This window comes from Natrialba sp. INN-245 (assembly GCF_009807105.1).
GTDB classification, from domain to species: domain Archaea; phylum Halobacteriota; class Halobacteria; order Halobacteriales; family Natrialbaceae; genus Natrarchaeobius; species Natrarchaeobius swarupiae.
The window spans coordinates 54,768-108,602 of sequence record NZ_WUBV01000036.1 but is presented as its reverse complement, the minus strand read 5'-3'; the positions used below and the strand labels follow the sequence as shown (position 1 = coordinate 108,602).

Genomic DNA, 53,835 nt, shown 5'->3' with positions numbered 1-53,835 from the left:
GAGGTCCCCGAGGACGCCACGGTCGAAGACTGCGCCTACGAGATCGGGCCCGGTCTCGGTCGGGACACGGTCGCCGGGAAACTCGACGGCGAACTGGTCGCCAAAGAAGCACCCGTCTCCGACGGCGTCGAACTCGAGATCGTCACCGACGGCTCCGAGGAGTATCTGCGGGTGATGCGCCACTCCGCCTCGCACTGTCTCGCACAAGCGGTCGAACGCCACTACGACGACGTCGACCTCGCGATCGGGCCGCCGACCGACGACGGCTTCTACTACGACTTCGACAACCTCGATATCGACGAGGCCGACCTCGCGGAACTCGAGACCGAGATCGAGGAGATCGTCGAGGCCGACTACGAGATCGAACGCGAGGACGTCTCGATCGAGGAGGCCGAAGACCGCCTCGCGGACGAGCCGTACAAACTCGAACTGCTCTCCGAGTTCGCCGACGAGAACGAGCAGGTCTCGTTCTACAGGCAGGGCGAGTGGGAGGACCTCTGTGCCGGCCCCCACGTCGACTCGACGGGCGAGATCGGTGCGGTCGACCTCCTCGAGATCGCGGGCGCCTACTGGCGCGGCGACGAGGAGAACACGATGCAGACCCGGATCTACGGCACCGCGTTCGAAGACGAGTCTGCCCTCGAGGAGTACCTCGAGCGCCGTCAGGAGGCCCAGGAACGCGACCATCGCCGAATCGGCAACGAGATGAACCTGTTCTCGATCCAGGACGTCACTGGTCCCGGCCTCCCTCTCTACCACCCGCCGGGCAAGACCGTCCTCAAAGAACTGGAGGGGTTCGTCGAAGACTTAAACGAGGATGCGGGCTACGACTACGTCGAGACGCCCCACGTCTTCAAGACGGATCTCTGGCACCGGTCGGGCCACTACGAGAACTACGAGGACGACATGTTCATCTTCGACGTCGGCGACGACGAGTTCGGCCTCAAGCCGATGAACTGCCCCGGCCACGCCGCCATCTTCCAGGACCAGTCCTGGAGCTACCGGGATCTCCCCATCCGGTACGCCGAGAACGGCAAGGTGTATCGGAAAGAACAGCGCGGCGAACTCTCGGGACTTTCGCGGGTCTGGGCGTTTACCATCGACGACGGACACCTGTTCGTCAGTCCGGAAGGTATCGAGGCGGAAGTCGAAGCCATCATGGACATGATCGTCGACGTCCTCGAGACGTTCGACCTGGAGTACGAGATGGCGCTTGCGACCCGGCCCGAGAAGTCGGTCGGCTCGGATGAGATCTGGGAACAGGCCGAGTCGCAACTCGAGTCGGTCCTCGAGAAACGCGACCTCGAGTACGATCTCGAGGAGGGCGACGGCGCATTCTACGGCCCGAAGATCGACTTCGCGTTCGAGGACGCCATCGGCCGAAGCTGGGACGGCCCGACCGTCCAACTCGACTTCAACATGCCCGAGCGGTTCGACCTCTCTTACGTGGGCGAAGACAACGAGGAACACCGCCCCGTGATGATCCACCGGGCGCTGTACGGCTCCTACGAGCGCTTCTTCATGATGCTCATCGAGCACTACGAGGGGAACTTCCCGCTGTGGCTCGCACCCGAGCAGGTTCGCGTCCTCCCTATCTCGGATGCGAACCTCGAGTACGCCTACGAGATCGCCGACCGGTTCGACGAATTCCGCGTCGAAGTCGACGACCGCGACTCCACGCTCGAGCGCAAGATCCGTGCGGCCCACGACGATCGGGTCCCCTACCAGATCATCGTCGGCGACAACGAGGAAGAAGCTGGAAATATCTCGGTGCGTGACCGATTCGAAGACCAGGAGTACGACGTCGAGATCGACGCGTTCGAGGCCCACCTCGAGGCCGAACGCGACGAGAAACGGACCGAGCCGGACTTCCTGCAGTAGCGTCTCGGCTACCAGGCCCTCGAGCTGCCGATTTCGTATCGCAGTACGCCTCTCGGTGAATTCGGGTGTCCTCCGCCCGCGATCACACCGTCCCGGAATCGAGTTCGCGACCGAGAACACGTTGGTATCGTGAACTGTTTTGCTCGTCCAGTGCGTAGCCGTTGGTACCACCGATGGCGAACTCGGATCGTGAGCGGGAGTCGATGTCGACTCGAGCCTGGGCTTTCATCGCAATAGCGGGTTCGATTGGTCTCGTTCAGGGCGTGTGGATGGGAACTGTCGTTTCGACGTTCGCGAGTGGGTTTCTCGCGTTTGCCGGGTTCACCGGTGTCGGCAGGGACCGTTCACCTCGGTTCGATCGCTGGGCGGAACGACACTCACCGATCGAGAAAATGGCAATCGTAGCGCTGTTCGTCTTCCTCGCGTACATGATCTGGGAGGACGCCGGATCGTCCGGGCCCTCGCCTGGTGCACTCGCTACGTTCTATCGTAGCCACTGCTGGTGAGGACGTCAGAACGCGGCCGACGGGTTACTCGTCGTCGAACTCGAGTGCCACCGAGTTGATACAGTAGCGCTTCCCCGTCGGCTCGGGGCCGTCGTCGAAGACGTGGCCGAGGTGGCCGCCACACTCAGCACACAGCACTTCGGTGCGGCGCATTCCGTGGCTGATGTCGAGTCTCATCTCGATCCGGTCGTCGTCGGTGTCGTAGAAACTCGGCCAGCCACAGCCCGAGTCGAACTTCGTCTCGGAGTCGAACAGGGTCGCGCCACAGCCGGCACAGGCGTAGCTACCGTCTTCCTTGTGGTCGACGTACTCACCGCTGAACGGCTGTTCGGTTCCGGCTTCCCGAAGGACGTGGTACTCCTCGTCGCTGAGCTTCGACCGCCACTCGCCGTCGGATTCGCCCCGGCGATCCACACCGGATTCCTCCTGTCGCTCAGATTCGTGACTCATACCTCCCTCTAGAACCGAGACGACCAAGAGTCTGTCCTCGACGTCGGTCGCCCGTTTCCGCTCACCGGGCCGTTATAATATCGGTGCTTTCACACTTCGGACACTGCGTCATCCGGCCCAGCTTTGGCACCTCGAGCCGGAGCCACTCCTCGCTGCCTCCCGGTGCTTCGAACCCGCAGTTCCGACACCGCGATTGATTGGCCGTGGCTGTCTCACTGGACATGCTGTGTGCTACGATACCGTCCGTCATATATGTTCCCACGACCGGTGCGAACGCGAAGCCAGACGTCGCGACAGCGAGCGTGTGACAGTTCGTAATACGAGTATGACAGGTACTCGTCGGACCCGCTGTGATTCGATACCGGCGACCGCATGGGCGGACCGTAGAGTCGGCGGTATACGTGGCCGCATCAGGTCGGGTCGGGTGGGGACGACTCTACTGCGGCTGTCGATCGATCCGGTTTCGCGTCACTCCGACCGGAGACCACGCCGTCGGTCGCTCGACCGTCGCTGAACCGAACGACCGAATCGTCCGAGCGGCCGCACTCGAGGGCGTCGAACCGGTCGAAGACGTCGATCGCCCGATCGCCGTCGACGCAGGGAGCGACGTGGACGAGTTCCCCGTCTTCGAACTCGGCGAGTGCGATGGTGGGGAGGCGGTGGACGTCGTGGCGGTCGCCCGTGATCGTCGATTCGCAGCGACTCCGTTTGAAAAACGGTTCCAGTCGTCGCCCGGTCTGTGCCGCCCACGATTCGAACGCCTCGAGGCGGTTCTGGATTCGGGCCAGTTGTGGAATTCGCTCCGACCGATCCGTGTGTTCGACCTTCGGACCCCAGATCCGGACGTCGGCGACCTCGACGTTCGTCGTCGCTTCGAGTCGCTCGAGGCGTTCGAGTGCACGCTCCTGTGTCGGGCCGGTCGTCGCCGGCGCGAACGATCGGATCCACAACTCGACAGTCCGAGATGAAGGGTCTGTGTTCTGCACGCGTGATCTCCGTCGAGGCTGTCCACGACCGCGTATAAAAGTATTACCCGGCCACTCAACGTACGAAACTGTTCGACTCGCTGGGTGCTCGTGTGGGAGGTCGATCGACTGGAACGCGGGGACGACCCTACTAGTGAGGGCAAGTTATTTTATGTCTATTTGTGGTATGCCCGCTATCCGACTGCTATCGGGCGGAGCCAGCGAGAAAGAGAATGCAACAGGAACACATCGACGCAGGGAAGGAAATACAGAAGCGGACCGGAAAGACGTTCTACCTCGCAACGCGGTTTCTCCCGAAGCGGGTTCGACACGCCACGCACGTCCTCTACGCGTTCTTCCGTATCGCGGACGAAGTCGTCGACGACGCGGAAGGGGTCTCCCCGGACCGACAGCGGGCCGAACTCGAGTCGCTTCGCGCACAGGCACTCGGCGAGACCGAGCCCGACGAGCCGGTTCTCGAGGCGTTCGTCGAACTGACATCCCGATACGGTATCGCTGACGAGGAGGTCGCGGAGTTTCTCGACGCGATGGCGACCGACATCACCACGAGCCGGTACGAGACGTACGACGACCTCGAGTCGTACATGCGCGGTTCGGCGGCCGCGGTCGGCGTGATGATGACCGCGATCATGGAACCGGAGATGGAGGAGACGGCGCTCCCCCACGCGATCAAACTCGGGGAGGCCTTCCAGCTTACCAACTTCCTGCGCGACGTCCGCGAGGACGTCGTCGACCGCGACCGGATCTATCTTCCACAGGAGACCCTCCGAACCCACGGCGTCTCGAGCGAACAGATCGAGCGCCTCGAGTTCTCCGAGGAGTTCGCCACGGCGATGGCAGACGAACTGGACCGGGCAGAACGCCTCTACCGGGAGGGCGTCGCCGGTATTCGGTACCTGCCCGCCGACTGTCAGCTTCCGGTCTTGCTCGCCGCCGTCCTCTACGCCGAACATCACGCCCTCATCCGAGAGCAGGGGTACGACGTTCTCTCGACCGAGCCGTCGCTGTCGACGACGCGAAAGCTCGTTTGCGTCGCGAAAACGCGCTGGCACTGGCACTGGAACCGCGATCCCGAAGCAGTGTTTCAACGGGTCTCTGCGGTTCCGATGGCCGAGGGAGAGGCGGACGCTCGAGGGTCGGGCCACGGCGGGGGCGTGCCGACCCGGTGAAACGGACCGGTGCAAGAGTCGCGGAGAGAACCGCGATCTCCCGGTTGCGCCGATATCGGCCTCCCGATCATCCGGGGAGTGCCGTCCGCACCATCTCGAGGTCGTAGCGGTCCGTCCTGAACAGGCCGAGACAGAACGCGCCGGCGACGGCCGCCGCCACCCAGTTGCCGTACAGGAGGTTGATCGTCCCCCAGAGCAAGACGAAGCTCACCAGATCGTCGAGGACGAACTCGCAGTCGCGAACGCGCTCGAGTACCGCCTCGCGGTCGAACGCGAGGTCGACGAGGACGACGGCGACGGTCCCCGAGATCACCCAGCCGACGTAGTTCGAGACCGGGACGCCGTAGTAGACGCCGGGTGGAACGAACGTCCAGAAGCCGATCGCCACCGCTGCGGGGTCGAGAACGAGGTCGATGGCAACGATAGCGACGATCGCGGCCGGAACCCGAACCAGAATGCGCTCGCTCCAACGACCGAGCACCAACAGCGTCAGCAGGTACGCGTTCAGGACCAGCGGGATGAAAAACAGCGGGAGCGCGAGGGGCACCTCGTCAAATAGCATCGGACCCAGTTGGATCGTGTACTCGAACGCGCCGTAGGGCCAGTCGGTCCGCACACCGACGACCTCGATCGCGTACGTGTAGGCGGTGAGAACACCGAGACAGCCGAGCGCCCACCACCCGATCCGCGGAAGCAAGCCGACGATCAACGGCGAGCGCATGACGGCCGTCCCGAAGAGGATCAACAGCGGGTTGTACTCGAGTGCCGGTGGCAACAGTCCCTCCGCGCTCGCGACGAGCGTCACCGCGCCGACGAACGGAAAGATGACCGCGATGGTAAAGCGGTTCTCCCGAACGATCCTCTCGAGGCGACGCTGGATGGCCGCTCTCGAGTGGATCCCGTCACGAACGTCCGAGAATCGGTTATCCATAGGTCAGCCTCCAGAGGGCGCCCAGCGTCAGTATCGTGCCGACGACGGTGTTGATCGCCGGAAACCACCAGTAGGCTCGATCGACGGCGACGCTCGAGGCGGTGATGGCCACCACGAGGACCGGGTAGACGAGTAGCACTGCCCCGAACCGTGGGTCGAGGAGTGCGAACGCGCCAGCGCTCGCGAGCCAGCACGCGCCGCAGTAGGCGTAGGTCCGGCGTTCGCCCAGGACCGTCGCGGTCGTCCGGATACCCGCCTTGCGGTCGGGTTCGACGTCAGGGATCGCCGAGAACGTGTGCATTCCCATCGCCCAGAGCCAGCCTCCCAGGACGGCCAGTAGAGGTGGCTGGACGCCGGCGACCGCCGCGTAGGCGGCCGCGCCCGGAACGACGTAGAGCCCGTTCGAGACCGAATCCAGGAACGGGGTCGTCTTGAACCGCAGCGGCGGCGCGCTGTAGGCCGCACCGAGGACGAGAAACGCGCCGATCCACGGCCAGGCCACCCGCGGGACGATGATGGCAGCGACCGGAAGCGCAAGCGCCCCGCAGATGACGACAGCGACCGGGACGTACCGCTGGCCGCGATACCGCGTCTCGCGACCGTCTTTTTTCGGGTTTGTTGCATCGATCCCGCGGTCGTAGACGTCGTTTACCCCGTAGAGGTAGACGTTCGCCGGGAGCAGGAAGTACGCAAAGAGCGCGACCGCGGCGGGGGAAGCAAGCTCACTCACCGTCTCAGCACCGTACGCAACGCCGACGAGTACCGGTCCCGCGAGATAGAACCAAAAGCGCGGCCGCGAGAGCACCAGCAGGTACGAGAGCTCGTCGAACACCGTCGATCGCTCCGTCGATTCCGGGTTCGACACGAGGGGACGTCACCTCCGACCCGACCGGCCGTAGTCCTCGAGCACAGCCTCGGCGGTCAACTCGCCGCTGATGAGACACATCGGCATCCCGATTCCGGGAGTGGTGTCGCCGCCGACGAAGTAGAGTCCGTCGACCGCCTCCGAGCGGTGTGGCGGGCGGAACAGCGACGTCTGGCGGAGCGTGTGTGCCAGCCCGAGGGCCGTCCCCTGGAAGCTGTTGTAGCGGTCGGCGAACTCCTCGATGCAAAATCGCTCCTCGAGGACGATCCGGTCGCGGAGGTCGGCGCCGGTGTTCTCGGCGATGTCCGCGAGAATCTTCTCGCGATACCGGTCGCGGATCTCCGGAGTGTCCTCGAGTCCGGGTGCGATCGGGACGAGGACGAACAGGGCGCTGTGGCCGTCCGGCGCGACGGAGTCGTCCGTCTCGGAAGGAACGCAGAGGTAGTACGCCGGATCCTCGGGCCACGCCGGTTCCTCGAAGATCCGATCGAAGTGGTCCTCCCACTCCGCGGGGAGGACGAGCGTGTGGTGGGCGAGTTCGTCGACCTCGCCCTCGACGCCCAGATAGAGCAAGAATGCAGAGGGGGCGTACGTCCGGGACTCCCAGTAGTCGGCGTCGTAGCTTCGCCGTTCCGGCGTGAGTAACTCGCGTTCGGTGTGAGCGTAGTCGGCGTTGCTGACGACCAGATCCGCCCGAATCGGTCCGTCAGGTGTCTCGAGGAGGAACGCACCTTCCCGTCCTTTGATCTCACTCACCGGTCGACCGGTCTCGTACTCGACGCCCAGTTCGCCCCCGAGCGCTGCGACGGCGTCGATCACGGCTCCGATCCCGCCGTCGGGATACCAGACGCCGAGGTTGAAGTCGACGTGGCTCATCAGGTTATAGAGTGCCGGCGTGTTCGACGGCGAACCGCCGAGAAACACCAGCGTGTACTGCATGATCTGTTGAAGCCGTGGATGGTCGAAGTAGTTCTCGACGTGGCCCTGCATCGAGCCGAGCAGCGTCAACCCCCTCGCGTGGCGGGCGACGTCGAGGTCGACGTAGTCCCGCAGTCGCGACCGGTCCTCGTAGACGAAGTGTTTCATCCCCACTTCGTAGTTTTCGCGGGATGTCTCGAGGTACCGTTCCAGCCTCTCACCCGCACCCGATTCGTACGCCTCGAACAGCTCCTTCGTTCGCTCGAGATCGGGGGTGATGTCGACGTACTCGGCGTTTTCCGAACCGTTCGATCCGTCCGAAACTCCACGTCCGTCACCATCCTTGAAGAAAATCCGGTAGTGAGGATCGAGGTGAGTCAGCTCGTAGTACTCACTCGGCGTCCGGTCGAAGTCGGCAAAAAAACGCTCGAAGACGTCGGGCATCAGATACCACGACGGCCCCATGTCGAACCGGAAGCCGTCGCGCTCGAGGCGACTCGCCCGGCCGCCGAGTTGCTCGTTTTTCTCGACGACGCGAACGTCGGCACCCGCGTCAGCGAGGTAACACGCCGTCGAGAGTCCCCCGATTCCGGCTCCGATCACGACGACGGACTCGCCGGCCAGCGATTGCATATCTCGAGTGACCATATGTACGGTGATAAATCTGTTTCACACGAATGTAGGGTGTCGGCGATTCACGGCTCGGTTTCGCGTCGTCCGCTCCGTCTGGGACGGTCTGTTTCGTCCGGGTTGCCGTCAGTCACTAGTGACCCGATGGCGAATGGCCTGTGGTTGTGCCGGGCCTGTGCTCCGTATCGCTCGTTCTCGAGTCCGTCGCGAGCCGTCGACGGCTGGGTGCTCGGTACGCCAACCGGCTCGCAGCGGCAATCGATCGTCCACGTCGGCTTCGATCACAGGTGGTTCCTTGATGCTCGCGGTCGTACGAGCGCTATGAACGGACGAACTGCCGTCGTCACCGGCGGCACCCGAGGCATCGGCCGCGCCGTCGCGGATGCGTTCGCGACCGAGGGTGTGACCGTCGTCGTCGGCGCTCGAGACGGCGAGGCGGTCGAGCGGACGGTCGAGGCACTCGAGGAAACCGAGGGGAGCGCGGCGGGTGTTCGAACCGACGTCCGCGATGAGTTCGACGTCGAACGCCTCGTCGAGGTCGCGTCGAAAGCGGGAGACAGGTCCGGGATCGACGTCGTCGTCGCTGCCGCCGGCGTCTATCACGGCGATCCGGGCGAGACGCCGACGGACGAAGAGTCGTACTCCTCTATCGACGACCACTGGCGGACGAACGCACGCGGCGTCTTCGCGACCGTCCGGGAAGCGCTCGCACACTTAAACGACGGTGCACGGGTCCTCGTTCCGACGGGTGCCGTCGCACGCGAGGGCCGGCCGGGATACGGATCGTACGCCGTCTCGAAGGCCGCCGCCGAGGCGATCGCTCGGGGGTTCGCCGCCGACACCGAAGCGACCGTCTGTTGTCTCGATCCCGGACAGGTCGCGACTGAGCTGACGGACGGTACCGGACGCGACCCCGAGACCGTCGCGCCGATGTTCGTCTGGGCGGCGACCGAGGCCGATCCGTCCTCGATCGACGGTGCCGTCGTCGACCTGAAGGCGTGGCGCAGCGCGACCCGGTGAGTCACTCGCCGCCCCGTTCCGGCAACTCGAGGCCCGTCTCGACGTCGCCCCGCGACCGCGCGTAGACGTAGGAGGCGATCAACAGCACGGCCCCGAGGACGAGAAACGAGAGCGTCCGGGCGACGGTGTCGAGATCCCGCGTGTCGAAGAGAAACACCTTCGCGGTGGCAAGCCCCAGGACGGCGATGCCGAGCGCGCGGACGCCTCGAACGTCGGTCGCTATCCCAACTCCGAGCAGAGCGGAGCCGAACAGTATCCACGCGATCGATACGCCGAGTCCCGATAGCTCGAGGGCGAGGACGATCACGCCGAGTCCCGTGGCAACGATCGCATAGTTCGCGACCGTCGCGGGCAGGAACCGACGCTCGAGATCGGTCAGCACGTCGGTTCGCGAGAACCACCACGCGAGTGCGTAGAAGACGCCGATCGCGAGCACAAACGCGACGGGACGGCCGGTCAGGATCACGATTGGCTCCGCGGCGTCGAACGCCGGGAGCTCCGTCGCATCGACGGCGAGCAGTTTGAGGACGAGCGCGCTGGCGACGGCGTGTGCGCCGACCCGAAACGCGGGCGCGTCAGCCTCTGTCGAGAGTGCGACCGCCCCACCGATCACGGCAAGTGCGCCGACGGTGGTCGCGAACGTTCCGACGGCCATCGCGACCCCGCCGGCGAGGAAGGCGACGGACCCCGCGGCCGCCGCTCCGTCGCGTCGAACCGGGGCGCGGTCCGTCACGGCGTAGGTCGCGGCGAGCGCGAGGGCGACCGCGATCGCACCGACCCCGTCGATCGCTACCTCGGGAAACCCTTCCCGGAGAGCGATCTCGAGAAACAGCGTCGCGAAACCGGCGTTGGCGACGGTGGTGACGGCCAACCGGGCGCGATGGATCCGGCTGTGCGTGGACTCGAGTTCGGGGTCGACATCCGACCGGCGGAGCACGTACCCCCCGACCAAGAAGAGGGCGAAGGCGGCGACGCCGGCCACACCGATGGCGGTGGCGGGCGGCTCGAGATCGACGACCCACAACAACAGGACTCCGTAGGTGGCGAACGTACTGGCGCTGACGAGCCGACCCCAAGGTCGAACCGTCGCGATTGCGACGATCCCGCCGCCGAGCAAGAGGACGTACGCTGGGGTCAGGACGACAGTAGCGGCGTCGGTGCTCAGCGTGGCAGTCACGTAGCCGAGCAAGAAGGCCTCGCCGACGACGAACGGGGCTCGGTCGCGGACCGAAACGATCGCCGCGACCGCAACGAGCGCCGTCAGCGAGGCGAGGGCTGCCCACAGCGGAGTTCCGATCGCGTCGCGATAGCTCTCGAAGCCGTAGGCGGCGTAAACGCTGAAGTAGGCGATCGCCAGCCCGGTTCCTGCGGCGATGCGTCCCCAGCGACGGTATCCCTGTCGGGTGGCCGCGAAGCGGCCACCTGCAAGCAATCCGACGCCGGTGAGCGTACCGAGTGCAACTCGTCCGCCCGGTCCGAGCAGCCCGATCTCGATCGCGAGGCGAACGAAGAAGACGACGCCGACGACGAGCGCGAGCGCGCCGACGAGCCCGAGCCAGCGAACCCCGAGCGCGAGTTCCCAGTCCCGGTCGGCTGCCAGCCGGTCGCTGAGCGTCTCGCCGCCGGTCGACTTCGTCACCGCACTGTCCGCCGACGCTGATGGATTGCCTGATTCGGCTTCTGTTGTCTCGGTCTCCTCGGTGGCAGTTTGTTCGTCCGGGCCGTCGACGCCGTCACTTTCGCCGGACTCGGACGGTGGTTCCGACTCGACCGCCTCGAGTCGACGATGGAGGGCGTCGACCTCGTTGCGAAGTCGTTCGACTTCGCGACGGAGTTCGTCGTCGTTCATCACCGGTTACATTTTCTTCGTCGATCGTATAACGTTCGGGGGAGTGGTTCGTTCGGCTCGTTTCGGGCCGCCCCGAATGCATTTCTCGAGTCGAACCCGTCGACGGCCGGTGCGATCCCGTTCGTTGCGGTGCGTTCGTAGAAATCACCCTGTTCGACTTTACTCAGTGGCAACTCCCCGTTTTCTATATCTCGATATGTGGTTTATACCTGGCTGGGGCTGGCTGATCGTTCCCTGTTCTAGGCGCTCTCGGACAGCGTTTCAGCGGGGATCAGAATCTGTCGGAACTCGTCGCCGGTGAGACCACTGGACCGTCGTTGGTTCGAGGATGTCTCGGTACTGTTCCCACGGACCGACACAGCATGCGCTATCGGGCGATGCACTCGAGAGAATTCGGCAATTTTAGTCGATATGACCTTCGCGGCGGAGCTGGTCTGCGTCTTGGCTGGTGTAGCGCCACTCGATGGTGGCCTTTTCGTCCTGCCAGTCCCAGGGTTCGGCGACGACGATGTCGTCTTGTTCGATCCAGGTACGGTACTTCATTCGACCCGGAATTCGGCCCAGACGCTCTTCACCGTCTTCACAACGGAGCTGCACGTGGTTGCCACCAAGGTGTTCGGTTACGACGGCAAATACTTCATCGCTGTTGGGCATACGGAGGTTCCGTCGCCCGGATTCTTCTGTCACACACTTACTACGGGCGGTGTACGTTTAAATCATTGGAGATGCATGGTACCACTCCGCGTACCGACGATCCCGCGCGCGGACGGACCTCGAGTACCGATACAGCCGACCTCCGTTCAGAGTTCGCGATCCGAATCCGGGTTTTCGAGTTCCCACAGCAATTCGGGGAGAAACGCCTCCAAATTGTCGACGACGGAGCGGTCGCTGACGTTCAACCCCTCACAGTGGTCGTGTGCCGACTCCCGAATGTCGACGTGGAGGTCGCCATTCTCGAGCCAGACCGCAAGCGGAAACACCGAACACCGCGTCGGTTTCCACCCTTCCTCGAGGTGAAGCGAACAGAGGCCGTCCTCGCGGAGAAAGGCACAGGCGTTCCCGTCCTCAGCGACGTGATCGTCCCGGTCTTTCTCCTCGCGAGTGACGAACTTCTCGCCGCGGAAGTCGGTCGTCGTCTCCGCTAAGTTCGCCCGCTGGGCGAGTTCGAGGAGGTCCCGATCGTAGAGTAAGACGCCGTGGTGACAACACCAGGTGCAGTCTTCGACGCACTCGAACGTGAGGTCGGGATCGAACTCGACGACCACCTCGCGGCCCGGATAGACTTCGACGCGTCGTGGGGACACCTCGCTCACGAACGGACCGACGGCCCGCGCGGGCAAGTGCCTTCTCTTCTCGGCGAACACGGGCGAGGCGTCGCCCGTCGTATTCGAGACCTCGATTGCCGGAATCCGATCGTCTACAGGCGGAACAGGCCGAGTACCTCGGGACTTGACCCCGAGGCGGTTCACACGATCTCGAGTGCGCCGTACATGAACCCAGCGTGAGGCGAGCAGTAGTACGGCTGGACGCCGGCCTCCGTCGCCTCCCACTCGAACGTCTCACCCTCGCTCGCGATGGTTTCGTCGAACTCCTCGCCGCCGCTTCGGTCGTCGATGGAGTCGCTCGAGGTGGCGGTGTGGAAGACGCCGTCCGTGTTGACCCACTCGACCACGGATCCCTCGTCGACGCGGACGAACGCCGGATCGAAGACGAACGCGGGTTCGTCGCCCGTCCCCTCGCGAGTTTCGATTTCGACGGTTTCCTCGCCGGTCCGGTCGACGAACTCCTCGTCGATTTCCTCGATGGCGTCGGTCGAGCCCTCGTCGTTTCCTTCCGTAGCTCGTTTCTCGTTTTCTCCATCGGTAGCGTCCTCCATCCCGTCGTCGGCCGTCACATTACTTCCCGCCGGCTCCGTGTTCTCAGCCGTCCCCTCGTCGTTTTCTTCCGATTGCTGGCCATCGTCGAGACAGCTGGCGAACGCAACGCTCGAGGCGACAGATCCACCGACGACCGCCAGCATCCGACGACGATTCGCTCGAGTAGCGTCCATCGGTGGTTACTCCGGCGGGGTGGGCATGAACTCGCGGTCGATGCCGACCTCGACGTCACCCCAGGGCATCTCGAGGGGACGGACGGCGTGGTGGACGAGCCAGAAGCCGTGCTGGTCCGGATCCTGTCCATCGTGACCGGCTTCCCAGCTGTCCGCCTCCCAGAGGTGGAAGTGGGTAAAATCGTCCGACTGGGGACGATCGTCGTCGACGAACTGGCCGCGAACGCCGATCCCGAAGTAGATGAGGTCGTTCGCTTCTTCGGGGTCGGGCTCGTCGAAGTGGAGGAACATCAGCACGTCTTCGCCGACGAACTTCCAGACGTGTGACGGCGTGTAGCCGTTCGCTTCCTGCTGGGCATCGTTCGTCCACTCGTCGTCGAAGACGTCGACGAGCTCGTCTCGTTGCTCGTCGGAGAGTCCACCTTCTCCGCCGCCGGGTGCGTCCCAGTCGGTGTCGTGACCGTCGCTTCCGTCTTCGGGCGGGGTCGGCATGAAGCCGTTCGACCATCGGCTCGATGGGATCGTCGTGGAACGGGTACTCGATCTCGCGGACGGCGATGTGGGTCAGCCAGTACCCCTCGTCGCCCGTCTCGCCGCCGTGTCTGGCCTCCCAGCCGTCGGCGGTGTGCTGGTGGAAGTGCGTAAACTCCTCGTCAGGCTGACTCTCTTCGGTGAACACCCCCTTCTTGCCGATCGTGATGTAATCGAGCGCCGTGGCTTCCTCCGGATTCGGCTCGTCGAAATGGAGGCCGATCAGGGTTTCGTCGCTGACCCACTTCCAGACGTGTCGCGGCGTGTAGCTTCGCTCGTCACCCTCGATCTCGTGTTGGTCGTCGTTCATCGGCTGGTCGTCGAAGGCGGCGACGAGCGACGCGAGATCTTCCTCGGAAAGTGACTGACCGTCGGGACCCGGCTCGAGACTCGTGAGTTCGGCCGCTTCGTCCTCGTCTCCGTCGTCGGCTTCACTTTCGGATTCGTCCTCTTCTCTCGGGCCGTCGTCCGTCTCGGCGTCCGTTTCCTCCTCGCCGAGACACCCTGCGATGGTGAGGGCGCTGCCCGCTCCGATCGCAGCGAGCAGTCGTCTTCGGTCGACGGCTCGTGTGGGTTCGGGTACCATACCCGTCTATTCCGGAGTTAGAAGAATAGACCTATCCCGGTCGTGTGTGATCAATACCAAACACCCCTCCACTCATACGGATTCCTGTACCGATTTACCGGCGGTGAGTCGAACCGTGTGAGACGAGTCTCGGTGGAGGAGTGTAGCGAGTCCACCGTTGCAACCGCGACCCGGGCGGCGGTTGCGCCGGAAATGACGTACAGCAACCCGTATCAAGTCAGTTCACGGACCGAACTCCTCGATCCGTTCGTGGACGGTTTCTGCCCACTCGTCGACCGCTTCGTGCATCCGTTCCTGTGCGTCCAGTACCGGAATCGCGAAGTACTGGTAGACGTACCCACCTCCGTCGAGGAGGCGTCGTTCACGCTCGACCAGGTTCGTCTCTCGCAGCGTCGACAGCGAACGGTTGACGTTGCTCCTGTCGCGCTCGAGTTCGTCGGCGAGTTCTGCGACCGTACTCCCCGGAAGCTCGTGTAACTGGAAGTACGTGCGGGTCTCGTGGGCCTGGACTCCGAAGACACACTCCATGATCCGTTCGAACTCCGGCCGCTCGACGAGCATGAGGTCTTCCATCTGCTGCTCGCGGTCGGACATAGTTCGTGATTCGTGCGCCAGCACCTAAGTCTGTGGAGGTTCGTGGCGTCTCGTCGCTTCCACGAGGGGTCACTCCTTTGCAGACGGCGACGAGCCAGTTTCCTCGGTCGGTGTCGCTGAATCCGGTGTGGCGAGGCGATACCGCTCGAGACAGGTTTGCATCTCCTCGTCGGTTTCGTACGTGAGCAACTTCAATGGCGTATCGCAGTAGTACGTTCCCGCGTGGCGTCTGAGCGCCATGTTCATCGTCGTTCCGAGAACGTTCACCTCCACGATCACGCGATTTCCGTCCTTGAGCTCCCGGAGGACTTCCCTCGACGTGAGTTCCTTTCGTCCGACGCGGATCGTCTCGGGCATCGTCTGCACTAACGACCTCCAGTGCAATAGGTTGTCGTGCCGATCGTTTGTATCGGAAACGGACACGATACCACGTCCCTCACACGAGCCGTTATGTGCCTGTCCCGGTCGATCGCTCGCCGGTCTGCGATCGACCGGCAGTCAGTTCTCACAGATCGTCTCACTGAACGATCCGCGGGTCGACGGCTGCGGACGACACGGCTATCAACGTCGCATCATATCTGAGATTCGGTCGGTAATCCCGACGTCGGAGCCGAGTTTTAGGTAGTAGGCGTCTCCGCCGTCCTCGTAGTAGTTGTCGATTCGCCGTTTGATCTCGAACCCGAGGTGTTCGTAGAACTGGAGGGCGTTCTCGTTGCTCGTCCGGGCGTGGCAGGTGATCGTATCGTGGTCGTCGGCGACCCGTGCGATGAGTCGCTTCCCAATTCCCCGACCTCGACACTCGCGGCTGACGGCAAGAAAGAGAACGTAGCCATCGCGTCGAACCGCCGCGAACCCGATCAGTTCCCCCTCTCGTACGTAGCAGTGGACTTTCGAGCGACGGTACGCGTCCGTAAAGAAGTCGTACCGCTGTTTGAGCACGCCTTCCTGGCGGTTGATCTCCTCTTTGAGTTGCCAGGCTTCGTCGACGAAGTCGTCACTCCCCGGCGTGACGACGCGACTGTCGATGTTGACGCTCACTACCACACCCTATCATCGTCGTCAATATAATTCCACCGGCGGAAGTCGATCCATAACGTCGGACATCCACCCCTCGGGTAACCACTTCCATGGGACGATCGAGTTCGGTTTTCGCACTCGTTTATCGTAACTGAAAACAGTTCACACGGTTTCCTATCCGCCCTCTCGGGTACCGGAAGCGACGAGCATACGACCACGTCGGTTCTACGTTGTGGTCATGAGGTACGAACTGTGCGATCACACCGCCGACATCGCCGTCGCAGCTACCGGGGATTCCCTCGAGTCCGCCTTCGCGGCGGTCGCAAACGGCCTGGCGGCGGCCTCCTGGGACGAGTTCGAAGACGCCGGCGGCGAGCGATTCTCGGTCGCCGTCGCCGCGGAGAGCCGTGAGGCGCTGTTGTTCGACTATCTCGACGAACTGATCTACCGCCGTGACATTCGGGGCGAACTCCCGGTCGATCACCGTGTCGACGCGGTCAGTGGCCCCGGATCCGGTACGGGAGAACGGTCGGACACCGGCACCGACGAGTGGTCACTCGAGGCCAGCGCCCGCGGCGTCCCGCTGACGGAGATCGACGCCCGCGAAATAAAGGCGGTCACGTACTCGGAGATGCGACTCGAGCGCGTCGACGGCGGCTGGGAGGCGTACGTCGTCTTCGACGTCTGAGACGGGCAGTTGGAACTGTTTGTCGGTGCAATCGGCGGGGAGTCGCGGTGGCGTCGGAACAATTTTCAACAGCCCGTCGTGGTGATCACTGTCCGTTCTCGAGCAGTGATCCGCCTGGTGGTGCTATTTGACTCCCACAGTGATATCCTCGAGCGTGATCAGCCGCTTCGCTCGCGCTTCGAGGGCAGGCGTCAGTTTCGCGTTACTCGTCCTCGCCACGCTGGTCTGGACCGTCGTCCCGGCCGCCGCTCACGAGGAGTACGTCGTCGACGAGGAGCGAGACGTCGGCCTCTCGGAGCTTCTCGGCGAGGGGCTGGCCGATCCGTTCGTCGTCGGGCCGCTGGTGAGCGGTGCCGTCGTCGTCCTCGCCGTCGTCGCCGGCTACCTCGCGTTTCGGCCACTCCAGCGTGACCTCGCGACGTTTCGGTCCGCGATGCGGGAGTACGTCGAGTACGTCCCCTGGCTCTTGCGGATCTCGATTGGCATCCCGCTGATCGGTGCCGGATTCGGCGGCTACTTCGTCAGTCCGGCCGTCGAGGTCGAGTTTCGGATCCTCCAGGTCGGGATCGGGTTCCTGTTGCTGTTCGGGCTCGCGACCCGCCTCGTTGCCCTTCTCGGCCTCGCCGTCTATCTCGTCGGCGTCGCGATCTGGCCGACGTTGCTGTTACAACTCGAGTTCGTCGGCGGATTCACAGCGATTGCGTTGATCGGGGCCGGACGGCCGAGTGCCGACCACGTCCTCGGGCGAGTGGCGGGATCACCGGGAACGCTCTCTCGGCAGCTCGATCCGATCCACGATCGCGCGCGAGCGTTTCGGGCGCGGATCGACTCCACAGAGCGGCTCCTACCCACGATCCTGCGGATCGGGCTGGGGGCGACGTTCGTCTTCCTCGGCGTGACCCAGAAGATCCTTCAGCCGGGACTCGCGCTCTCGGTCGTCGACCGGTACGACCTCACCGCCGTCGTCCCCGTCGCGCCGGAGTTGTGGGTACTGGGTGCTGGACTGGCCGAAACCGCACTCGGACTGGCGCTGCTATTCGGCGTTTTCACCCGCGCGAGCGCGACGACGGCGATCGGCATGTTCACGCTGACGCTGTTTGCCCTCCCCGACGACCCTGTCCTCGCCCACGTCGCACTGTTCGGGATGGCCTCGGCACTTCTCATTACGGGGAGCGGCCCCTACGCGGTGGACAGTCACCTCGAACGCCTCGAGAGCAACCTCGAGCGCGCGGATGCGACGCCGACGGAGGCCGACTGATCCCGCCGGTCGACTCCGACGCAACGTGAGCCAGTCGATACCGTCCGTGAGACAGATCCGAACTGGAAACGAACTGACCGGAGAGACGAACATCTTTCATCGTCGCGGTCGGAGTGTCGCGCATGAGCAACGTCACGTTCGACGCCGACGGCATCACGCTCGAGAGAGTGCGTGAGTACGTCTGGGAGATTCCCCAGGAGGGGGACATGCGCGCACCTGCGCGAGTGTTCGCAAGTGAAGCGCTTCTCGAGGAGATCAAAGAGGACAAGACGCTCGAGCAGATCAAAAACACGACCCATCTGCCGGGGATCACGAACTACGCGATCTGTATGCCCGACGGCCACCAGGGCTACGGCTTCCCGGTCGGTGGGGTCGGCGCGATCGACGCCGAAGAGGGCTGTATCTCGCCCGGATCTGTCGGATATGATATAAATTGCGGCGTCCGAATGATGCGGACGAACCTCACGTACGACGACCTTCAGGGTCGCGAGGAGGAACTCGTCGACTCCCTCTTTGCCAATATTCCGTCAGGTCTTGGTGGTGGCGGCATCGTCGAGTCCGGCGTCGACACCGTCGAGGAAATTCTGGAGCGAGGCGTCGACTGGGCTCTCGAGAACGGTCACGCAGTCGAGGGAGACCTGCTCCACTGCGAGGACGAGGGGGTTCGCGCGGGGGCGGACGCGGAGAAAATCAGCCAGAAGGCCAAAGACCGCGGCAAGAACCAGATCGGCTCGCTGGGTTCGGGCAACCACTTCCTCGAGGTCCAGCGCGTCACGGACGTCTTCGACGACGAGGTGGGTGCAGCCTTTGGTCTCGAGGAAGACCAGATCGTCGTTCTCATCCACTGTGGCTCGCGCGGACTGGGTCACCAGACGTGTAACGACTACCTGCGCAAGATCGAGCAGCAACATCAGGGCCTGCTGGATCAGTTGCCGGACAAGGAACTCGCGGCCGCACCTGCCGGCTCACAGCTCGCAGAAGACTACTACGGGGCGATGAACGCCGCGATCAATTTCGCGTGGGTCAACCGCCAGCTGATCATGCACCGCACGCGGCAGGTTTTCGAGCGCGTCTTCGATCGGCCGTGGGAGGAAATGGAGATGGAGCTACTGTACGACGTGGCCCACAATATCGCGAAAAAGGAGACCCATACCGTGGGTGGTGAGGACCGAGAGCTCTACGTCCACCGGAAAGGCGCAACGCGAGCGTTCCCCGCGGGCCACCCCGACGTTCCAAACGCGTACCGCGACGTCGGTCAGCCGGTGATCATCCCCGGCAGCATGGGCGCGGGCAGCTACGTCCTGCGCGGTGGCGAGAACTCGATGGACCTCACGTTCGGCTCGACAGCCCACGGTGCCGGTCGACTGATGAGCCGCACGCAGGCGAAAAACGAGTACTGGGGCGGCGACGTCCAGGACGCACTCGAGGAGCAGGATCGGGTCTACGTGAAAGCGCAGTCGGGCGCGACGATCGCCGAGGAGGCGCCCGGCGTCTACAAGGACGTCGACGAGGTCGTTCGCGTCTCGGACGCGCTGGGCATCGGCGACAAGGTGGCGCGAACGTTCCCCATCTGTAACATCAAGGGCTGATACGGACCGTCGTCGTTCGGTATCGGTGATCGACAACCTCGTTCGGGCGATAACGGTAACAGGCGACAACAATCCGTCTGAGACGGTCTGCTGTCCGTCTGAAGACCGTTGGCGAAATCGTCTACTTAAAACGGAACGGATTCTCGTCGTCTTCACCTCCCTCTCCGTCGCTCTCGTACGGTTTTCGAGCCGTGATCGTCACCGTCGCCTCGGGATCGTCCTCGTCGGACCACGGGCTGTCGTAGGCCGAAATCTCGAGGTCGGTGACGTCCCACCCCTCCTCTTCGATGAGTTCGACGAGCCGTCGCTGATCGTCGAGCATGTCGTCGTCCATGGGGTGTCGTTTGCGACTCGAGGGGGTAGGTCTTCTGCCGACGCCTGTGTATCGGTCGCGTCTGCCCGACCACGCCGTCGTCGGTGTCGTCCGTCTCGCGTGGGCCGACCGACTCGAGTCGAGGACCGATACAAAATAATAAATCTTTGATGTTTTGGGTCTGGGGATCTGTCCACTCGGATCACGGTCCGTGGGGAAACTGAAATTGGTTACGAACCTCCGATATATCCGGCGAGTTTAAGCGGATCCGGCTGCAACCGATTTACATGCTCACCGACGATTTCGGACGCGAGGTTACCGGCGTCCGCGTCTCTCTTACAGATCGGTGTAACTTCGACTGTGTCTACTGCCACAACGAGGGACTCGGAGATACTCGCGGACCGATGGACCCCCAGGACGACGAGATGGAGACCGACGACGTCGTGCGCTTTCTCGAGGTCGCCGCGGAGTTCGACGTCGATGCGGTCAAGTTCACTGGCGGCGAGCCGATGCTCCGACAGGACTTAGAAGAGATCATCGCACGCACGCCCGACCAGATGGAGGTCTCGCTGACGACCAACGGTACCTTCCTTCCGGGCCGCGCCGAGGACCTCGTCGAGGCCGGACTCGAGCGAGTCAACGTCTCTCAGGACGCCCTCGACCCCGAAGATTTCGCCGCCGTCACGAAAAGCGGTGCCTACGAGAAGGTACTCGAGGGCGTCGATGCCGCCCTCGAGGCGGGACTCGACCCGGTAAAGCTCAACATGGTCGTCTTCGAGCACACCGCCGGCTACGTGCCGGAGATGGTCGACCACGTCGCCGAGAACGACGGCCTCCAGTTACAGCTCATCGAGTACATGCCCGAACTGACGGGCAAGCCGGAGTGGAACGTCGACATCGAACGCGTCCACGGCTGGCTCGAGGAGCAAGCCGACGAGGTCGAACACCGGGAGATGCACGACCGCAAGCGCTACTGGATCGCGGCGGACGACGCGGAGCGCTCGTCGTCGGAGAACGCCGGTCGGGGGATGGTCGAGATCGTCGACCCGGTCGAGAACCCGACGTTCTGTGCGAACTGCCATCGGGTGCGGGTCACCCACGAGGGTTATCTGAAGGGCTGTCTGAACCGCAACGACGATCTCAAGTCGATGGGCGAGATGACCAAACCCGAAATTCGCGAGGCGTTCCGCGAGGTCGTCGCGAACCGCGTTCCCTACTACGGAGAGTATATGATCCGAAACGGCGACGGCGAGTGGGAACTCAACGACGAGTATCTCGACTTGCCGGCCTGATCTGGGACGTCGGTCGACTCCGTCCGCCCCTGACCCGATATTTTCGCCGTCCGGAACCGGCGAGGCACGAACCGATCACCCACGCCAGCTTCGACGGATCCCCAGCGCGATCGTTGCAAGTGTACCCGCGAGCAACAGCAACGCCACCGCGGCGACGGGCTGACCGTCGGCCGCCGACACGAACGTCCCGTAGCCGATCGCCATCGTTGCCAGCCCGACCAGAACGCTCGAGACCGCGTGAACCCCCTCGAGCCGCCGCGTGTCGGCTTCGCGGCCGAGCTGGTCGCCGAGATCGATCGCGCTTCCGGCGAGATCCCACGCGACGACGGCACACACTGTCGCGACCAGCGTCGGTTCGACGAGCGCCCCCTCGAGTCCCGAGACGACGACGCCGGCGAACGCGGCGAGCGATCCGGCGTCGACGAGCCACCGTCTGCTCCCGGGGACGGGCCCGATCAGCCCCCAGGCGAGCGCGAGGCCACCGGCGAGGACGACCCCGCCCCCTGTGAGCGAAGCCGAGGCGACGATCACCAGCGCGAGCGCGACGGCGGCGAGTGCGACGGTACTGGCGACGACTGTCGGCCGCCGAGTGATACCGTCGGACTCGAGGGACCGTTCGCGGGCACCGTCTTCAGCCCGCGAAGTACCGTCTGCATCTTCGTTCGAGTCCGCTTCTTTCCGGCGTTCGTCTCCCTCTCCGGCGGTTCGAGCCGCGCTGGCGTCCGCCGAGTCGGCGCTCTGGACCTCGCTCATCGTCGACCACCGGCGATCGTCGCCTCGTATCGGGCGAACAGCTCGTCGATCGAATCGGTTCGTCCCCAGTCGACGACCGGGATACCGGATCGCTGGAGATCGAACCGCCGGACCCGTCTGGCCACCCGTGCGAGTTGTTGGCCCGTCGTCTCCTCGGCGGTCGGATCGGGGCTCACGACGGTCACCGCGTGACCGTGAGAGGCCAACCGTCGAGCGATGACGAGGCTTGCGCGATCGGCTAGCGGAGTCAACAGGACGATCTGCGTTTCGGCCGACAGTCGTCGCCGAAGGGTTCGAAGCTGGCTCACCCACCGGCCATCCCGCGACGGAGCGACTGGCGAAAACTGCGGATGAGTTGCAAGCGTCTCGCGAAGCTGTATCCGGTGGCGACTCCCGGACGCGGGCGGGAGCCAACAGATGTCTTCCTCCCCTCGCTCGGCGCGCGAGGTCGGACCGATCGCCCCGAGGCCGACCGTATCCCCGGACTCGAGCAACGTCGCCGCGATCCTCGCCGCCGCGTCGGTCGAGCGTTCGACCGCGTGGACAGCGCCGGTAGACGGTGCGACGTAGGCGGCTTTCCGCGCGTCGACGAGGACGAACACGCGGGCGGCACGCTCCTGGTGGAACTCGATGGTCGCGAGTTCTCCCGTCCGGGCGTGTCGATTCCAGTCGATTCTGTTGAGCGGGTCGTTTCGCCGGTACTCCCGAACGGAGTGGAACTCGGTGCCGGAGCCGCCGGTGGAGGTCGTGAGTCGGCCGGTGAACCGGGTCGTCGCTGCCTGTAACGGGACGGGGGCGTCGATCGGGCGAAACACCGGTTCGCAGACGATCGTCGTCGGTGCGCCGACGTAGTGGGCGCGTTCGGCCGACCGCGAGAGGTCCCGCGTGACGACGAGCGCCGGATCGAACTCGTGGGTTCCAGTGGTGACCGTCAACCCGTACTCGAGCGTGGCGGTCTCGCCGGGTCGAAGCGCCGTTCCGATCCTGGCAGTGCCCTCGATGACGCGCAAGTCGGCGGGCACGCCGTCGACGTATCGGAGATCGAGAATCGGCCCCGATCCGACGTTCCTAACGGAGACCACGACGTCGATCTCGTCTCCCGGCTCCGGATCGTCGTCGCTCAGCGTCCGTTCGATCTCGAGTGTCGGCGACGGCGGCGAACTCAGGTACGCGAACCCGGCGTAGCCGATCCCGACGACGCCGGCGAGGACCAGCGCCGAGAGTTCGGCGAACGTTCCGATGCCGATCGCGACCAGCGCAACCACTCCGACCCCGGTCCAGTGGCCGGTCGGTCGCATTGGAAGCTCGTGTACGCTTCCGGCCTCGAGGCGTCGATCCGTGGTTCGTGCGTCGACGCGGCTTCCCGTCGCGTCCCGGTTTTCGATCGGAACGTTCTCGGGGGTCGGTCGTCCGCCCAGTTCGCCGTAGCCGATTCGGGCGATCTCGACCGCGGTTCGTCGAATGCCGCGGCGATACGGATCGTCGCGGCCGATCCGGTCGGTGATCCGATCGCGAACCGACTGGGGTGGCGAATCGATGTCCTCCGAGAGAAACGCGCTCGCGATCGGGTCCTCGGTCCAGGAGCCGTCGTCGATCGCCGCGGACGCCTCCTCCTCGGACCGTCCCTGGAATCGTGTAAGAACTGCCGTCACGGCGGATCGAAGCCCGTTGACGCTCCGACGGGTTACGTAGCTCCGGCCGACCTCGCGGGAGTTGAACTGCGCGATCGCATCGGTAAGGCGGCCGCCGGGAATCGACGCCGGGGTTCGCCGTTCGGGGTCCGGCGTCGACCGGTACTGACGAGCGTCGCGCCGGTGAGTAAAACTCACGAACGCGGCGATCAACGAGATGGCTCCGATGATACCGACCGAGGCCTGCGTCAGCGTCAGCGTCCCGAGTCCGGCGAGAACAGCGATTCCACCGACGAACGCGAGGACGGTGGCCACGACGGGGATCGGTCTGACTCTCCCGCCTTCCGGCCGATCGCTCACCGTCGATCACCCGGTTCGTCTTCGGATGGCGACTCGAGACCGGCATCGTCGGTCGAATCGGGGCTGGCGTCGACGCTGGGCTCGGGGCCCACGTTGGCGCTGAATTCCGGGCCTGCGTCCGCGATCGATTCCGAGGTGACGTCCGCGTACTCGTCTTCGATTCGGCGCAGTACGGCGATCGCACGGGATTCCATCTCGTCGGTCGTCTCCGCGTGACCGTACCGAACGTCTTCGAACAGCGACGTAAGCTGGTCGACGTCCTCCCGGGCGAGTCCTGCCTCGACCGCCGCACCTGCGAACTCCCCCGGTGTGCTCGTCTCCGGGCGGTCAACCTCGAGCGGTCGAGTCATCTCGAGCCAGGCACGGTAGATCTCGTTGTCGACGTCGCGGCTCGTTTCGATCCGTTCGGCGGCACGACCGGCGGCCGCGCCGACTGCGGCGTGGGACTGCTCGGTGGGGGCTTCGTCGACTCCGTCGGCACCCTCCTCGCTCGCGTACGCCCGACGCTTCCCGCCGGTCCAGGCGAGCGCGACGGCCAGCCCAACTGCAAGCGCCGTGATCACGAAGAACAACGGGCCGATCGGGAACGGCTGTTGGGTGCCCTCGCCGTCGCCCGGATCGCCGTCGCCGGGTGTCCCTTCGGGAGGTGGTGGCGGCGATTCCAGCGCCTCGGGGTTCAACACGCCGAGCCGACCGAGCAGGTACACGAACGCGCCGGCGAGCAACAGGAGCACGAACGCCACCGCAAACCGTTTCGCGATCACTTCGTACTGAGTCACGAGATACCAGACGACGACTGCGACGGCGAGAATTACGAGGGCGACCACGAGCAATTCGAGAAACAGCGGCATCTCGAGCGCCGGCTCTCTCGTTTCCTCGACCGGTATGCCCTCCGGCCCCACCTCGCCGGGATCACCGTCCCCGCCGTACTCGACGGTGGAGGAGATCGTCGCTGCTGCGATCGCGACCGCCGCAATACCGAGGATCGCGACCACGAGTCGGGTGGCCCCTCGAGCGCGAGACATCTACGAACTGTTACTCGATCGACGGATAATAAGTTCCATCGGTCCGGGAGTTTCGTTGCGCTTAAGTACCCGACCGGGGTACGTTTGAGTACGATACGTGTAGGGGACGCGGTCCCCGAGTCCGCGAGGGCGATGATAGAGACACGGTGTCGTGGTAGCCAAGCGGCCCAAGGCGCATGGTTGCTAACCATGTGGCGTCAAGCCTCCGGGGTTCGAATCCCCGCCACGACGTCGGATACACGAGGCTGATGTTTCCGTCAGCCGACGTTGCAACGCGCGCAGACCAGACACAGATACACGACACATGAGCGAGGAAGACCCTCAAGAACAACAGGACGACGAAGACCTTCGGTACTTCGTCCGCATCGGTCAGACTGACCTCGATGGGACGAAGTCCGTCGAGCGCTCGCTCTCGGAGATGAACGGGATCGGTCGACGAACCGCCCGAATCATCGCCGAGGAAGCGGGTGTCGATCGGACGGCGACGTTCGGTCGACTCGAGGACGACGTGATCGACGAGGTCGTCACGCTCGTCGAGAACTACGCCGACGAAGTTCCTAACTGGCTCAACAACCGCCAGGCGGACTTCTACACCGGCGAGACGAGCCACGAGACCGGCAACGATCTCCAGTTGACCCGTCAACACGACATCAACCGGATGAAGATGATCGACTCCTACAAAGGCGTTCGCCACAAGCGCGGACAGAAGGTCCGCGGACAGCGAACCAAGTCCACCGGCCGAACTGAAGGGACGATCGGCGTCAACGTCGAGGAGATCCGGGAGGAACAGGCGGAGGAAGCTGCCGCCGAGGAGGATGACGAATAATGCCACTCGGAACGAACACCAAACTGTACGAGACGCCGAACCATCCGTATCAAGGCGAGCGCATCGCGAGCGAACACTCGCTGGTCGACCGGTACGGGCTCGCGAACAAGGAGGAACTCTGGCGTGCACAGTCCGAGCTACGCTCCTACCGCCGCGAGGCTCGAGACCTACTCGGTCAGCCCCAGGGCGACGAGACCGTCATCCGCCGCTCCGAGGAGTTCCTCGGTCGGCTCAAACGCGTCGGCATCCTCGACGAAGCGGACGAACTCGGCGACATTCTCGGCCTCGAGGTCGAGGACGTCTTAGAGCGTCGTCTCCAGACGGTCGTCTACCGAAAGGGACTCGCGAACACGACCCAGCAGGCCCGCCAGTTCATCTCGCACGGGCACATCGTCATCGACGGACAGCGCAACCGAATCCCGTCGTACGTCGTCGACGTCGACGAGGAAGACCGCATCGAGTTCGAGGAGACCAGTCCGCTCGCGGACGAACTCCACCCGGAACGAGCGGAGGGACAATAACATGAGTCAGGACGACGACAAGTGGGGAGTCGCCCACGTGCACGCATCGTTCAACAACACCGTCATGACCGTGACCGACCTCACGGGCGCGGAGACGATCGCGAAGTCCTCCGGCGGGACGGCGGTCAAACAGAACCGTGACGAGGCGTCGCCGTACGCGGCGATGCAGATGGCCGAGTCTGTCGCCGACGAGGTCAAAGCGGCTGGCATCACGGGCCTACACGTCCGCGTTCGCGGCCCAGGCGGCAATCTCCAGAAGTCCCCCGGTCCCGGCGCGCAGGCGACGATTCGTGCGCTGGCCCGTTCGGGCATCGAAATCGGTCGCATCGAGGACGTGACTCCGATCCCACACGACGGATCGCGCGCACCGAAAGGCAAAGGCGGCTACTAGATCCATGACAGAGGAGTACGACGTCGAGTTCGTCGAACGCGAGGATCGAGAAGCCAGATTTCTCGTCCGCGGCGTGACGCCCGCGTTCGCAAACGGCATCCGTCGGGCGATGATCGCCGACGTGCCGACCATGGCGATCGACACCGTCAGGTTCGTCGAGAACTCGTCGGTTATGTTCGACGAGCAACTCGCCTTGCGACTCGGACTCGTTCCGTTGACGACGCCGCCGGTCGGCGAGTTCGTCGAGGACGACACCGTCACGCTCTCGATCGACGTCGAAGGACCGGCGACCGCCTACTCGGGCGATCTCGTCTCGAGTGACAGCTTAGTTCAGCCTGCCGACGAGAACGTTCCGATCATCGATCTCAAAGACGGACAACGTCTCGAGGCCGAGGCGGAAGTCGTTCTCGACCGCGGAAAGAACCACGCCAAACACCAGGGCGGTGTGGCGGTCGGCTACCGACACCTTCAACGCGTGGAGGTCGTCGGCGACGTGCCGGAGTTCGAAGAACCCGACGAACGGATCGTTCGCGGCGTGATCGAAGACGACGGCGAACTCGTTCCGACGAGCGAGTTCGATCACGACCTCACGAACCGGTATCCCGACCAGGAGGTCGCGATCGAAGACGTCCCGAACGCCTTCGTCTTCCACGTCGAAACCGACGGCTCGTTCACGGTCGAGGAACTGGTTACGCGGGCTGCGGAGACGATCGAAGCGCGCGCGACCGAACTCGAAGAGGCAGTACAGCTTTAAAATGAACCGACGCCCCCGACCCGACCGACGCGAACCGCTCGCCGGCGCCGTCAGCGACGAGACCGACGGCGGTTCGTCCACTGGAATCGAAAGGGGTTTGAAGGGGCGACGGGTATCTGGAAGTGCGAGCAGGGATAGCCAAGTCTGGCCAACGGCGCAGCGTTCAGGGCGCTGTCTCGTAGGAGTCCGCAGGTTCAAATCCTGCTCCCTGCATTTTTCCGGCTCGACCGACCGAAGAGCCGTGAAAATGGAACATGCAGGTTTGAGCCACGGGAGTCGAAGCGGTCGAGCGCATGCGAGACCGATCGTCTCCCGGCGGTTCAAATCCTGCTCCCTGCATCACTTCTGTCGGACAGATTCCACGATCGCTCGAGGACGATCTCCCCGAGCGTTCACTGCAGTTGGAGGAAATCTATGAGTAGCAAGACTAATCCGAGGCTCACCGATCTCATCGCCGAGCTGAAGTCGACGTCCCGCAGCGAGGACGCCGACGTCTGGCGAGATGTCGCGGATCGACTCGAGAAGCCCCGGCGCACCCACGCAGAGGTGAACCTGGGCCGCATCGAGCGGTACGCACGCGAAGAAGAGACCGTCGTCGTTCCCGGCAAAGTGCTGGGATCCGGCGCGCTACAGAAGAACGTCACCGTCGCGGCCGTCGACTTTTCGTCCTCGGCGGAGACCAAGATCGAACAGGTCGGCGAACCAGTACCGCTCGAGCAAGTGCTCGAAGAGAACCCAGACGGATCCAACGTGCGGGTGATCCGATGAGCGTCGCCGAGTTCGACGCGGACGTCGTCGTCGACGCCCGTGACTGTATCCTCGGCCGCGTCGCCAGCGAGGTCGCACAGCGTGCACTCGCCGGCGAGCGCATCGCCATCGTCAACGCCGAAGACGCCGTCATCACCGGCGGCAAGGAAGACGTCTTCGAGACCTACCGAACGCGGCTCCAGCTCGGCTCCGACAGCGGGCCGTACTACCCGCGACGTCCGGACACGATCTTCAAGCGTTCGGTGCGAGGCATGCTTCCGTACAAGAAGCCCCGTGGCCGCGAGGCGTTCGAGAACGTCCGCGTTTACGTCGGTAATCCCTACGAGCGAGATGACGACCGCGAGGCCGAGATCCTCGAGGATACGTCGCTGGATCGACTCTCGAACATCCGCTTCGTCCACCTACACGAAGTGAGCGAACAACTCGGTGCTAACGTCACATGGTAACGAACACGAGCGGCAAGAAGAAGACCGCCGTCGCCCGCGCCACCGTACGCGAGGGCGAGGGCCGCGTCCGAATCGATTCGAAACCGGTCGAACTAGTCGAACCGGAGATGTCCCGGCTCAAAATGCTCGAGCCGTTCCGTATCGCCGGTGATGAGCTGCGCGACGAGATGGACATCGACGTTCGCGTCGAGGGTGGCGGTATCGCCGGGCAAGCGGACGCCGTCCGCACCGCCATCGCTCGCGGGATCGTCCAGCACACGAACGACGCCGAACTCCGTGATGCGTTCATGGAGTTCGATCGCTCGCTGCTGGTCAACGACGTTCGCCAGTCCGAACCGAAAAAGTGGGGCGGCCCGGGCGCTCGGGCACGTTACCAGAAATCGTACCGCTGAGGTGAGACAAGTATGATGGTACCGGTTCGGTGTTTCACCTGTGGCACTGTCGTCGGCGAACACTGGGAAGAGTTCGACGAGCGAGCGAACGAGGGCGAGGAGGACCCAAAGGAGGTCCTCGACGAACTCGGCGTCGAGCGCTACTGCTGTCGGCGCATGCTCGTCAGTCACACCGACTTAGTCGACGTCGTCTCGCCGTACCAGTAACATGCAACAGCAACACCACAATCGCTACGAGAAGGCACGAATCCTCGGTGCGCGGGCACTTCAGGTGTCCTACGGTGCACCGGTGTTGATCGAGACCGACCAGACCCAGCCGATCCTGATCGCCGCCGAAGAGTACGACGCCGGCGTGTTGCCGTTTACCGTCGACCGGGGGGAGCGATTCCAATGACGCTCATCACCGACGTCCGGCTCAGGCGCATCCTCGACTCGCGAGGAAATCCGACGGTCGAGGCGGACGTACTCACCGAAAGCGGCGGATTCGGCCGTGCGGCCGCGCCGAGTGGCGCGAGCACGGGTGAGTTCGAAGCGATCGAACGAGCGCCGACCGAGGCGATCGCTGCGGCCCGCGAACACGCCGTCCCGCGACTCGTCGGAGAGGCCTACGCCGGCAACCAGCGTGAAGTCGACTCGATCCTGCGGGCCGCCGACGGCACCGACGACTTCTCGGAGATCGGTGCCAACAGCGCAGTCGCCATCTCGATGGCCGCCGCAAAGGCGGGTGCCGACGTGCTTGGCGCACCGCTGTTCCAGCACTTAGGCGGTGCGTTTCGTGGCCGGAACTTCCCGACGCCGCTCGGGAACGTCGTCGGCGGCGGCGAACACGCCGCGGACGCGACCGACATCCAGGAGTTCCTCGCCGCGCCCGTCGGCGCACCGAGCGTCGAAGACGCCGTCTTCGCCAACGCAGCCGTCCACGGCGAAGTCGCAGACTTACTCGAGGAACGCGGCGTTCCGTCGGGCAAAGGCGACGAGGGCGCATGGGCACCGTCGGTCGACGACGAGGAGGCGTTCGAGATCGTCGACGAAGCCGTCTCGACGGTCGAAGACGAGGTCGGCTTCGAGATCCGCTTTGGTCTCGACGTCGCGGCCGCCGAGATGTACGACGCCGACTCCGAAACGTACGAGTACGAGTCCGCGGGCATCAGCCGCGATACGGCCGAGCAGATCGAATATATCGCCGACCTCGTCCGCGAGTACGATCTCGCATACGTCGAGGACCCACTCGACGAGAACGACTACGAGGCGTTCGCCGAACTGACGGACGAAGTCGGCGACAGAACGCTGATCTGTGGTGACGACCTGTTCGTCACCAACACCGATCGGCTGGCGGAAGGAATCGAGATCGACGCGGCAAACAGCATCCTCATCAAGCCAAATCAGATCGGGACGCTGACCGACGCGTTCGACGCGATCGAACTCGCGACCGAGAACGGCTACGACTCGGTCATCTCCCACCGCTCGGGCGAGACCGAGGATACGACGATCGCACACCTCGCCGTCGCGACCGACGCACCCTTCATCAAGACGGGTGCCGTCGGCGGCGAGCGAACCGCAAAACTGAACGAGCTCATCAGAATCGCAGACGACGCGACATGACCGACAACGACGCAACCCAAGAAGGGCTCGACGCCGCCGAGGAGGAGATCGACGAGGAGCCAGCCGAAGGGGCTGGCCCCGCCGCCGAACCCAACGAGGACGTCGAGCCAGTAGACGAACAGCCCGCCGACGCCGAGGCCGAGGGGGCCGACGCCGACGCCGAACCCGACGAGGACGCAGGACCGACGCTCGACGACGACGTCATGAGCGACGAGGAAGCCGACCTGCTGATCCCCGTCGAGGACTACCTCGGTGCCGGTGCTCACATCGGGACCCAGCAGAAGACCAAGGATATGGAGCGGTTCATCCACCGCGTCCGGACCGACGGCCTCTACGTCCTCGACGTCTCGAAGACCGACGGCCGCATCCGAACGGCTGCGGACTTCCTCGCGAACTACTCACCCGAACAGATCCTCGTCACCTCGAGTCGCCAGTACGGTCGCTTCCCCGCCGAGAAGTTCGCGGAAGCGGTCGGCGCTCGAGCCCGCACGGGCCGCTTTATCCCCGGCACGCTGACGAACCCGAAGTACGACGGCTACATCGAACCCGACGTCGTCGTCGTCACGGACCCCATCGGCGACGCCCAGGCAGTCAAAGAGGCGATCACGGTGGGTATTCCCGTCATCGCGATGTGTGACTCGAACAACCAGACCAGCAACGTCGACCTCGTCGTCCCGACGAACAACAAGGGGCGAAAGGCCCTCTCGGTCGTCTACTGGCTGCTCGCTAACGAGGTTCTCGACCGCCGCGGTGCCGAGCCATCGTACTCGCTCGACGACTTCGAGAGCGTCGTCTAACCCGGTTCGATTTCGATATCATTTCGGCCGTTTTCGCGTACTGTGTTCGTTCCTCGAGCGGCGGCGACGTGTGGAGAGCGAAGGAGTTAGGTGAATGCCCTCGAGAGCCCTGGTATGAACGACATCCTGTTCCAGTTCGACGAAGGGACGCTCCCGCCCGCCGTCCTCGGTGCGACGGCGGCGTTGATCGCGATCTTCGCGATCGGGATCCCGTACCGGCTGGCCGTCGGACTGTTCTGAAACGGACTGTTGTACCGAGGTTTCGGAGATCTGACGACGATTCTCGAGTCCTCACGCCGGACAGCCCATCGACTCGGCCACCTCGAGAGCGAGTTCCTCGCCGCCGTCGTCGACATCAGGCGTGAGTTCGTACCGAACGTCGCCACAGTGCCAGACGAGCGTCGTTCCCATCGGGGTCGAGACGAACGCGCCGTCGACGTCGCCGACGCCGTCCCTGTCGACGTCTTCGGGGTCGTACACCGGCGGTCGTTCGGTGATCCGACCCAGGATCTCGTCGTCCTCGAGGCTGTCCCCGTCGCGGTAGAGAAACTGAACGGTCGCGTCGCCGTCGAACTCACTCGCCGTCACGATGACCAGTTCGTAGCCGTCGGGAAGCGTCGGCTCCGAAACCGAAAACGGGACGGCGTCGTTTGCCTCGTCGATCGTCGAGACGTCGGCCGAGTCGATGGGTTCGACGACGTCGACCCCGGCCGGCGGATCGAACGTGAACCGGTCGTCCGGAATCGGCTCGTCGAACCGAACGTCCTCGTAGGTGACGGTCCGAACCATCCGCTCGCGCTCGAGGGCGTGCTGGCGCGGCTCGTCGTACTCCGTCACGACCTGCTCTTTGATCGGGTACGTCGCCTCGACGTCGATCCACCAGGTCACCGTCGTCGTGGCGTTCGCCGCGTCGACGTCGTTCGCCGATCCGAGAACGTACTCGGTGTCGCCGACCAGCAATCCGAGTCCGCCGTCGTCGGTCGCGTTCTCGACTGCGTGAACCTCGACGACGTGTGTCTCGCGACCGTCGACGGTGTCCGTCCCGACGTACTCGGTTTCGGTCGACTCGAGGAACGTCTCCGGCGAGTACTGGATCGCCTCCCAGTCGCTGTCGTCGTCGACGATCACTCGCTCGTCGTCAGCGATGTAGTGGCTTCGCGTGGAGCCGTTTACCACCGTGACGTCCGGGACGTCCGCGGAGCCGGTCTTCGAGACGACTTCCGTCCGACGCTGGTCGGGGGGACGCAACTCGATTCGTGCGTCCGTGGCGACGACGGTTGGCTCGTCGTCGTCGACGTGGTGGAGTTCGTGCTCGGATCGTTCGGTGGCCTGGAGCGTCTCGATCCCGCCGTGGTCGTCGACGACGTCGGCGACGAGTTCGTCCGGATCGGGATCGTCCTCGAGCTGGTCGACGACCATCGCGCCGCCGACGCTGAACGCGACGACTGCGAGAACGGCGGCCAGCATCCCGATCAGCGGTCCGTTTGAACGACCCATTCCGATATCGGGTATTTCTGAACGAGCGATATGACGTTGGTGGTTCCGGCGGTCGACTCGCTCGTCGGTTCGAGACTCGTGGGTCTCCGTCCCCGCACTCGAGACGGATCTCGCTGAACTCGAGACGACCGACGGATCAGCGACTCGACGTCGACGCCTCGAGCAACGCGGCGACGCGCTCGGCGGCGTCGGTGGCCGTCGCACCGAAGACGTACGTCGCGGGTTCGATACCGAACGCGCCGCGGTGGTAGGCGACCCGCGGAACGGAGCCGCGTTCTCCGAACCGATCGCTGAGATGCGTGGCCCGATCCTCGTAGTCGGCGTCGAACTCGAGGGGATCGATGCCGCGCTCGCGGGCGGCATCGAGCAACGCGTCGTCGGTGGCGACGTTGACCGCACCGCGGACGTCGGGATCGGTCGCTCGAGCCGCGAGAATCGCGGTGGCGACGTGTTTCGACGCGCCGAACTCGGGATTGGCGGGGATCTCGATCCGGCCGCCCATGGCGTAAATCCGCCCGGGAACGGCCGCGACGTCGGTCTCGTCGCTGGCGTCGGGAAGGGCCATCCCGACGTTCGTTCCGACGTTGGGGATCACGTCGGCCATCCCGGGGGTCGACGCGAGGGTCCGTGCGGCCGCTCGGACGTTCGTCAGGACGTCGCGCTCGGCGCGCAGGTCGGGATCGAGCCCGCGGACGCACAGATCACAGCCCAGCCCGCGGAGTTCGGGCATCTTCTCCTCGTGGAGTTCACAGATCGGCCCGCGGTCCTCGAGGCTGTGGACGAGCGAGAGAAGGTCCGCGAGCGCGTCGTAGCCGTCCATCTCGCCGCTCGCTAGGCCGTCGGCGATCCGCTCGACCGTCGCGACCGTCTCGGGGTCGTCCCGGAAGCGGTCGTCACCGCCGCTTTCGCCGCTTACGTACTTGCTGACCGCGGCCTGGGTGACGCCGAGTTCGGCGGCGATCTCCCGTTGGGTCAGATCGCGGTCAGCGAGACGCGTCGCGAGCATCGCTCGCACCGTCGGCAGAAAGCGGTCGACAACGAGTTCGCTCGGCAGCACGAGGGACATACGGCCGCGTTCGAACGACACGGGCATAAGTCCGACTACCCGGATCGACTCGAGGTGGGGCAGCGGAGTGATCAGCGGAGACGGGATTTCCGATCAGGGTCGACGATGGAGTGCGTAGGCGATCAGCGCCAGGCCCGCGAACTGCGAGGCGTGGACGGCGAGCCAGAACCAGTCTTGCTGTGGGAGCGAGAGCAGGCGCAGGTGGATCAATACCGTGCCGACGAACGACGTCGAGTAGGTGACTGCCGTCAGCAGGATCAATCCGAGCGCGAGAGCGCGCATCGACGGATCGCGGTGGCGACCCCACGCCCGGAACGCCTGGTAGCCGATGTAGAGGCCGACGAGGGTCGCACCCGCAGCGAGCAGGCCAACGGCAAGTTCGATCGGACGGATCGTCTCGAGCATTCAGAGATCACCCCACAGCCGCTGGAGGCGATCGGCGGCGTCCTCGTCGCGCCGACGGAGGTCGAACGAGAAGCCGTCCTCATCGAGGTGGAAGCGAGCTTCCTCGAGCGTCGCGACGTAGATCGTGTCGTGGTGGCCGTCGGGTCGGGGTCGGGTCCGCTCGCGGACGAGGTTCGCGTCCTCGAGTCGCTCCAGTCGGCGACAGACGGTCGACAGCGCGGCGTCACAGCGGTCGGTCAGTTCGTTGGCGGACATGGGTTCGGTACGCGTGGCTTCGAGGATCGCGCGGGCGTACTCGTCGTCGAGCAGGGAAACGACGGTCTCGAGGGGCGGATCCTCACTCACGGCTACTCGATCGGACATTCGCCCTATAATCGCTTCGACCGACGGACCGACTCCACGCGGGGGTATCGGTGTGGCCACCACGGCGAACGAGACCGTCGGACCGGCACTCGAGAGACACAACTCACTCACCGTTCTGAGCGACGCGCTCGGGGACGAACCTGACCATCACGGTTCCGTCGTTCGTCTCCGGCGGGCTGTACAGCAGCGCGACGGAGTCGTCTCGGTCACCCTCGAACGAGTCGACGGTCAGTGAGTCGCCCGGCTCGAGGACGCCGAACTCGTCGTCGAACTGGGGGGCGATTCCGGGTTCGACGCGGGACCGGGAGTCGAGATAGAGCGTCAGGCGGTCAGTGTCGACGGGGCCGCCGCCGTCGTGGCTCACGGTGAATTCCGTTCCGTCGCCGTCGACGGAGACGCCCCACGTGATCTGTGGATAGCGTCGGTCGTCGCCGACCCGCGATCGGAACTCCTCGTGGCTCTCTCGCAGATCGACCCACAGAAACGGCTCGTCGATCACGACCTCGACCCCGTCTGCCTCTACGACCCTGTTCTGCCGGGTGAGGACGTCCTCGACCTCTCGAGCCGTGAGCCCCGCACCCGCCTCGAAGCGACAGACGGTCCGGTGGTAGACGTACTCCTCGTCGTAGGCGTAGGCCATCGACGAACTCCGGGCGGCGAACCCCTCCGAGAGGTCCCGAACGATCGGTCCCCAGCCCTCGAACAGTTGGACGGTGGGATGTGAGCCGGTCGCACGGGAGACGGCGTCGAAGGCGTCGTCCTCGTCGGCGCGACGCAGAACCCGTCCGGCTTCGGCGTCGATCACGACCTCGAGATCCGCGGGATCGAGCGGTCCCGACGCGTCCGCCCTGTGTCGGAACAGCACGGCTCCGTCGCGGACGGCGACGCCGCGCGTGAGGTCGGTTCGTTCGAACAGGTCGTACCCCGCGTAGTCTCCGCGTTCCTCGTAGCCGGTTTCCAGAACGGTGTCACGGACCGTCGCCGCGTCGAACGAGCCGAGACAGACGGTGACCGGGCCGACGCTCAGAACGTGATCGTAGGTTCCGTAGCCGACGCCGAGGTAGTCGAGGCGCGCTCTCAAAACCTGCTCGGGGAGCGGATCGGTCGCTCCGACGACGTCCTCGCCCATCGCGTTCGGCGTCGCGTAGCGGACGGTTCGCCACCCGCCGTCGGCGTGCTCGAGCGCCGAGCGTGCGGGGATCCACTCGCGGTAGATCGGCTCGCCGGACGTGGGGACGTCGACGTCGGCGTATCTGATCTGCTGGCCGAGGGTGGGCATCGAGGCGAGACAGCCCGCGGTCGACGCACTCGTCCCCGCGGCGAGTCCCGCGCCGACCGCCCGGAGCAGTCGCCGTCTACCCGAATTCTCGAGTCGGTTTGGCGTTCGCATTCGTCTCGAGCATCGAACGGCGGGGGGTTATACCGAATCGTCGACTCCGCCGGCCGGCAAGTCGCCGAAACGTACTTGTATTCCGAACAGTTTCGACCGAATTCGACGGTGACTCGAGAAGACAGCTATTAACCGTCGTCGTGCGAACGGCCGGCTATGACACGCTCGAGCGCTCCCGGCAAGGTCTATCTGTTCGGGGAGCACGCGGTTGTCTACGACGAACCAGCCGTGCTGTGTGCGATCGAACGGCGAGCGCAGGTCGAGGTCGAACAGCGGTCGGACGGCAAGCTACGGGTCCACGCGGAGGATCTCAGCCTGGACGGGTTCACGGTCGAGTACGGGGCGGCCGCGGACGATCGACCCGACGTCGACGTCTCGGAGTCGCTGGTGACGGCGGCGACGCAGTACGTCGACAGCGCGATCGAACAGGTCCGTGACGTGACTGGCGACGAGGTCGGATTCGACGTGACCATCGAAAGCGACATCCCGCTCGGAGCGGGTCTCGGCTCGTCGGCCGCAGTCGCCGTCGCCGCCATCGACGCCGGCACGCGCGCACTGGGAACCATTCTCGAGTCGGACGAACTCGCTGAGCGAGCCTACCGGACGGAGTACGAAGTCCAGGAGGGACAGGCCTCGCGTGCGGACACGTTCTGCTCGGCGACCGGCGGTGCGGTCCGGGTCGAGGGGGACGATTGTCGGCCGACCGAATCGCCCGACGTACCGATCGTCATCGGGTTCGACGGCGGTGCGGGCGACACCGGCGAACTGGTCTCGGGCGTTCGATCCCTCCGCGAGGAGTACGACTTCGCCGCCGACACGATCGAGGCGATCGGCGACGTCGTCAGAAACGGCGAGGAGGCGCTCGTCGACGACGACCTCGAGGAGGTCGGCGACCTGATGAACTTCAACCACGGACTGCTGTCGGCACTGGGCGTCTCCTCGCGCTCGCTCGATACGATGGTCTGGGCGGCCCGAGACGCCGGCGCGCTGGGTGCGAAGCTGACGGGTGCGGGCGGTGGCGGCTGTATCGTCGCTCTCGATCCCACGCCGGAGGCCGAGACCGCGCTGTCGTTTACGCCCGGCTGTCAAGAGGCGTTCCGCGCAGAACTGGCCGAAACGGGGGTGGAACGACTCGAATGATCGTCCTCAAACTCGGCGGGAGCGCGATCACCGACAAGGAACGCCCCGAAACCGTCGACGGCGAGGCGCTCGCGTCCGCAGCCGACGCGATCTCGAACGCGCTGGATGACGGGCTCGAGGGCCTCGTCGTCGTCCACGGCGGCGGGAGCTTCGGCCACCACAACGCCAGCGAACACGGCGTGAGTACGACCGAAGGAACCCGTGACGTCGCGGCGATCGGCGATATCCACGGTGCGATGCGAACCCTGAACGGCTTCGTCCGCAAGCGGCTGCTCGAGCGCGACGTTCCGGCCGTTCCGGTCCACCCGTTCTCCGCGGCACACCGGGAGGAGACCGGTCGACTCGAGTTACCGACCGGGCAAGTCGAGACGCTGGTCTCCGAGGGGTTCGTCCCCGTCCTCCACGGCGACCTCGTCTCCCACGCCGGGACGGGCGCGACGGTCGTCAGCGGCGACGAACTGGTCGCCGCACTGGCCCGCGACCTCGAGGCCGAACGAATCGGCCTCTGTTCGACGGTTCCCGGCGTCCTCGACGAGTCCGACGAGGTGATCGACGAAATCACGGCGTTCGAGGACGCGGCGGACGTCCTCGGCGAGAGCGACGCGACCGACGTCACCGGTGGTATGGCCGCGAAGGTACGGGCGTTGCTCGAACTCGAGGCCGAGGCGTCGATCTTCGGGCTCGAGGATCTCGAGGCGTTTCTCGAAGGCGAGGAGCCGGGAACGACGATCGCGTAGTCCGTTCACTCGAGTCGCGTCTTTCGATACTCCGCAAAGACCTCGCGAGTGGTTTCGAAGGATCGTTCGTCCAGTTCGTAGGTGACATCGACGGACTCCGGCGTTGCCGCCGCGACCGCGTCGATATCGGTCGACTCGCCCTCGATGACGTTCCCGTCGCCGTCGACGATGGTCTCGACGCGTACGACCGTCTGGCGATCCGCAGGATCTTCGCTGACTGCTATCGGTCGGCCGACGTACTCCGTCCCTAATTCGGTCGTTACCGCCTTGAGCGCGGCCTCCCCCGCGACGTCGTTCGCCCGAATATGCTTCCAGCGATCCCAGGGCGTCGTCCCGAACTCGAGATCGCGGTCGGGCGGTTCCTGGTCGTACTCGTCGGGGTCGACGTTTCTCGAGGGGCCTTTGGCGGTGACGTACTGGACTTCGTCGTCGTCCGGCTGGTACTTGACCCACCTGTCCCACTCGGATTTCGACGCGCTGATCGCCTCCGCCTGCCCTCGTTTCCGTTCCTCCTCGAGGGTCCGGTACGTCGGTTCTGAGACGTCGTTCGGGGAGTCGTCGGCGTTGTCGGCATCGTTCGAGGAGCCGCCTGAGTCGTTCGAGAAGTCGTCTGAATCGTTCGGATCGGTGTCGCTGATGTCGTCACCGTCCGTCGGTTCGTCTTTCGATCCTGGGCCGTCCTCGTCCAGACAGCCCGCGATCGCGACGGCACAACAGCTTGCGACGATCGTCCGTCTGGAGGGCATACCATCGACGATTTCGGTCGAACGTAAATGTTTTCTGAATGGAATCTCGGATCAGAACCGTCGAGGCTCGAGAGACCGAGCGGTCCGCCTCGAAGAACCGTGGCGGAACGATCAGTCGAACAGGACGCGCTCGAGGATCGGGCGTAGGAACGACCCGCGACGCGTCTTCTTGGAGTGGACGAGCAACACCGGCTGTTCGATCGCGGCGGCGATGCGATCGGAGCGCTGTTCGACGACCAGGTCGGGAAGCCGGCGGTGGGTGACGGTGCTCAGCATGACGATATCGGAGGACTCGAGTTCGCTCGACAGGTCGTCGACTTCGTCGTCGGCGCGGATAACCGTCGACTCCACGGGGACGGTACAGAGGTCGTCGAGCTCCGCGTGATACTCCTCGATCGTCTCGATCAGTTCGTCGGGCGCGTCCTCGGAGACGGCAAAGAGGAATCGGAGACGCGCACCGAGGACGTCCGCCATCGCGTCCGCGAGTTCGACCTTGAGCGGGTCGTTGAACGGGCTCCGGTCGGTGATCACCGCGATTTCGGAGACGTCGACGCGCTGTTCGTGCTGGACGAAGACGACGTCACAGGGGGCGTGTTCCATGATCCAGTCGGTGTCCCGGCCGAACAGCGTTCCGAGGCGACTCGTCGCTTCCTGGCGGGCGAGGACGAGGTCCGCACCCGTTCGCTCGGCGAAGTTGACGACCGCGTGTCGAGTATCGTGGCTGACGATTTCACCGACCTCGACGGGCACCTCGAGGTAGCGAACGAGTTCGTCGGTGCGCTCTTCGAACTCGACGTCGGCCTCGGAGAGTTCGGCGGCGGCGGTGTCGAGTGGTACCTGGTCGGGCACTTCGTCGAAACGAACGACGCGGATGCGACCGCCACGCCGTTGAACGATCGGTGCCGCCATCTGGATCAGGGCGTCTTCCTGTTCGCGAGTGACGTCCTGTCTGATCGGGATCAACACCTCGAACTGATCCGTGCGTTCGAGCTGTTCTTCGGTGTCCCGGACGAACTGTCGGCCGGCCTCGCGGCGGGCGAGCCCCTTTGCGACGCCTTCGCGTTCGATCCGTTTCTGGGCGTAGAGTTTGAACCAGAGGAAGCCGACGATGACGATCGCGATCGAGCCGGCGATCTCGCGGATCTCCATCTGCGAGATGATGAACACGCCCGAAACGATCCCGAACAGCTGGACCCAGGGATAGCCGGGCGTAAAGAAGTCGGGATCGTACCACTCGAGGTCTCGCTCCCGGAAGGCGATTAACGCGCCACAGACGAGGATGTAGACGAGAATCTGGAACGCGCCGGCCATCTTCGCGATCTCGTCGACTTCCTGGGTGGCAACGATGAAGACGATGACTGCACCGGTCGTGAGGATCGCGACCGAGGGCGTGTTGAACCGCGGGTGGATGTACTCGAATTTCTTCAAGAAGAGGTCGTCACGGCTGAGCGCGAGCGGATATCGAGAGGCCGTCAGAATTCCCGCGTTGGCGGTGCTGACGAGTGCGAGCAACGCGGCGAGGATGATCGTAATCACTGCGAGAAAGCCGATCGGGACGCCGCTACCGAGTCCCGGGACCGACGCCGTCATCCCGCCGAACAGGATCTGGGTCGCCTCCGCCATCGGCTCTTCGGTGTCGGCGAGCTGGTCGCCGTCCATCACGCCGACGAGGACGAACACGATCAACGCATAGAGAAAGCTCGTCGCGGTCAGCGAGCCGAGCAGTCCGAGCGGGAGATTCCGACCAGGGTTTTCGATCTCCTCAGCGACGGCCGCGACCTTCGTCACACCCGCGTAAGAAACCAACACGAGCGCGGTTGCCGTGAGAATGCCGTCGATTCCATCGTCGAAGAAGCCCTCGAAGTTCGCACCCTCGACCTGGACGATCGAGCCGGCGACGAACCCCGAGAGGATGATCAGCATAACGATCACCATCACGAGCTGGAGCCCGCCGGTCTGTTTCACGCCGACGAGATTGACTGCGATGAGAATCAGCGCGAACGTAATTCCGAGGGCGCGAACGCCGGGAATCGGAAGTGTCGCGCCGATTACGGGGACGGCGAGATCCCACGTCGGCAACTCGTAGATGAAGTTGATGTAGAACATCCCGCCGTAGAGTGCGAGCGATCCCTTCAGCATCAGCATGAGCCAGGTCCCGAGCCCGGCGATCGTTCCGAACGACGGTCCGAGACCGCGTTCGATGAACACGTAGTCTCCGCCGGCCTCGGGCATCGCCGTCCCGAGTTCGGCGATGCTCAACGCGGCCGGGACCACGAGAATTGCGGCGATCACGAACGCCACAATGACGGCCGGCCCCGCCTCCGCCATCGCGATCCCGGGGAGAATGAAGATCCCGCTCCCGATCATCGCGCCCATACTGATCGCGATTACGGCGAACAGCCCCAGGTCTCGCTCGAGATCCTTCGTCATCACCTGGCGCTTTCGAACGGAAGTTTAGAAAGCTTCGCATTTCGGAACTGAGTGTGTGAAGAACCATCCAAGAATGAAAATCTAGGGTACAAATTGAACAGTATGGAAACGCGTGGTCACTTCTCGACGGTGGGCGACGTTCGGGTCGTGGTCGACCCGCTCTCCAGCCGGTAGCCAACCCACTGTGTTTTTAACACCCGGGCGTGTAGGTACGCGTAGCGAGACCCGCGGGCAAGTGCGCTCGAGACTCACGGAACCGCCCTGAGTCGATCTGGAGGACAATCTCCCGAGCGCATAGCGGGATGGCCGACGCGCTGTGAGATGCCGGGGCCGCACAACCGGGAGTCCGCGGACCGTTTCGATGAGAGTCCACCACGCGGCTTTCAGTGCTACGAACTATGGAAATCGAAATCGCAACGATAGGCGGATACGAAGAGGTCGGGCGGCAGATGACTGCCGTCCGTGCCGGTGACGACGTCGTCATCTTCGACATGGGACTAAACCTCTCGCAGGTTCTGATTCACGACAACGTCGAAACCGAGCGAATGCACAGTCTCGACCTGATCGACATGGGTGCGATCCCGGACGACCGGATCATGTCCGATCTCGAGGGCGACGTCCAGGCCATCGTGCCGACCCACGGTCACCTCGATCACATCGGAGCCATCTCGAAGCTTGCACACCGGTACAACGCACCGATCGTCGCGACGCCGTTTACGATCGAACTCGTCAAACAGCAGATCGAGGGCGAACAGAAGTTCGGCGTCGAGAACGACCTGATCAAGATGGACGCCGGCGAGACGATGTCGATCGGCGACTCCGGCAAGGTTGACCTCGAGTTCGTCAACGTCACCCACTCGATCATCGACGCGATCAACCCGGTTCTCCACACGCCAGAGGGCGCAATCGTCTACGGTCTCGACAAGCGTATGGACCACTCGCCCGTCATCGGCGATCCGATCGACATGGAGCGCTTTCGCGAGATCGGCCGCGAAGGCAACGGGGTGCTGTGTTACATCGAGGACTGTACCAACGCGAGCAAGAAGGGCCGCACGCCCAGCGAGAACGTCGCCCGTGAACACCTCCGGGACGTCCTCTACAGCATGGAGGACTACGACGGCGGGATCGTCGCCACGACGTTCTCGAGCCATATCGCCAGGGTCACTTCCCTCGTCGAGTTCGCCAAGGACATCGGCCGCCAGCCCGTCTTGCTCGGCCGGTCGATGGAGAAGTACTCTGGAACCGCGGAACGACTCGACTTCGTCGACTTCCCCAGCGACCTGGGGATGTTCGGCCACCGAAAATCGGTCGACCGGACGTTCAAACGGATCATGAACGAAGGGAAAGAGAACTTCCTGCCCGTCGTCACCGGCCATCAGGGTGAGCCACGAGCGATGCTCACTCGAATGGCCCGCGGCGAGACGCCGTACGAACTGGACGACGGCGACAAGGTCGTCTTCTCCGCGCGAGTGATTCCCGAACCGACAAACGAGGGACAGCGCTACCAGGCCGAAAAGCTGCTGGGAATGCAGGGAGCCCGCATCTACGACGACATCCACGTCTCCGGGCACCTCAACCAGGAGGGCCACTACGAGATGCTCGATGCCCTCCAGCCACAGCACGTCATTCCGGCCCACCAGGATCTGAGCGGCTTCTCGAGCTACGTCACCCTCTGTGAGAACGAGGGCTACCAGATGGGACGGGACCTCCACGTCACGCGAAACGGTAACCTCATCCAGATTGTCGACTGATATGACGAGTCCCAAGGCACGGGAAGAAGCGGTGCTCGAGGCAGTCCGCAAACGCCGGGAGCGGGTCAACGAGGCGATCCCCGAGGAGTTGCCGATCGGTCGTCCCGAACGGCTCTACGAGGCGTCGCGATACTTACTCGACGCCGGCGGGAAGCGCCTCCGGCCGACCGTTCTGCTCACGACCGGCGAGGCCCTAGCCGACGTCCCACCGCTCGAGGGAGACTATCGGGAGTTTCCCACGCTGAACCGCGGCGAGCCGGGTGAGACACCCGCGACCATCGACATTATGAACGCAGCAGTCAGCGTCGAGGTTATCCAGTCGTTTACCCTGATCCACGACGACATTATGGACGACGACGACCTCCGGCGGGGCGTCCCCGCGGTCCACAAGGCCTACGACCTCGAGACGGCGATCCTCGCAGGGGATACGCTCTACTCGAAGGCGTTCGAGATCATGCTCGACGCCGGTGCCGACCCCCAGCGGACGGTCGAGGCACTCGACATCCTCGCGACGACGTGTACGAAGATCTGTGAGGGCCAGTCACTGGACGTCACCTTCGAGGAACGCGAGGACGTCTCACCCGAGGAGTACCTCGAGATGGTCGAGCAGAAAACGGCCGTCCTGTACGCGGCGTCGGCGTGTCTGCCGGCCGTCCTGATGGGTGCCGACGACGAAACTGTCGACGCGCTCTACGGCTACGGACTCGACATCGGCTGTGCGTTCCAGATTCAAGACGACGTCCTCGATCTGACCGTTCCCAGCGAGAAACTCGGCAAACAACGGGGAAGCGATCTCGTCGAGAACAAACAGACGCTGATTACGGTCCACGCCCGCGAGCAGGACGTCGACGTCGAGAACCTAATCGATACGACCGACGTCGACGCCGTCACCGAAGCCGAAATCGACGAGGCCGTCGCCAAACTCGAGGAGGCGGGCTCGATCGGCTACGCCAACGAGATGGCCCGCGACCTCGTTGACCGGGGCAAGGACCGACTCGAGGTCCTGCCGGACAACGAGGCTCGAGATCTGCTGTTCGAGATCGCGGACTACCTCATCGAGCGCGGCTACTGACCGCTCGGGGGTTTTTATGCCAACCGCTCTCGAGTAGCCAACACTGTCCCTGTGGACGTGTACTCGGTTCACGTCCTTCGCCGATGCACGCCGACCGATGGACTTCGAGGGAATGTCCGGGCGTGTCGCGATACGTCGAACGCTTCTATTCGAACATATCGCTCTCGAAAACCGTCCGAACCAGAGCGGCTTCTGCCTTCCGGAGATGTTCGGCGGCAGTACTGGGCGCACAGCCGAGAACCGACGCGACGTCCTCGGTCGTGCTCTCTCGAGGGCTCGCGTAGTACCCGGTCTCGAGGGCGGCTTCGACGGCGTCGATCTGTCGGTTCGTCAGCGATGCGGTAACCCGTTCGTCGGGTTGGTTGTAGTCGCCGACTCGTTCGACGTCCAGTGGAAGCCGCTCACCCGCATCCCCGACCGCTCGCTGGAGGTCGTCGGATCGGCCGATGATGCGGAAGACGAACCTGCGATCCGTTCGCAGGTCGACCGGCGGAATCATCGTCAGCGATTCCTGGGTGAACAGCCGCTGGAGCCAGAGTTCGTACTCGTGTAACGCACTTACGACGTAAAACAGCGCGTAGCCGGGTCGGCGGTGGATGATCTCGTGTTCGAGTATCCCCTCAGTTGCCTCGAGTCGCGTTTCGAGAACACCGTTCTCGCCCGTAACCGAACAGACGTAGGTTCGAGGGCCGTCCTCGTTGAAGCCCCCGTAGCGAACGCGGACGGTGTCGGAGGCCTCGGTGTCGGCCAGTGCGGTGTGGATAGGCGAATTCTGCTCCTGTCGCAGACTGACCTGGACCCGGGCGAACTTCATACGCGGTTTTCGTCCACCCCAACTTAAAGTTCCAGTTATGTGAGATAGCGAGTGCATCCGGTCGTCGTTCCAAGCCACTGTCGATGACGGACACGAACCCACGTCCGACCACCGACGCTTCGTTACTCGCCGACAGCCGCGTGGAATCTACATACCGGAGCGTGAACGGCGTCGGATTACACGTCGTGGCCGCGGGCGACCCCGACGCTCCACTGGTCGTCTTGTTGCACGGCTACCCCGATTTCTGGTACGGCTGGCGCGACCAGATCACGTCGCTCGTCGACGCCGGTTTCCGCGTGCTCGTCCCGGACCAGCGGGGGTACAATCTGAGCGACGCTCCCAGCGGGATCGACTCATACCGGATATCGGAACTCGTCGCCGACGTCCGTGCACTGATTCACAGCGAGGGACGTGAGTCGGCACACGTCGCCGGACACGACTTCGGCGCGTTCGTCGCCTGGAACGTCGCACTCCGTGAGCCGTCCACGGTCGATCGCCTCGGGATCCTCAACGTCCCACATCCAACGGTGTACCGGGATACCCTCCGATCCAGCCCCCGACAGCTCGTCCGGAGCTGGTACGTCTGGTTCTATCAGCTACCGAAGATCCCCGAGTGGATACTGGGTCGCAACGACGCGGCGACGATGGGGTCCGTCCTCGAGACGAGTTCGAATCCGGGAACGTTCGACGAAGCGACGATCAATCGCTACCGGGCGGCCTGGCGACACAACGGCATCGGCCCAATGATCGACTGGTATCGCGGATTCCGCCGCTCTGACCGCCCGCCACGCGACGCCGTCGATCAGCCGACGCTGATCTGTTGGGGCGAAGACGACATCGGGCTCGTGCCGGAGATGGCCGAACAGAGCCTCGACTACTGTGAGAACGGTCAACTACGGACGTTCCCCGACGCCTCACACTGGGTCCACCACGAACGTGCGGAAGTAACGGAAGCACTGGTTCGTCATCTCTCGTAATCGACAGCGACTCGACGGCGACCCATCGTCTTCTCGAGGACCATTTCCTCGAGATCGACGTTCGGAACCGCCGCGAGGACGTCCGCCAGATCCGCTTTTCGAGCGCTGTGAAGCCTGGCGGCGACGAGAATTTCTCCGTTGGCGACTCTCGCCGTCGTCGATCGGGATCCACCCGATACCTCGGCTTCTGTACTGTGTTTTCGGAGATAGGAGAACGACCATTCGGCTCCGGTCTGCCGGCAACCGAGGCCATTGAGCAGAACGTCGACACCGACCGGATGGGCAAGCCCCGCGGTTCGCTCGAACAGTTGGATCTCGCGATCGTAGATCGTCTCCTCCGGCGGAACCTCGGGGTCGGCCGTCCGTTCGAAACCCCTATTAGTCAGAGATTTAATAATTTCGTCGTAGTCGCGAGGCGCGACGACGAGATCCAGATCGGTGGAAAAACGCGTTTCGAATCGGCTGAGCGCGTAGCCGCCGACGAGGACGAAGCCAATTCCGGACCCCTATAACCCGTCTAAGAGTTCGATGAGCGCGTCGCTTCGTTCTTCATAGCTCATACTCAGGCAGGATCCTGGCGGTGTTTTGCCCCCGTCTCGACGGTTTCGTACATCCGATCGAGCATTTCCAGTGCTGGTTCGAAGGTTGCGTAGTGCCCTCGAGCAAATTCGACGGTCTCCGATAACGGAATCACTGGACGCCCATCCACCGTTTCCACCCTGATTCGCTCGAGCGGTTCGACGACGACCTGCAATCGACCGTCGATTTCCGTGGAGGGAATACGGTCTAGCACCGTCGGAATTCCGAACCGGTCGAAAAATCGCTCCCAGTCCTCGAGATCCTGCGCGCGAACAGCGATGAACAACGGATAGTCGTCCGGATCGCGCGCGACCTGATATCCGCCTCGCGTCCATACGTAGACCGCATCGATCGCCGTATACGCGTACTCCATCCCCGCGAACTGTGGGAGTACGTAGGCCTCGGTGATCGACGGCGGTGAGACGTCAGCGGACGTCGCGAGTAGTGACAGCGCTGCTTCTCGGATCTCCCGATCAACCGGATCGAGTCCGTCGTCGTATACGAAATATCCGGCATCCTCGAGCCGATTGACGACGCGTCGAATCGTCTCGCGGTTTTCGTCGATTTTCCGAGCGACACCCGAGATCGAATCGCCCGCCTCGATAGCGAGGAGTGTCTTACACTCCTTCTCCCCGAATATCTCATATATCGTATAGATGCATATCTGTGTGCAACAGTAAAGAATATTACTGATATATCGGGGGACGACAGGACTCTACTCCGGAACAGATACTGGCGCTCGGTATCCACCCAATCGCACGGCTGGGGCACAAATGCGGTCGGTGGACGAAAATCGGCCGTCTCGAGTGGGCACGTAGAGCGAAACCAATCGAATTGGTTACCACCAACTCGAATGTGGCGGTAACCGGCACGTCAGTCCGAGTTCGTCGGCGCGTGGCCTCGAGTCGCCGTCGAGAACGAGAGCATCCCGATGGCGGCGATGCAGTCGGGACAGTACGGTTCCGTAACGGAGCCGTACCGCTCGGTGAGTTCGACGCAGGGCACCGCCTGAAGGTAGATGACCTGGCCGTCGGCTATCGGATCGCTGCAGCGAGCGCAGACGCGGTCCGACCGATCGTCGGAACCCGCCGCGACGGCGGGCACGCGGCTGGCGGTCATCGGGATCGCCCCCGTTGTCTGCTCAAGTCCCCGACCCGTGACCGGTGGCGTCGCGAGATGCGTCTCTCGAGGCGGACGGCCGACGTCGTGACGGCTTCCCGGAAGCGCACGCTGATCGAACGCGATACGGTACTGTCGTGCGAGACCTTTTTGTCTCGGTAGGAGTAACGAAAGCATGGCACCCAAACCGTGGTGGTTTGGAAGCCAACCGTCTCGGGTGTTGCACCACCCGGGGCATTTCACGCGTATGCCCCCACGCTCGCTTTCTGGAGTGGATGGCTTCCATCGTGATAGATGAACTGAACGATAATATAATTGCTGGTGTTTACTACCGGAAATAGGGCGTCGAACAGGGATGTCAGCACAGTCGTTCGACCGGTGGTCGTGACGTTCGCTCCGTCGTCCAACAGCAGGATACGAGTACGTCACGAGATTCTATTTGGTCTCAGAATGCTGTTTGGTCTACGAGTGCTGCTTGGTTTTCGAAAGTGGCGACCGCCCAGTACAGGTGACGAAGATATCACTACGGGAACTGAGCAGTCCGCGTTCAGAAATGAAACCGTCATTCACGGTCGCCGAAGCGACAATGAAGCGGAAATTAGTTGCGGACGACGTTCGTCGCGCGTGGGCCTTTGGGGGCCTGTTCGATGTCGAATTCAATCTCGGTGCCTTCTTCGAGGTCCGGGCCGCCGACGTCTTCCATGTGGAAGAATACGTCATCGTCCGCGTCGTCCGTCGAAATGAAACCGTAGCCGCCTGTGTCGTTGAAGAAATCAACGTTACCGTTTGCCATTACAATACATCAAAGCAGGAGTACACGGATAAGGATTCCGAACTTGTCTTCAAATCCCATCGGAAGATATCCGTATGTCCAGGTGATCTCCATTATGTCTCCACACTTGCCACTGATCGGCAACAGTTGAGTAGATAGTGTCCGATTCGGAATAACACTGGGAGGCTTTCGATGTATCTCCAGTTCCAACGTTCAGCTGGCCGTTTGTACACTCCAGCTCTTGTGAAGGACATTGTTGGTGAGTCAGAGAACAGTTCAAATAATCTCTTTCAGGGCGTCTCGCCCGGGTTTGCGTAGGATTTCCCGGCGAAGTTCGAAGAGTCTGAGATACGCAGTGAGATTGTTCTTCGAGATACCCCGATGGGGCGAGAGCCACCGTCGCGCCAGCGACGCGTGGCTCTCCACGTATTCACGTGTGCGTCTCGATCAACGTACTCGCCTTCGCCATGAATAACCGCTTCTCGCTGGTACGTTTTGTCCTTCTCTAATGGATCGTAGGCACGAAATCCGTCGGTATAGACTGTCAGCGACTCCTCCTCGAGAACCACGAGGAGGAGTCGCACGGTTGATTCGTCGGCGGATTTCGACGGGATGACGTATCGCTGATCGCTACCGCGATCAACGGGGACAAACACAGGTGGCTTACCTCCGTCATAGCTTCCTCGTCTACGTTTTGATAGGCCACGCGAGCGCGATGGATAGTGAGTCACAGAAGTTTTAGGTCCACTCCGAGTTGGAGACGTAATGACTGGCCGGGAGAAAGAGATCGTCCGTCACCTCAGTGAGGATGATCTCTTTTTCTTGTCCCGCCATTACCCTACCAGCTCAAAGCATACCTAAATCTTCTGTGAACTGCTCTATTGAAAACGCCATACGGCACTGGAATTAGAGCGTTTCACTGAGGTTTTCGATGTTGTGGACAGCAAACATGAGGACAATTTCACGGAACTGTCTGTACCAGCCAAGTGAACGTAGCTCAGACCCCAGCGACCGCTTCGTCGAGGAGTACGACGTTTCAGCCATCCACCGTTGCGTGTATCCATTCGAGCGGATCAACGTATTGTGAAGAATCGGGCCGAGCGTCGAGCCACTTCGCAAGAGAAGTGGCTCGATGCTCTCGGCCATGTATTCGTATCGTATCGGCCAGTTATGAAACGCCTTATCAGCCGCCACAGAGACCAGCTCGTCCGCATTCCGGCGGACGAGCTTTCGGCCAAGTATCGTGTCGTGACGCCATTTGGCCGAACAGTGGACGTCGAGCACTGCCAACGACTCCGTATCCGTCAACGTCGTCACTTTGAGCGTCTTGATCGTCCGATCGGCGCGTTTGAGGTAGTAGTGTGAGGCGTGCCCCCGTTCGAAGAACGTACTGTCGAGAGCGACGTGCCCAGAATTCGGGTGTTGCTGCGCGGAGACGCGCAGCAACGCCCGCCAGACGCGCATCGCGTATCGATCGAACGAGTGCCAGAACGTCGTTGGATCGGGCAGCGCTTCCGGCAGCAATCCCAGTAGCTCACAGATCCCTGGCATGAGACTGAGCCGATCGATCACTTCCGGGTACGTCCAGCCTTCTTCCACTCGTAAGCAGTGAACGACGACGTGGACCCAGCGGGGAAGCCCGCCGGAGGCGGGTTTCCCCGCGTGTGACCCAAACGCTTGTTTAGCCAGGCGTCGACAGTTCCGAGCGAAGTCGAGGAGGTTGATTGCCATATCTCCCTCTTCCCGACTTCATCCGTTACCAAGCACAGCCTAGCCTCGCCGCTGTCGTCCATTTTCAATACAGCACTGTGAACCACTATGGTCGTTCGAACGACTCCGTTCGCTCCGAACCGCGCACACTCCGAACCGCGCTTTTCGTCTGGCGATCAGGTGTGCAAAACCTGCAGTGGCTACGATAATCAGAGACCGATCTCGGAACCACCGGCGACGGCTTTTGATTACGTTGGTTTTCTCGCGGCGAGCGCTTCATCACTTTCAGGTGACGACTCGACCAGTGCCGCTTCCGTGAAGCCGACATCGAGCGCCGTCCGCAACACGCTGGCCGGTCGGTACCCACGGATTGGGGCGGTCGCACTCACGCGGGCGGTTCGGTTGGTTCGGCGATCCTCGATCTTGTAGGCGTACGTATACCGACCGGCCGGCCCGAGCCCGCCTGCGTCCCGGTTGGTCACTCGGGTCACGATCGTACGTGTAATCTGGTATGGATCATCTGTCGCGACTGCCTCCATGACGTGCCCGTCGATCACGGATGATGGTGGTATGAAGTCACAGAGCAACACGCCGCCTGGTCGGAGTGACTCGAACGCGTTTGAAAGCACGATCTGGAACGGGTCGGGGCCATTGTCCTGGGGGGCGAGGTGAACGAGCGAATTGCCGAGGATCGTGACGACGTCGAAGCGCCCGGGAACGACGCACGTGCGGAGGTCAGCGACGATGGTCGGCGCGTCGGTCCGCGCGGTCGCCTGCGAAAGCATCGCGGAACTTCTGTCGAACCCTACAGCGATCTCGTAACGATCCGCGACGGTCGCAAGGAGCCGGCCCGTCCCGCAGGCGAACAGCCCAATAGCGGTCGTATCTTCGGGCTCGTGCGTCCTGATGAACGATGCATACGCATCGTAATCAATCGTTCGTGCGAAAACGTCGTACACCGGAGCGAGGTGCCTGTAAACGTCACCTGATGGGGATCGGCGTTCGGTTGAGACGGCATCAATTACGTCAGCCACGGTTCGCATTCCCCCAACGAAGGTAAGACGTGTATAAAGGAGTATCGTAGCTCGTCCCTACCCATCCCCACCGTACTCTTTGAGAATGCTTAAGCGCGGTCACCGTCAACCGCCGCGCAATGACTACGCTCGAGACGCCGGGACCGACGGTCGGCGTCGTCGGTGGGGGACAGCTCGGTCGGATGCTCGCGGAGGCGGCCGCGCCGCTCGGCGTCGAGATCGTCGTACTCGATCCGACGCCGGACTGTCCGGCGGCGACCGTCGCCGGCGACCAAATCGTCGCCGACTTCGACGACGAGGACGGGATTCGGAAACTCGCCGAGCGGGCCGACGTCCTCACCTTCGAGATCGAACTGGCCGACCAGACCGTCCTCGAGCGCGTCGGCGACGACACCGGAACGCCGGTCCATCCGAAGCCGGCGACGCTCGAGACGATCCACGACAAACTCGTCCAGAAACGCGAACTCGAGGACGCCGGCGTTCCGGTCCCGCCGTTTCGCGAGGTCTCCGACGCCACAGACGTCCGCGAGGCGATCGACGACTACGGCGCGCCGGTGATGCTCAAAGCGCGGACCGGCGGCTACGACGGCCGCGGAAACGTCCCCGTCGAGTCGAAAGACGAGGCCGAGGACGCCCTCGAGTCGGTCGCCGGTCCCGCGATGGTCGAGGCGTTCGTGGAGTTCGAACGCGAGGTGTCGGTGATCGCGACCAAGGGGTACGGCGAGACCGCAACCTTCCCGATCGGGGAGAACGTCCACGAAGAGGAGATCCTCCGGGAGACGATCGTTCCCGCGCGCTCGAGCGACGCCGCGGCGGAGCGAGCCCGCGAGGTTGCGACCGACGTTCTCGAGGTGATGGACGGACGAGGCGTCTACGGGATCGAACTGTTCGAGGTGGCGGGCGACGACGCAGAGAGCGAGATACTGCTCAACGAGATCGCCCCTCGTCCGCACAATTCGGGACACTGGACGATCGAAGGCGCACACAGTTCGCAGTTCGAACAGCACGTCCGGGCGGTGCTCGGGTGGCCGCTGGCCGCGACGGACCTCCGAAACCCCACCGTCACGGCGAATCTCCTCGCGGACGTGGACCAGAAACGAGAAGCAACACTCCACAACGTCGACCGGATCCACGAGACGCCCGCCGCTCACCTCCACTGGTACGGCAAACGCGAGGCCCGGCCTCTCCGAAAGATGGGACACGTCACCGTGTGCGCACGCGACGACGAAATCGACGTCGCGGAGTTACTCGAGACGGCACGATCACTCGAGGACGCCGTGACGTTCCGCTCGTAACACTCGTCCGGCGTCCAACGCCCTCGATCTCGGTCAAACTCGACCGGACGCTCTCGTCTCGAGCCAGCCGCGTTTCGATTACCGCGAATTGAAGTTCTCGCCCCGAGCACGTCCTGACATGAGCGACAGCGTTCGCGACCTGATCGATCGGTTGCACCGAGAGGCCGACCAGAACCGCCCGGACGAGGAGACGCCCGACGTCGGCATCGTGATGGGCAGTGACTCGGATCTCGAGACGATGATGACCGGCGGGAAACGCCGCGGCGCCTACGACGCGTTCGTCGACGAACTCGGCTTCGCCGAGCAGACGGACTTCGAGAGCCCGCCGGACGAGCGCTTTACCTTCGAGACGTACGTCACCTCGGCCCACCGCACGCCCGACCTGATGACGGCGTACGCCGAGACGGCCGAAGACCGGGGGCTCGAGGTCATCATCGCGGGCGCAGGTGGGAAGTCGGCCGATCTGCCGAACATGACGGCGTCGATCGCGTACCCGCTGCCGGTGATCGGCGTGCCGGTCCAGGAGAAGTCAGTCGACAGCGTCATCGGGATGCCGACCGGTGCACCGCTGGTCGCCGTCGACGCGGGCAAGTCGTTCAACGCCGCGCTGTCGGCAGCCCAGATTCTCGCCCGCCAGCACGACGACGTTCGTGAACGGCTCGTCGCCTATCACGAGGGGCTTCGAGGCGGCGTTGGCGACGTCTCGAGAGAACTGCACGACGCCGGAACGAAGCGCTTCTCGAACACTACCGAGTAACCGGTTCGGCCGGTCTGGCGTCGTGAGCGTCCCTTCCGGAGATCGGTTTCACCGGTAACATTCCCTTTTCCGAACGAACGGTGGCCGACCGATTCGGCAAACCTGTTGGGGAACTTACGTTGTTGATGTCCAGGCGTCGAACTCGGCGGACGGAGTGCGTCGTCGGTTTAATTCCCGTTGGCGATTCGACTGGAACGTCACTCGATCTGACGTTCAAGAGTAACAGAACGATACCGACGCGGTCGACCGTTCGATACCTGCTGGTTGTTTGGAGTGAACGTCTGGGAAATTTCGCTTCGACAGAAGCCACTGCTTGGCCCGTTTTGGCCGGAAAAACGAACAATCAACCCTTATGTGGGTGCGGTTTTAACGTCCGGACGTTACGGAGATGAACGACTGGATAGCTATTGGGGCGCTGGCGCTCGTGGGACTTCTGATACCGCTCGGTATGATGGCGGTATCGTATCTCCTGCGGCCGAGCGTTCCGGAAACGAGTAAACGTGCCACCTACGAGAGTGGCGAGGTCCCGACGGGCGGGACGCGCATCCGATTCAACATCCAGTACTACATGGTTGCGCTTCTGTTCCTCGTCTTCGATATCGAGACCGTCCTCCTGTTTCCGTGGGCGGTCGTGTATCTGGATGCCGTCGAATCCGATGCCGTCTCGCTGTTCGAAATCCTCGCACCGATGGTTGCATTCGTCGTCATCTTGCTCATTGGTCTCGCGTGGGCGTGGCGAAACGGCGCGGTAGAGTGGGCACAGACGACTCGTCAGGTGGACGCGGAAGGTAA

The 53,835-nt window shown here is 63.6% G+C and carries 60 protein-coding genes, 2 tRNA genes and 1 pseudogene (2 of these 63 running past the window's edge); 31 read left to right on the top strand and 32 right to left on the bottom strand.

The genetic code is table 11. The annotated features are described in order from the left end of the window. Both thrS and GRS80_RS11005 read left to right on the top strand, forming a co-directional pair. Positions 1-1,881: the 3' portion of a threonine--tRNA ligase gene (thrS, locus tag GRS80_RS11010; RefSeq protein ID WP_160047585.1), read on the top strand. The gene continues 72 nt to the left of window position 1, outside the view; 1,881 of the gene's 1,953 nt are visible here — the last part of the coding sequence; its start codon lies beyond the left edge, outside the window; its stop codon occupies positions 1,879-1,881. Between the two features lie 269 nt (positions 1,882-2,150). Next, a complete protein-coding gene (locus tag GRS80_RS11005) occupies positions 2,151-2,387 on the top strand; it encodes a hypothetical protein (protein ID WP_160047584.1) in 237 nt (78 codons plus the stop codon). Positions 2,388-2,411: 24 nt separating this feature from the next. Here the strand turns inward: GRS80_RS11005 and msrB are convergent, their stop codons facing one another. Then, positions 2,412-2,837, bottom strand: a complete 426-nt coding sequence (gene msrB / locus GRS80_RS11000; protein ID WP_160047583.1) for a peptide-methionine (R)-S-oxide reductase MsrB — start codon at positions 2,835-2,837, stop codon at positions 2,412-2,414. A gap of 410 nt (positions 2,838-3,247) precedes the next feature. Beyond that, complete coding sequence (locus GRS80_RS10995; RefSeq protein WP_343161538.1) at positions 3,248-3,823, bottom strand: HTH domain-containing protein; 576 nt, start codon at positions 3,821-3,823, stop codon at positions 3,248-3,250. A 212-nt stretch (positions 3,824-4,035) separates the two neighbouring features. Between GRS80_RS10995 and GRS80_RS10990 the strand changes: the two genes are divergently transcribed. Next, a complete protein-coding gene (locus GRS80_RS10990) occupies positions 4,036-4,992 on the top strand; it encodes a phytoene/squalene synthase family protein (protein WP_160047581.1) in 957 nt (318 codons plus the stop codon). A 67-nt stretch (positions 4,993-5,059) separates the two neighbouring features. Here GRS80_RS10990 and cruF read toward each other — a convergent pair whose 3' ends face one another. From cruF to crtI, 3 genes are read right to left on the bottom strand one after another with little or no spacing between them, the layout of a single operon-like run. Then, complete coding sequence (cruF, locus tag GRS80_RS10985; protein ID WP_160047580.1) at positions 5,060-5,923, bottom strand: bisanhydrobacterioruberin hydratase; 864 nt, start codon at positions 5,921-5,923, stop codon at positions 5,060-5,062. Then, a complete protein-coding gene (locus tag GRS80_RS10980; protein WP_343161537.1) occupies positions 5,916-6,788 on the bottom strand; it encodes a prenyltransferase in 873 nt (290 codons plus the stop codon). The genes cruF and GRS80_RS10980 overlap by 8 nt, the downstream gene beginning before the upstream one ends. A gap of 9 nt (positions 6,789-6,797) precedes the next feature. Then, a complete protein-coding gene (gene crtI, locus GRS80_RS10975; protein WP_160047579.1) occupies positions 6,798-8,339 on the bottom strand; it encodes a phytoene desaturase family protein in 1,542 nt (513 codons plus the stop codon). A 318-nt stretch (positions 8,340-8,657) separates the two neighbouring features. On the opposite strand from crtI, the gene GRS80_RS10970 reads away from it, so the two are divergent. Continuing rightward, complete coding sequence (locus GRS80_RS10970; RefSeq protein WP_160047578.1) at positions 8,658-9,356, top strand: SDR family oxidoreductase; 699 nt, start codon at positions 8,658-8,660, stop codon at positions 9,354-9,356. A gap of 1 nt (position 9,357) precedes the next feature. On the opposite strand, the gene GRS80_RS10965 is transcribed toward GRS80_RS10970, so the two are convergent. The 5 genes from GRS80_RS10965 to GRS80_RS20715 form a co-directional block, all read right to left on the bottom strand. Beyond that, positions 9,358-11,205 carry a DUF2339 domain-containing protein gene (locus tag GRS80_RS10965; RefSeq protein WP_160047577.1) on the bottom strand — a complete coding sequence of 616 codons (1,848 nt, stop codon included), beginning with the start codon at positions 11,203-11,205 and terminating at the stop codon, positions 9,358-9,360. Positions 11,206-11,607: 402 nt separating this feature from the next. Next, complete coding sequence (locus tag GRS80_RS10960; protein ID WP_076609512.1) at positions 11,608-11,892, bottom strand: translation initiation factor eIF-1A; 285 nt, start codon at positions 11,890-11,892, stop codon at positions 11,608-11,610. A gap of 113 nt (positions 11,893-12,005) precedes the next feature. Next, a complete protein-coding gene (locus GRS80_RS10955) occupies positions 12,006-12,518 on the bottom strand; it encodes a hypothetical protein (RefSeq protein WP_343161536.1) in 513 nt (170 codons plus the stop codon). Between the two features lie 152 nt (positions 12,519-12,670). Then, the gene (locus GRS80_RS10950; protein WP_160047576.1) at positions 12,671-13,255 is read right to left on the bottom strand and encodes a plastocyanin/azurin family copper-binding protein; all 585 of its coding nucleotides are present in this window, start codon (positions 13,253-13,255) and stop codon (positions 12,671-12,673) included. 6 nt (positions 13,256-13,261) lie between these two features. After that, positions 13,262-13,747 (bottom strand): hypothetical protein, encoded by a 486-nt coding sequence (locus GRS80_RS20715; protein ID WP_235019717.1) that lies wholly within the window; start codon positions 13,745-13,747, stop codon positions 13,262-13,264. On the opposite strand from GRS80_RS20715, the gene GRS80_RS20710 reads away from it, so the two are divergent. After that, complete coding sequence (locus GRS80_RS20710) at positions 13,746-14,150, top strand: hypothetical protein (protein ID WP_235019716.1); 405 nt, start codon at positions 13,746-13,748, stop codon at positions 14,148-14,150. The two genes, GRS80_RS20715 and GRS80_RS20710, sit on opposite strands and share 2 nt — an antisense overlap. Before the next feature lie 444 nt (positions 14,151-14,594). Here GRS80_RS20710 and GRS80_RS10940 read toward each other — a convergent pair whose 3' ends face one another. From GRS80_RS10940 to GRS80_RS10930, 3 genes are all read right to left on the bottom strand, one after another. Then, a complete protein-coding gene (locus GRS80_RS10940; protein WP_160047575.1) occupies positions 14,595-14,966 on the bottom strand; it encodes a helix-turn-helix domain-containing protein in 372 nt (123 codons plus the stop codon). Positions 14,967-15,035: 69 nt separating this feature from the next. After that, positions 15,036-15,323, bottom strand: a complete 288-nt coding sequence (locus GRS80_RS10935) for a hypothetical protein (RefSeq protein ID WP_160047574.1) — start codon at positions 15,321-15,323, stop codon at positions 15,036-15,038. A 204-nt stretch (positions 15,324-15,527) separates the two neighbouring features. Then, positions 15,528-16,004, bottom strand: a complete 477-nt coding sequence (locus GRS80_RS10930; protein ID WP_343161535.1) for an N-acetyltransferase — start codon at positions 16,002-16,004, stop codon at positions 15,528-15,530. Positions 16,005-16,221: 217 nt separating this feature from the next. Between GRS80_RS10930 and GRS80_RS10925 the strand changes: the two genes are divergently transcribed. The 3 genes from GRS80_RS10925 (at position 16,222) to GRS80_RS10915 (ending at position 19,518) form a co-directional block, all read left to right on the top strand. Further along, entirely contained in the window at positions 16,222-16,671 is a 450-nt protein-coding gene (locus GRS80_RS10925; RefSeq protein WP_160047573.1) for an archease, read from the top strand. 220 nt (positions 16,672-16,891) lie between these two features. Next, positions 16,892-17,929 (top strand): DoxX family protein, encoded by a 1,038-nt coding sequence (locus GRS80_RS10920; RefSeq protein ID WP_235019726.1) that lies wholly within the window; start codon positions 16,892-16,894, stop codon positions 17,927-17,929. Between the two features lie 122 nt (positions 17,930-18,051). After that, a complete protein-coding gene (locus tag GRS80_RS10915; protein ID WP_160047571.1) occupies positions 18,052-19,518 on the top strand; it encodes an RtcB family protein in 1,467 nt (488 codons plus the stop codon). A gap of 121 nt (positions 19,519-19,639) precedes the next feature. Here the strand turns inward: GRS80_RS10915 and GRS80_RS10910 are convergent, their stop codons facing one another. Beyond that, the gene (locus GRS80_RS10910; RefSeq protein ID WP_149081008.1) at positions 19,640-19,852 is read right to left on the bottom strand and encodes a hypothetical protein; all 213 of its coding nucleotides are present in this window, start codon (positions 19,850-19,852) and stop codon (positions 19,640-19,642) included. A 266-nt stretch (positions 19,853-20,118) separates the two neighbouring features. On the opposite strand from GRS80_RS10910, the gene moaA reads away from it, so the two are divergent. Then, positions 20,119-21,123 carry a GTP 3',8-cyclase MoaA gene (gene moaA, locus GRS80_RS10905; RefSeq protein ID WP_149081007.1) on the top strand — a complete coding sequence of 335 codons (1,005 nt, stop codon included), beginning with the start codon at positions 20,119-20,121 and terminating at the stop codon, positions 21,121-21,123. A 75-nt stretch (positions 21,124-21,198) separates the two neighbouring features. On the opposite strand, the gene GRS80_RS10900 is transcribed toward moaA, so the two are convergent. From GRS80_RS10900 to GRS80_RS10890, 3 genes are read right to left on the bottom strand one after another with little or no spacing between them, the layout of a single operon-like run. After that, entirely contained in the window at positions 21,199-21,876 is a 678-nt protein-coding gene (locus tag GRS80_RS10900) for a hypothetical protein (RefSeq protein WP_200840371.1), read from the bottom strand. Then, positions 21,873-23,867: a DUF58 domain-containing protein gene (locus GRS80_RS10895; protein WP_149081006.1), complete on the bottom strand. Its 1,995-nt coding sequence runs from the start codon at positions 23,865-23,867 to the stop codon at positions 21,873-21,875. Before GRS80_RS10895 ends, GRS80_RS10900 begins: the two co-directional genes overlap by 4 nt. Then, positions 23,864-24,892 carry a DUF4129 domain-containing protein gene (locus GRS80_RS10890; protein WP_160047570.1) on the bottom strand — a complete coding sequence of 343 codons (1,029 nt, stop codon included), beginning with the start codon at positions 24,890-24,892 and terminating at the stop codon, positions 23,864-23,866. The genes GRS80_RS10895 and GRS80_RS10890 overlap by 4 nt, the downstream gene beginning before the upstream one ends. A gap of 148 nt (positions 24,893-25,040) precedes the next feature. Between GRS80_RS10890 and GRS80_RS10885 the strand changes: the two genes are divergently transcribed. The 14 genes from GRS80_RS10885 (at position 25,041) to GRS80_RS20950 (ending at position 31,629) form a co-directional block, all read left to right on the top strand. Beyond that, positions 25,041-25,123 (top strand) — tRNA-Ser (locus GRS80_RS10885). Between the two features lie 73 nt (positions 25,124-25,196). Then, positions 25,197-25,718, top strand: a complete 522-nt coding sequence (locus GRS80_RS10880; RefSeq protein WP_149081004.1) for a 30S ribosomal protein S13 — start codon at positions 25,197-25,199, stop codon at positions 25,716-25,718. Further along, positions 25,718-26,239 (top strand): 30S ribosomal protein S4, encoded by a 522-nt coding sequence (locus tag GRS80_RS10875; RefSeq protein WP_160047569.1) that lies wholly within the window; start codon positions 25,718-25,720, stop codon positions 26,237-26,239. Before GRS80_RS10880 ends, GRS80_RS10875 begins: the two co-directional genes overlap by 1 nt. Before the next feature lies 1 nt (position 26,240). Further along, the gene (locus GRS80_RS10870) at positions 26,241-26,630 is read left to right on the top strand and encodes a 30S ribosomal protein S11 (protein WP_149081002.1); all 390 of its coding nucleotides are present in this window, start codon (positions 26,241-26,243) and stop codon (positions 26,628-26,630) included. 4 nt (positions 26,631-26,634) lie between these two features. Next, complete coding sequence (locus GRS80_RS10865) at positions 26,635-27,384, top strand: DNA-directed RNA polymerase subunit D (protein WP_160047568.1); 750 nt, start codon at positions 26,635-26,637, stop codon at positions 27,382-27,384. A 128-nt stretch (positions 27,385-27,512) separates the two neighbouring features. Continuing rightward, a tRNA-Leu gene (locus GRS80_RS10860) sits at positions 27,513-27,597 on the top strand. A 201-nt stretch (positions 27,598-27,798) separates the two neighbouring features. Further along, a complete protein-coding gene (locus GRS80_RS10855; RefSeq protein WP_149081000.1) occupies positions 27,799-28,152 on the top strand; it encodes a 50S ribosomal protein L18e in 354 nt (117 codons plus the stop codon). After that, positions 28,149-28,598: a 50S ribosomal protein L13 gene (locus GRS80_RS10850; protein WP_149080999.1), complete on the top strand. Its 450-nt coding sequence runs from the start codon at positions 28,149-28,151 to the stop codon at positions 28,596-28,598. Before GRS80_RS10855 ends, GRS80_RS10850 begins: the two co-directional genes overlap by 4 nt. Next, positions 28,592-28,990 (top strand): 30S ribosomal protein S9, encoded by a 399-nt coding sequence (locus tag GRS80_RS10845; RefSeq protein ID WP_160047567.1) that lies wholly within the window; start codon positions 28,592-28,594, stop codon positions 28,988-28,990. The genes GRS80_RS10850 and GRS80_RS10845 overlap by 7 nt, the downstream gene beginning before the upstream one ends. A 12-nt stretch (positions 28,991-29,002) precedes the next feature. Continuing rightward, a complete protein-coding gene (locus tag GRS80_RS10840) occupies positions 29,003-29,197 on the top strand; it encodes a DNA-directed RNA polymerase subunit N (RefSeq protein WP_149080997.1) in 195 nt (64 codons plus the stop codon). A 1-nt stretch (position 29,198) separates the two neighbouring features. Then, entirely contained in the window at positions 29,199-29,384 is a 186-nt protein-coding gene (locus GRS80_RS10835; protein ID WP_124194978.1) for a DNA-directed RNA polymerase subunit K, read from the top strand. Next, positions 29,381-30,592, top strand: coding sequence for a phosphopyruvate hydratase (gene eno, locus GRS80_RS10830; RefSeq protein WP_160047566.1), 1,212 nt, complete (start codon positions 29,381-29,383; stop codon positions 30,590-30,592). The genes GRS80_RS10835 and eno overlap by 4 nt, the downstream gene beginning before the upstream one ends. Further along, entirely contained in the window at positions 30,589-31,389 is an 801-nt protein-coding gene (gene rpsB, locus GRS80_RS10825) for a 30S ribosomal protein S2 (RefSeq protein ID WP_160047565.1), read from the top strand. The genes eno and rpsB overlap by 4 nt, the downstream gene beginning before the upstream one ends. 114 nt (positions 31,390-31,503) lie before the next feature. Next, on the top strand, positions 31,504-31,629 hold the full coding sequence (locus GRS80_RS20950; protein ID WP_255455267.1) for a hypothetical protein: 126 nt from the start codon (positions 31,504-31,506) through the stop codon (positions 31,627-31,629). Between the two features lie 51 nt (positions 31,630-31,680). Here the strand turns inward: GRS80_RS20950 and GRS80_RS10820 are convergent, their stop codons facing one another. From GRS80_RS10820 to GRS80_RS10800, 5 genes are all read right to left on the bottom strand, one after another. Continuing rightward, complete coding sequence (locus GRS80_RS10820) at positions 31,681-32,886, bottom strand: hypothetical protein (protein WP_160047564.1); 1,206 nt, start codon at positions 32,884-32,886, stop codon at positions 31,681-31,683. A gap of 136 nt (positions 32,887-33,022) precedes the next feature. After that, on the bottom strand, positions 33,023-33,952 hold the full coding sequence (locus GRS80_RS10815; RefSeq protein ID WP_160047563.1) for a thiamine-phosphate synthase family protein: 930 nt from the start codon (positions 33,950-33,952) through the stop codon (positions 33,023-33,025). 93 nt (positions 33,953-34,045) lie between these two features. Continuing rightward, positions 34,046-34,357 (bottom strand): hypothetical protein, encoded by a 312-nt coding sequence (locus GRS80_RS10810; protein WP_160047562.1) that lies wholly within the window; start codon positions 34,355-34,357, stop codon positions 34,046-34,048. Then, positions 34,358-34,702, bottom strand: coding sequence for a winged helix-turn-helix domain-containing protein (locus GRS80_RS10805; RefSeq protein ID WP_343161534.1), 345 nt, complete (start codon positions 34,700-34,702; stop codon positions 34,358-34,360). A gap of 121 nt (positions 34,703-34,823) precedes the next feature. Further along, the gene (locus tag GRS80_RS10800) at positions 34,824-36,110 is read right to left on the bottom strand and encodes a hypothetical protein (RefSeq protein ID WP_160047560.1); all 1,287 of its coding nucleotides are present in this window, start codon (positions 36,108-36,110) and stop codon (positions 34,824-34,826) included. Between the two features lie 156 nt (positions 36,111-36,266). On the opposite strand from GRS80_RS10800, the gene mvk reads away from it, so the two are divergent. Then, the gene (gene mvk / locus GRS80_RS10795; protein ID WP_160047559.1) at positions 36,267-37,250 is read left to right on the top strand and encodes a mevalonate kinase; all 984 of its coding nucleotides are present in this window, start codon (positions 36,267-36,269) and stop codon (positions 37,248-37,250) included. Further along, positions 37,247-37,987, top strand: a complete 741-nt coding sequence (locus GRS80_RS10790; RefSeq protein ID WP_160047558.1) for an isopentenyl phosphate kinase — start codon at positions 37,247-37,249, stop codon at positions 37,985-37,987. The genes mvk and GRS80_RS10790 overlap by 4 nt, the downstream gene beginning before the upstream one ends. A 5-nt stretch (positions 37,988-37,992) precedes the next feature. Here the strand turns inward: GRS80_RS10790 and GRS80_RS10785 are convergent, their stop codons facing one another. Continuing rightward, a complete protein-coding gene (locus GRS80_RS10785) occupies positions 37,993-38,733 on the bottom strand; it encodes a hypothetical protein (RefSeq protein ID WP_160047557.1) in 741 nt (246 codons plus the stop codon). A gap of 111 nt (positions 38,734-38,844) precedes the next feature. Beyond that, the gene (locus GRS80_RS10780; RefSeq protein ID WP_160047556.1) at positions 38,845-41,163 is read right to left on the bottom strand and encodes an amino acid permease; all 2,319 of its coding nucleotides are present in this window, start codon (positions 41,161-41,163) and stop codon (positions 38,845-38,847) included. A gap of 398 nt (positions 41,164-41,561) precedes the next feature. Between GRS80_RS10780 and GRS80_RS10775 the strand changes: the two genes are divergently transcribed. Further along, positions 41,562-42,914: a ribonuclease J gene (locus tag GRS80_RS10775; protein WP_160047555.1), complete on the top strand. Its 1,353-nt coding sequence runs from the start codon at positions 41,562-41,564 to the stop codon at positions 42,912-42,914. Position 42,915: 1 nt separating this feature from the next. Continuing rightward, entirely contained in the window at positions 42,916-43,986 is a 1,071-nt protein-coding gene (locus GRS80_RS10770) for a polyprenyl synthetase family protein (protein ID WP_160047554.1), read from the top strand. A 145-nt stretch (positions 43,987-44,131) separates the two neighbouring features. Here the strand turns inward: GRS80_RS10770 and GRS80_RS10765 are convergent, their stop codons facing one another. Next, complete coding sequence (locus tag GRS80_RS10765) at positions 44,132-44,800, bottom strand: helix-turn-helix domain-containing protein (protein WP_160047553.1); 669 nt, start codon at positions 44,798-44,800, stop codon at positions 44,132-44,134. A 140-nt stretch (positions 44,801-44,940) separates the two neighbouring features. Between GRS80_RS10765 and GRS80_RS10760 the strand changes: the two genes are divergently transcribed. Continuing rightward, on the top strand, positions 44,941-45,777 hold the full coding sequence (locus GRS80_RS10760) for an alpha/beta hydrolase (protein WP_343161533.1): 837 nt from the start codon (positions 44,941-44,943) through the stop codon (positions 45,775-45,777). Here the strand turns inward: GRS80_RS10760 and GRS80_RS10755 are convergent. The 7 genes and pseudogenes from GRS80_RS10755 to GRS80_RS10725 all read right to left on the bottom strand — a co-directional run bounded on the left by GRS80_RS10755 (position 45,765) and on the right by GRS80_RS10725 (position 51,000). Then, complete coding sequence (locus GRS80_RS10755) at positions 45,765-46,211, bottom strand: hypothetical protein (RefSeq protein ID WP_235019725.1); 447 nt, start codon at positions 46,209-46,211, stop codon at positions 45,765-45,767. The genes GRS80_RS10760 and GRS80_RS10755 overlap by 13 nt on opposite strands. 128 nt (positions 46,212-46,339) lie before the next feature. Further along, positions 46,340-46,729 carry a hypothetical protein gene (locus GRS80_RS20705; RefSeq protein WP_235019715.1) on the bottom strand — a complete coding sequence of 130 codons (390 nt, stop codon included), beginning with the start codon at positions 46,727-46,729 and terminating at the stop codon, positions 46,340-46,342. A gap of 500 nt (positions 46,730-47,229) precedes the next feature. Then, the gene (locus GRS80_RS10745) at positions 47,230-47,652 is read right to left on the bottom strand and encodes a hypothetical protein (protein ID WP_160047551.1); all 423 of its coding nucleotides are present in this window, start codon (positions 47,650-47,652) and stop codon (positions 47,230-47,232) included. 421 nt (positions 47,653-48,073) lie between these two features. After that, positions 48,074-48,268: a cold shock domain-containing protein gene (locus GRS80_RS10740; RefSeq protein WP_006087710.1), complete on the bottom strand. Its 195-nt coding sequence runs from the start codon at positions 48,266-48,268 to the stop codon at positions 48,074-48,076. A 255-nt stretch (positions 48,269-48,523) separates the two neighbouring features. Next, a pseudogene (locus GRS80_RS10735) lies at positions 48,524-48,963 on the bottom strand (IS1595 family transposase); the annotation flags it as partial. Between the two features lie 190 nt (positions 48,964-49,153). Next, entirely contained in the window at positions 49,154-49,978 is an 825-nt protein-coding gene (locus GRS80_RS10730) for an IS5 family transposase (protein ID WP_160047550.1), read from the bottom strand. Positions 49,979-50,205: 227 nt separating this feature from the next. Next, positions 50,206-51,000, bottom strand: a complete 795-nt coding sequence (locus tag GRS80_RS10725) for a class I SAM-dependent methyltransferase (RefSeq protein ID WP_235019714.1) — start codon at positions 50,998-51,000, stop codon at positions 50,206-50,208. A gap of 110 nt (positions 51,001-51,110) precedes the next feature. Between GRS80_RS10725 and GRS80_RS10720 the strand changes: the two genes are divergently transcribed. The 3 genes from GRS80_RS10720 to GRS80_RS10710 all read left to right on the top strand — a co-directional run. Continuing rightward, complete coding sequence (locus GRS80_RS10720; RefSeq protein WP_160047548.1) at positions 51,111-52,286, top strand: 5-(carboxyamino)imidazole ribonucleotide synthase; 1,176 nt, start codon at positions 51,111-51,113, stop codon at positions 52,284-52,286. A gap of 118 nt (positions 52,287-52,404) precedes the next feature. Then, on the top strand, positions 52,405-53,043 hold the full coding sequence (locus tag GRS80_RS10715; RefSeq protein ID WP_160047547.1) for an AIR carboxylase family protein: 639 nt from the start codon (positions 52,405-52,407) through the stop codon (positions 53,041-53,043). A 388-nt stretch (positions 53,044-53,431) separates the two neighbouring features. Then, on the top strand, positions 53,432-53,835 hold the 5' portion of the coding sequence (locus GRS80_RS10710; protein WP_149082449.1) for an NADH-quinone oxidoreductase subunit A. 10 nt of this gene lie beyond the right edge of the window; the window shows 404 of its 414 coding nt (coding positions 1-404); its start codon is at positions 53,432-53,434; its stop codon lies beyond the right edge, outside the window.

Excerpts from the sequence above, each read along its gene's own strand:
- rpsB (WP_160047565.1), top strand. The coding sequence starts at position 30,589 with ATGACCGACAACGACGCAACCCAAGAAGGGCTCGACGCCGCCGAGGAG.
- GRS80_RS10950 (WP_160047576.1), bottom strand. The coding sequence starts at position 13,255 with ATGGACGCTACTCGAGCGAATCGTCGTCGGATGCTGGCGGTCGTCGGT.
- GRS80_RS20705 (WP_235019715.1), bottom strand. The coding sequence starts at position 46,729 with ATGGAGTACGCGTATACGGCGATCGATGCGGTCTACGTATGGACGCGA.
- moaA (WP_149081007.1), top strand. The coding sequence starts at position 20,119 with ATGCTCACCGACGATTTCGGACGCGAGGTTACCGGCGTCCGCGTCTCT.
- GRS80_RS10845 (WP_160047567.1), top strand. The coding sequence starts at position 28,592 with ATGGTAACGAACACGAGCGGCAAGAAGAAGACCGCCGTCGCCCGCGCC.
- msrB (WP_160047583.1), bottom strand. The coding sequence starts at position 2,837 with ATGAGTCACGAATCTGAGCGACAGGAGGAATCCGGTGTGGATCGCCGG.
- eno (WP_160047566.1), top strand. The coding sequence starts at position 29,381 with ATGACGCTCATCACCGACGTCCGGCTCAGGCGCATCCTCGACTCGCGA.
- GRS80_RS10725 (WP_235019714.1), bottom strand. The coding sequence starts at position 51,000 with ATGCGAACCGTGGCTGACGTAATTGATGCCGTCTCAACCGAACGCCGA.
- GRS80_RS20950 (WP_255455267.1), top strand. The coding sequence starts at position 31,504 with ATGAACGACATCCTGTTCCAGTTCGACGAAGGGACGCTCCCGCCCGCC.
- GRS80_RS10745 (WP_160047551.1), bottom strand. The coding sequence starts at position 47,652 with ATGCTTTCGTTACTCCTACCGAGACAAAAAGGTCTCGCACGACAGTAC.
- GRS80_RS10785 (WP_160047557.1), bottom strand. The coding sequence starts at position 38,733 with ATGCCCTCCAGACGGACGATCGTCGCAAGCTGTTGTGCCGTCGCGATC.
- GRS80_RS20710 (WP_235019716.1), top strand. The coding sequence starts at position 13,746 with ATGAAGCCGTTCGACCATCGGCTCGATGGGATCGTCGTGGAACGGGTA.
- GRS80_RS10925 (WP_160047573.1), top strand. The coding sequence starts at position 16,222 with ATGAGGTACGAACTGTGCGATCACACCGCCGACATCGCCGTCGCAGCT.
- GRS80_RS10890 (WP_160047570.1), bottom strand. The coding sequence starts at position 24,892 with ATGTCTCGCGCTCGAGGGGCCACCCGACTCGTGGTCGCGATCCTCGGT.
- GRS80_RS10875 (WP_160047569.1), top strand. The coding sequence starts at position 25,718 with ATGCCACTCGGAACGAACACCAAACTGTACGAGACGCCGAACCATCCG.
- GRS80_RS10780 (WP_160047556.1), bottom strand. The coding sequence starts at position 41,163 with ATGACGAAGGATCTCGAGCGAGACCTGGGGCTGTTCGCCGTAATCGCG.
- GRS80_RS10990 (WP_160047581.1), top strand. The coding sequence starts at position 4,036 with ATGCAACAGGAACACATCGACGCAGGGAAGGAAATACAGAAGCGGACC.
- GRS80_RS10940 (WP_160047575.1), bottom strand. The coding sequence starts at position 14,966 with ATGTCCGACCGCGAGCAGCAGATGGAAGACCTCATGCTCGTCGAGCGG.
- GRS80_RS10915 (WP_160047571.1), top strand. The coding sequence starts at position 18,052 with ATGAGCAACGTCACGTTCGACGCCGACGGCATCACGCTCGAGAGAGTG.
- GRS80_RS10880 (WP_149081004.1), top strand. The coding sequence starts at position 25,197 with ATGAGCGAGGAAGACCCTCAAGAACAACAGGACGACGAAGACCTTCGG.
- GRS80_RS10965 (WP_160047577.1), bottom strand. The coding sequence starts at position 11,205 with ATGAACGACGACGAACTCCGTCGCGAAGTCGAACGACTTCGCAACGAG.
- GRS80_RS10715 (WP_160047547.1), top strand. The coding sequence starts at position 52,405 with ATGAGCGACAGCGTTCGCGACCTGATCGATCGGTTGCACCGAGAGGCC.
- GRS80_RS11005 (WP_160047584.1), top strand. The coding sequence starts at position 2,151 with ATGGGAACTGTCGTTTCGACGTTCGCGAGTGGGTTTCTCGCGTTTGCC.
- GRS80_RS10820 (WP_160047564.1), bottom strand. The coding sequence starts at position 32,886 with ATGGGTCGTTCAAACGGACCGCTGATCGGGATGCTGGCCGCCGTTCTC.
- GRS80_RS10720 (WP_160047548.1), top strand. The coding sequence starts at position 51,111 with ATGACTACGCTCGAGACGCCGGGACCGACGGTCGGCGTCGTCGGTGGG.
- GRS80_RS10935 (WP_160047574.1), bottom strand. The coding sequence starts at position 15,323 with ATGCCCGAGACGATCCGCGTCGGACGAAAGGAACTCACGTCGAGGGAA.
- GRS80_RS10900 (WP_200840371.1), bottom strand. The coding sequence starts at position 21,876 with ATGAGCGAGGTCCAGAGCGCCGACTCGGCGGACGCCAGCGCGGCTCGA.
- GRS80_RS10865 (WP_160047568.1), top strand. The coding sequence starts at position 26,635 with ATGACAGAGGAGTACGACGTCGAGTTCGTCGAACGCGAGGATCGAGAA.
- GRS80_RS10910 (WP_149081008.1), bottom strand. The coding sequence starts at position 19,852 with ATGGACGACGACATGCTCGACGATCAGCGACGGCTCGTCGAACTCATC.
- GRS80_RS10790 (WP_160047558.1), top strand. The coding sequence starts at position 37,247 with ATGATCGTCCTCAAACTCGGCGGGAGCGCGATCACCGACAAGGAACGC.
- GRS80_RS10850 (WP_149080999.1), top strand. The coding sequence starts at position 28,149 with ATGAGCGTCGCCGAGTTCGACGCGGACGTCGTCGTCGACGCCCGTGAC.
- GRS80_RS10870 (WP_149081002.1), top strand. The coding sequence starts at position 26,241 with ATGAGTCAGGACGACGACAAGTGGGGAGTCGCCCACGTGCACGCATCG.
- GRS80_RS10800 (WP_160047560.1), bottom strand. The coding sequence starts at position 36,110 with ATGCGAACGCCAAACCGACTCGAGAATTCGGGTAGACGGCGACTGCTC.
- GRS80_RS10770 (WP_160047554.1), top strand. The coding sequence starts at position 42,916 with ATGACGAGTCCCAAGGCACGGGAAGAAGCGGTGCTCGAGGCAGTCCGC.
- GRS80_RS10730 (WP_160047550.1), bottom strand. The coding sequence starts at position 49,978 with ATGGCAATCAACCTCCTCGACTTCGCTCGGAACTGTCGACGCCTGGCT.
- GRS80_RS10840 (WP_149080997.1), top strand. The coding sequence starts at position 29,003 with ATGATGGTACCGGTTCGGTGTTTCACCTGTGGCACTGTCGTCGGCGAA.
- cruF (WP_160047580.1), bottom strand. The coding sequence starts at position 5,923 with ATGGATAACCGATTCTCGGACGTTCGTGACGGGATCCACTCGAGAGCG.
- GRS80_RS10970 (WP_160047578.1), top strand. The coding sequence starts at position 8,658 with ATGAACGGACGAACTGCCGTCGTCACCGGCGGCACCCGAGGCATCGGC.
- mvk (WP_160047559.1), top strand. The coding sequence starts at position 36,267 with ATGACACGCTCGAGCGCTCCCGGCAAGGTCTATCTGTTCGGGGAGCAC.
- GRS80_RS10810 (WP_160047562.1), bottom strand. The coding sequence starts at position 34,357 with ATGCTCGAGACGATCCGTCCGATCGAACTTGCCGTTGGCCTGCTCGCT.
- GRS80_RS10815 (WP_160047563.1), bottom strand. The coding sequence starts at position 33,952 with ATGTCCCTCGTGCTGCCGAGCGAACTCGTTGTCGACCGCTTTCTGCCG.
- GRS80_RS10835 (WP_124194978.1), top strand. The coding sequence starts at position 29,199 with ATGCAACAGCAACACCACAATCGCTACGAGAAGGCACGAATCCTCGGT.
- GRS80_RS10855 (WP_149081000.1), top strand. The coding sequence starts at position 27,799 with ATGAGTAGCAAGACTAATCCGAGGCTCACCGATCTCATCGCCGAGCTG.
- crtI (WP_160047579.1), bottom strand. The coding sequence starts at position 8,339 with ATGCAATCGCTGGCCGGCGAGTCCGTCGTCGTGATCGGAGCCGGAATC.
- GRS80_RS10740 (WP_006087710.1), bottom strand. The coding sequence starts at position 48,268 with ATGGCAAACGGTAACGTTGATTTCTTCAACGACACAGGCGGCTACGGT.
- GRS80_RS20715 (WP_235019717.1), bottom strand. The coding sequence starts at position 13,747 with ATGCCGACCCCGCCCGAAGACGGAAGCGACGGTCACGACACCGACTGG.
- GRS80_RS10775 (WP_160047555.1), top strand. The coding sequence starts at position 41,562 with ATGGAAATCGAAATCGCAACGATAGGCGGATACGAAGAGGTCGGGCGG.
- GRS80_RS10765 (WP_160047553.1), bottom strand. The coding sequence starts at position 44,800 with ATGAAGTTCGCCCGGGTCCAGGTCAGTCTGCGACAGGAGCAGAATTCG.